General features: G+C 43.7%; 50 protein-coding genes and 1 tRNA gene (1 of these 51 running past the window's edge). 19 read left to right on the top strand and 32 right to left on the bottom strand.

What is annotated here, in order from left to right:
* Nucleotides 1-75: 75 nt before the first annotated feature.
* The 4 genes from F461_RS0108565 to murI all read right to left on the bottom strand — a co-directional run bounded on the left by F461_RS0108565 (nucleotide 76) and on the right by murI (nucleotide 3,131).
* Entirely contained in the window at nucleotides 76-828 is a 753-nt protein-coding gene (locus tag F461_RS0108565; protein WP_020000741.1) for a PAS domain-containing protein, read from the bottom strand.
* A gap of 149 nt (nucleotides 829-977) precedes the next feature.
* On the bottom strand, nucleotides 978-1,136 hold the full coding sequence (rd, locus tag F461_RS0108570; RefSeq protein WP_020000742.1) for a rubredoxin: 159 nt from the start codon (nucleotides 1,134-1,136) through the stop codon (nucleotides 978-980).
* A 70-nt stretch (nucleotides 1,137-1,206) separates the two neighbouring features.
* Nucleotides 1,207-2,052 (bottom strand): arylesterase, encoded by an 846-nt coding sequence (locus tag F461_RS17545; protein WP_020000743.1) that lies wholly within the window; start codon nucleotides 2,050-2,052, stop codon nucleotides 1,207-1,209.
* A gap of 248 nt (nucleotides 2,053-2,300) precedes the next feature.
* Complete coding sequence (gene murI / locus F461_RS0108580) at nucleotides 2,301-3,131, bottom strand: glutamate racemase (protein WP_020000744.1); 831 nt, start codon at nucleotides 3,129-3,131, stop codon at nucleotides 2,301-2,303.
* Nucleotides 3,132-3,399: 268 nt separating this feature from the next.
* On the opposite strand from murI, the gene F461_RS0108585 reads away from it, so the two are divergent.
* Nucleotides 3,400-5,142 carry a flagellar assembly protein A gene (locus tag F461_RS0108585; RefSeq protein ID WP_020000745.1) on the top strand — a complete coding sequence of 581 codons (1,743 nt, stop codon included), beginning with the start codon at nucleotides 3,400-3,402 and terminating at the stop codon, nucleotides 5,140-5,142.
* Here the strand turns inward: F461_RS0108585 and F461_RS19035 are convergent.
* Nucleotides 5,045-6,001, bottom strand: coding sequence for a DUF362 domain-containing protein (locus F461_RS19035; RefSeq protein WP_020000746.1), 957 nt, complete (start codon nucleotides 5,999-6,001; stop codon nucleotides 5,045-5,047). The two genes, F461_RS0108585 and F461_RS19035, sit on opposite strands and share 98 nt — an antisense overlap.
* A gap of 325 nt (nucleotides 6,002-6,326) precedes the next feature.
* On the opposite strand from F461_RS19035, the gene F461_RS0108595 reads away from it, so the two are divergent.
* The 3 genes from F461_RS0108595 (at nucleotide 6,327) to F461_RS0108605 (ending at nucleotide 7,816) form a co-directional block, all read left to right on the top strand.
* Nucleotides 6,327-7,091 (top strand): DUF4198 domain-containing protein, encoded by a 765-nt coding sequence (locus tag F461_RS0108595; RefSeq protein WP_020000747.1) that lies wholly within the window; start codon nucleotides 6,327-6,329, stop codon nucleotides 7,089-7,091.
* 1 nt (nucleotide 7,092) lies between these two features.
* Nucleotides 7,093-7,560: a hypothetical protein gene (locus tag F461_RS17550; protein WP_051089199.1), complete on the top strand. Its 468-nt coding sequence runs from the start codon at nucleotides 7,093-7,095 to the stop codon at nucleotides 7,558-7,560.
* Nucleotides 7,561-7,739: 179 nt separating this feature from the next.
* Nucleotides 7,740-7,816 (top strand) — tRNA-Pro (locus F461_RS0108605).
* A 161-nt stretch (nucleotides 7,817-7,977) separates the two neighbouring features.
* Here the strand turns inward: F461_RS0108605 and F461_RS0108610 are convergent.
* On the bottom strand, nucleotides 7,978-8,694 hold the full coding sequence (locus F461_RS0108610; protein WP_020000749.1) for an AbiV family abortive infection protein: 717 nt from the start codon (nucleotides 8,692-8,694) through the stop codon (nucleotides 7,978-7,980).
* Nucleotides 8,695-9,374: 680 nt separating this feature from the next.
* On the bottom strand, nucleotides 9,375-9,599 hold the full coding sequence (locus tag F461_RS0108620; RefSeq protein WP_020000751.1) for a hypothetical protein: 225 nt from the start codon (nucleotides 9,597-9,599) through the stop codon (nucleotides 9,375-9,377).
* Between the two features lie 506 nt (nucleotides 9,600-10,105).
* Between F461_RS0108620 and F461_RS0108625 the strand changes: the two genes are divergently transcribed.
* Entirely contained in the window at nucleotides 10,106-10,315 is a 210-nt protein-coding gene (locus F461_RS0108625; protein WP_020000753.1) for a rubredoxin, read from the top strand.
* A 255-nt stretch (nucleotides 10,316-10,570) separates the two neighbouring features.
* Here the strand turns inward: F461_RS0108625 and F461_RS0108630 are convergent, their stop codons facing one another.
* Nucleotides 10,571-10,828, bottom strand: a complete 258-nt coding sequence (locus F461_RS0108630) for a M24 family metallopeptidase (protein ID WP_020000754.1) — start codon at nucleotides 10,826-10,828, stop codon at nucleotides 10,571-10,573.
* Nucleotides 10,829-11,100: 272 nt separating this feature from the next.
* Nucleotides 11,101-11,427 (bottom strand): DUF6694 family lipoprotein, encoded by a 327-nt coding sequence (locus tag F461_RS0108635; protein WP_020000755.1) that lies wholly within the window; start codon nucleotides 11,425-11,427, stop codon nucleotides 11,101-11,103.
* Between the two features lie 873 nt (nucleotides 11,428-12,300).
* Here F461_RS0108635 and F461_RS0108640 point away from each other — a divergent pair.
* Both F461_RS0108640 and F461_RS0108645 read left to right on the top strand, forming a co-directional pair.
* Entirely contained in the window at nucleotides 12,301-12,564 is a 264-nt protein-coding gene (locus F461_RS0108640; protein ID WP_026364699.1) for an RNA-binding regulator, read from the top strand.
* Between the two features lie 402 nt (nucleotides 12,565-12,966).
* Nucleotides 12,967-13,380, top strand: a complete 414-nt coding sequence (locus F461_RS0108645) for a GFA family protein (RefSeq protein ID WP_020000757.1) — start codon at nucleotides 12,967-12,969, stop codon at nucleotides 13,378-13,380.
* A 211-nt stretch (nucleotides 13,381-13,591) separates the two neighbouring features.
* On the opposite strand, the gene F461_RS0108650 is transcribed toward F461_RS0108645, so the two are convergent.
* The 6 genes from F461_RS0108650 to rsgA all read right to left on the bottom strand — a co-directional run bounded on the left by F461_RS0108650 (nucleotide 13,592) and on the right by rsgA (nucleotide 21,299).
* Nucleotides 13,592-14,593, bottom strand: a complete 1,002-nt coding sequence (locus F461_RS0108650; protein WP_020000758.1) for a nucleoside phosphorylase-I family protein — start codon at nucleotides 14,591-14,593, stop codon at nucleotides 13,592-13,594.
* 79 nt (nucleotides 14,594-14,672) lie between these two features.
* Entirely contained in the window at nucleotides 14,673-16,247 is a 1,575-nt protein-coding gene (locus tag F461_RS18665; RefSeq protein WP_020000759.1) for an ArnT family glycosyltransferase, read from the bottom strand.
* A 424-nt stretch (nucleotides 16,248-16,671) separates the two neighbouring features.
* Complete coding sequence (locus F461_RS0108660; protein WP_020000760.1) at nucleotides 16,672-17,979, bottom strand: TRAP transporter large permease; 1,308 nt, start codon at nucleotides 17,977-17,979, stop codon at nucleotides 16,672-16,674.
* Nucleotides 17,980-17,990: 11 nt separating this feature from the next.
* Complete coding sequence (locus F461_RS0108665; protein WP_020000761.1) at nucleotides 17,991-18,461, bottom strand: TRAP transporter small permease; 471 nt, start codon at nucleotides 18,459-18,461, stop codon at nucleotides 17,991-17,993.
* A 116-nt stretch (nucleotides 18,462-18,577) separates the two neighbouring features.
* On the bottom strand, nucleotides 18,578-19,651 hold the full coding sequence (dctP, locus tag F461_RS0108670; protein WP_020000762.1) for a TRAP transporter substrate-binding protein DctP: 1,074 nt from the start codon (nucleotides 19,649-19,651) through the stop codon (nucleotides 18,578-18,580).
* Nucleotides 19,652-20,189: 538 nt separating this feature from the next.
* Entirely contained in the window at nucleotides 20,190-21,299 is a 1,110-nt protein-coding gene (gene rsgA, locus F461_RS0108675) for a ribosome small subunit-dependent GTPase A (protein WP_026364700.1), read from the bottom strand.
* Between the two features lie 665 nt (nucleotides 21,300-21,964).
* On the opposite strand from rsgA, the gene F461_RS0108680 reads away from it, so the two are divergent.
* From F461_RS0108680 to F461_RS0108690, 3 genes are read left to right on the top strand one after another with little or no spacing between them, the layout of a single operon-like run.
* On the top strand, nucleotides 21,965-23,191 hold the full coding sequence (locus F461_RS0108680) for a paraquat-inducible protein A (RefSeq protein ID WP_026364701.1): 1,227 nt from the start codon (nucleotides 21,965-21,967) through the stop codon (nucleotides 23,189-23,191).
* A complete protein-coding gene (locus F461_RS0108685; protein WP_020000765.1) occupies nucleotides 23,192-24,787 on the top strand; it encodes a PqiB family protein in 1,596 nt (531 codons plus the stop codon).
* On the top strand, nucleotides 24,787-25,389 hold the full coding sequence (locus tag F461_RS0108690; RefSeq protein ID WP_020000766.1) for a PqiC family protein: 603 nt from the start codon (nucleotides 24,787-24,789) through the stop codon (nucleotides 25,387-25,389). The genes F461_RS0108685 and F461_RS0108690 overlap by 1 nt, the downstream gene beginning before the upstream one ends.
* 60 nt (nucleotides 25,390-25,449) lie before the next feature.
* Here the strand turns inward: F461_RS0108690 and F461_RS0108695 are convergent, their stop codons facing one another.
* The gene (locus tag F461_RS0108695; protein WP_020000767.1) at nucleotides 25,450-25,848 is read right to left on the bottom strand and encodes a winged helix-turn-helix transcriptional regulator; all 399 of its coding nucleotides are present in this window, start codon (nucleotides 25,846-25,848) and stop codon (nucleotides 25,450-25,452) included.
* A gap of 161 nt (nucleotides 25,849-26,009) precedes the next feature.
* Between F461_RS0108695 and F461_RS0108700 the strand changes: the two genes are divergently transcribed.
* Nucleotides 26,010-26,627: a flavodoxin family protein gene (locus tag F461_RS0108700; RefSeq protein WP_020000768.1), complete on the top strand. Its 618-nt coding sequence runs from the start codon at nucleotides 26,010-26,012 to the stop codon at nucleotides 26,625-26,627.
* Between the two features lie 125 nt (nucleotides 26,628-26,752).
* On the opposite strand, the gene F461_RS0108705 is transcribed toward F461_RS0108700, so the two are convergent.
* The 5 genes from F461_RS0108705 to F461_RS0108725 form a co-directional block, all read right to left on the bottom strand.
* Complete coding sequence (locus F461_RS0108705) at nucleotides 26,753-27,949, bottom strand: phosphoglycerate kinase (protein WP_020000769.1); 1,197 nt, start codon at nucleotides 27,947-27,949, stop codon at nucleotides 26,753-26,755.
* A gap of 109 nt (nucleotides 27,950-28,058) precedes the next feature.
* On the bottom strand, nucleotides 28,059-29,054 hold the full coding sequence (gap, locus tag F461_RS0108710; protein WP_020000770.1) for a type I glyceraldehyde-3-phosphate dehydrogenase: 996 nt from the start codon (nucleotides 29,052-29,054) through the stop codon (nucleotides 28,059-28,061).
* Nucleotides 29,055-29,568: 514 nt separating this feature from the next.
* On the bottom strand, nucleotides 29,569-30,387 hold the full coding sequence (locus F461_RS0108715; protein ID WP_020000771.1) for a helix-turn-helix domain-containing protein: 819 nt from the start codon (nucleotides 30,385-30,387) through the stop codon (nucleotides 29,569-29,571).
* Between the two features lie 9 nt (nucleotides 30,388-30,396).
* Nucleotides 30,397-30,996, bottom strand: a complete 600-nt coding sequence (locus F461_RS0108720; RefSeq protein ID WP_020000772.1) for a LysE family translocator — start codon at nucleotides 30,994-30,996, stop codon at nucleotides 30,397-30,399.
* Nucleotides 30,997-31,267: 271 nt separating this feature from the next.
* Complete coding sequence (locus F461_RS0108725; protein WP_020000773.1) at nucleotides 31,268-32,728, bottom strand: APC family permease; 1,461 nt, start codon at nucleotides 32,726-32,728, stop codon at nucleotides 31,268-31,270.
* A 978-nt stretch (nucleotides 32,729-33,706) separates the two neighbouring features.
* On the opposite strand from F461_RS0108725, the gene F461_RS19180 reads away from it, so the two are divergent.
* Nucleotides 33,707-33,862: a hypothetical protein gene (locus F461_RS19180; RefSeq protein WP_020000774.1), complete on the top strand. Its 156-nt coding sequence runs from the start codon at nucleotides 33,707-33,709 to the stop codon at nucleotides 33,860-33,862.
* Between the two features lie 478 nt (nucleotides 33,863-34,340).
* Entirely contained in the window at nucleotides 34,341-34,877 is a 537-nt protein-coding gene (locus tag F461_RS0108735; RefSeq protein ID WP_020000775.1) for a hypothetical protein, read from the top strand.
* A 96-nt stretch (nucleotides 34,878-34,973) separates the two neighbouring features.
* Here F461_RS0108735 and F461_RS0108740 read toward each other — a convergent pair whose 3' ends face one another.
* Together F461_RS0108740 and F461_RS0108745 are read right to left on the bottom strand one after the other, a co-directional pair.
* Nucleotides 34,974-36,491, bottom strand: a complete 1,518-nt coding sequence (locus F461_RS0108740; protein ID WP_020000776.1) for an L-lactate permease — start codon at nucleotides 36,489-36,491, stop codon at nucleotides 34,974-34,976.
* A gap of 1,034 nt (nucleotides 36,492-37,525) precedes the next feature.
* Entirely contained in the window at nucleotides 37,526-38,281 is a 756-nt protein-coding gene (locus F461_RS0108745) for a sulfite exporter TauE/SafE family protein (protein ID WP_020000777.1), read from the bottom strand.
* Between the two features lie 612 nt (nucleotides 38,282-38,893).
* Between F461_RS0108745 and F461_RS0108750 the strand changes: the two genes are divergently transcribed.
* From F461_RS0108750 to F461_RS0108755, 3 genes are all read left to right on the top strand, one after another.
* Complete coding sequence (locus F461_RS0108750) at nucleotides 38,894-39,826, top strand: diguanylate cyclase (RefSeq protein WP_020000778.1); 933 nt, start codon at nucleotides 38,894-38,896, stop codon at nucleotides 39,824-39,826.
* Nucleotides 39,827-40,012: 186 nt separating this feature from the next.
* On the top strand, nucleotides 40,013-40,234 hold the full coding sequence (locus F461_RS19650) for an HD domain-containing phosphohydrolase (protein ID WP_073020977.1): 222 nt from the start codon (nucleotides 40,013-40,015) through the stop codon (nucleotides 40,232-40,234).
* A complete protein-coding gene (locus tag F461_RS0108755) occupies nucleotides 40,188-40,442 on the top strand; it encodes an HD-GYP domain-containing protein (RefSeq protein WP_155881388.1) in 255 nt (84 codons plus the stop codon). Before F461_RS19650 ends, F461_RS0108755 begins: the two co-directional genes overlap by 47 nt.
* 85 nt (nucleotides 40,443-40,527) lie before the next feature.
* On the opposite strand, the gene F461_RS0108760 is transcribed toward F461_RS0108755, so the two are convergent.
* The 5 genes from F461_RS0108760 to F461_RS0108780 form a co-directional block, all read right to left on the bottom strand.
* On the bottom strand, nucleotides 40,528-42,114 hold the full coding sequence (locus tag F461_RS0108760) for a methyl-accepting chemotaxis protein (RefSeq protein ID WP_020000779.1): 1,587 nt from the start codon (nucleotides 42,112-42,114) through the stop codon (nucleotides 40,528-40,530).
* A 487-nt stretch (nucleotides 42,115-42,601) separates the two neighbouring features.
* Nucleotides 42,602-43,714, bottom strand: coding sequence for an alanine dehydrogenase (gene ald, locus F461_RS0108765; protein ID WP_020000780.1), 1,113 nt, complete (start codon nucleotides 43,712-43,714; stop codon nucleotides 42,602-42,604).
* A gap of 34 nt (nucleotides 43,715-43,748) precedes the next feature.
* Nucleotides 43,749-45,125, bottom strand: a complete 1,377-nt coding sequence (locus F461_RS0108770; protein WP_020000781.1) for an aminotransferase family protein — start codon at nucleotides 45,123-45,125, stop codon at nucleotides 43,749-43,751.
* Nucleotides 45,126-45,248: 123 nt separating this feature from the next.
* Entirely contained in the window at nucleotides 45,249-46,400 is a 1,152-nt protein-coding gene (gene sarD, locus F461_RS0108775) for a sulfoacetaldehyde reductase (protein WP_020000782.1), read from the bottom strand.
* A gap of 48 nt (nucleotides 46,401-46,448) precedes the next feature.
* Nucleotides 46,449-47,894 (bottom strand): APC family permease, encoded by a 1,446-nt coding sequence (locus F461_RS0108780; RefSeq protein ID WP_020000783.1) that lies wholly within the window; start codon nucleotides 47,892-47,894, stop codon nucleotides 46,449-46,451.
* 333 nt (nucleotides 47,895-48,227) lie between these two features.
* On the opposite strand from F461_RS0108780, the gene F461_RS0108785 reads away from it, so the two are divergent.
* From F461_RS0108785 to F461_RS0108795, 3 genes are all read left to right on the top strand, one after another.
* Nucleotides 48,228-49,967 carry a sigma-54 interaction domain-containing protein gene (locus F461_RS0108785; protein ID WP_026364703.1) on the top strand — a complete coding sequence of 580 codons (1,740 nt, stop codon included), beginning with the start codon at nucleotides 48,228-48,230 and terminating at the stop codon, nucleotides 49,965-49,967.
* A 207-nt stretch (nucleotides 49,968-50,174) separates the two neighbouring features.
* Nucleotides 50,175-51,263 carry a S1 family peptidase gene (locus tag F461_RS0108790; protein ID WP_020000785.1) on the top strand — a complete coding sequence of 363 codons (1,089 nt, stop codon included), beginning with the start codon at nucleotides 50,175-50,177 and terminating at the stop codon, nucleotides 51,261-51,263.
* A 182-nt stretch (nucleotides 51,264-51,445) separates the two neighbouring features.
* Entirely contained in the window at nucleotides 51,446-53,011 is a 1,566-nt protein-coding gene (locus F461_RS0108795) for an NAD(P)/FAD-dependent oxidoreductase (protein ID WP_020000786.1), read from the top strand.
* Between the two features lie 520 nt (nucleotides 53,012-53,531).
* Here the strand turns inward: F461_RS0108795 and F461_RS0108800 are convergent.
* The 4 genes from F461_RS0108800 to F461_RS0108815 all read right to left on the bottom strand — a co-directional run.
* Complete coding sequence (locus F461_RS0108800) at nucleotides 53,532-54,167, bottom strand: PilZ domain-containing protein (RefSeq protein WP_020000787.1); 636 nt, start codon at nucleotides 54,165-54,167, stop codon at nucleotides 53,532-53,534.
* A 184-nt stretch (nucleotides 54,168-54,351) separates the two neighbouring features.
* Entirely contained in the window at nucleotides 54,352-55,491 is a 1,140-nt protein-coding gene (alr, locus tag F461_RS0108805) for an alanine racemase (protein ID WP_020000788.1), read from the bottom strand.
* A 371-nt stretch (nucleotides 55,492-55,862) separates the two neighbouring features.
* Nucleotides 55,863-56,924, bottom strand: coding sequence for a hypothetical protein (locus F461_RS0108810; protein WP_020000789.1), 1,062 nt, complete (start codon nucleotides 56,922-56,924; stop codon nucleotides 55,863-55,865).
* A gap of 149 nt (nucleotides 56,925-57,073) precedes the next feature.
* On the bottom strand, nucleotides 57,074-57,671 hold the 3' portion of the coding sequence (locus F461_RS0108815) for a pyridoxal phosphate-dependent aminotransferase (protein WP_020000790.1). It continues 512 nt past the right edge of the window; the window shows 598 of its 1,110 coding nt (coding positions 513-1,110); the start codon falls outside the window, past its right edge; its stop codon occupies nucleotides 57,074-57,076.

Genomic DNA, 57,671 nt, shown 5'->3' on the forward strand with positions numbered 1-57,671 from the left:
GGGGCCATTTTTTGGACACAACAAAGCGCTCAACACCAATGGCGAGAGTCACATTCAGCCGGCTGTTCAATAAATTTAAGTTCCGTAGAGGCTACAAACGTCTGCTTTAACCACTTCGGAAATATCAAGGCGGGATTCAATGGCAGCGGTAAGCTGACCCATTGCATCAAAAACAGGGGAAACACTCACAAGCCATAGCGCAGCCGTACCATCAGGGTACATCCCTTCTTCAGTTACGACCACAGGTTCCTGCGAAATAAAGACCTTAGCGACAGGGCAATTACCACCGGGAAATTCACGGGTGCAGACATGTCTACAGGAACGCCCTTCTGCAATAGCAAATGTTTCCATAAATGCATTGTTAGCATGAACAATGGTGAAAGAAGTATCAACAACTGACACATACCCCGGCATACCCTTAAATAACGATTCAAAATAGGAACGACGTTCTGTCGCATTTTGCATTCGCCTGCTAAAGACTTCACCAGAGCGAACAAGCGCCATTGTCAACGCATCAAGCTCAAACTCTTTAGGGATCTCTGTAGGAAGAGGAGCACTTCCAAGCTCTGTGGCGGTATATGTAAGAGCCTCAAGAGGACGACACACCATTCCTCTACATAACTTGTTAAACAAGTAATAAAAGCAAGGAACGGTAATAGCGGCACAACAAGCCATGAGCCATAGAATGTCCATAGGCGTGAGTGGAGAGCTGGCAGCAAGCGTAAGCAGAGCACAAAGCACTACCAGACCGGAACAACTAAAAAATATAGCTGCGGCAACGGCAAACTTTGTTGCTATAGAAAATTTGGCATTACGAAATAATAACAAGAAGTACCCCCCTGTGTGTTCGTTGCGGCACAGTAGCACACAGCGGTTCATGTTCAAAATCATTATTATAGTACTGTAATACCAGTGTATTAAAAAAGCGATCCTATTCTACAAAGAGAACAAAACCGCTTTTTTACCTTTTGAATAATCTACTCGACTGGTTCAAAAAATTCTTTTTCTGCTCCGCAAAGTGGGCAAACCCAGTCTTCCGGCAAATCTTCGAAAGATGTCTCTGGTGGAATATTATTTTCAATATCACCAAGCTCCGGGTCATAGATATATCCACACGGACATTCATACTTTTTCATTTGTTCCTCCAGTAACTTTTTTTAGATCATGGAGATACTATGCACATAACAAATTAGCTTAGCAAGAGAATTATCCACCGAACTTACAGGCATTTTCTGTGCATATTAATTTAATCTGCTTTACTACATAAGGAAGAATATTGTGCACAAGCACTCGTACACCGGCGCCATTGGGATGATGTCCATCCTTCTGATTTAATGAATGATCAAGTGCAACACCCTCAAGAAAAAAGGGATAAAAGGACACATTATATTTTGCAGCAAGGTCAGGAAAAACCGCATCAAACATCTCAGCATATTTTTTGCCGAAATGCGGAAGCGAATACATACCAGTCAGTAATAAACGAATGTCCATGTCCTGAATCTCACGGATCATTGCTGCAAGGTCACTCTTCATTCGCACCACATTACGGCGCTGCAACATATCATTCGCACCCAGCTCCATAATAATGATATCCGGCTTGGTCAGCAGAATCTTAGACAGACGAACACGCCCTTGTGCTGTTGTATTTCCGGCAATGCCGTCATTATCCACTACAACAGAATACCCCAGTTCCCGCAGAGAGTCTTGCAAAACCACAGGAAATGCGTCCATTGCATTATCAAGTCCGTAACCGGAAATGAGGCTGTCACCAAAGGCTGAAATAAAAAAGATTTTTCCGGGGGGCGGCACGAAACCTTGTGCTTCAGGAGTCAAGTGCGCAAGCTCTGTTCCCGGATGCGCAAACTGTATTCTTGAACGAGGCGTATATGCTGCTTGTCGTACATGAAGCGGAGAGGCGTTTTCTTGAACCGCGACGGCAACAAGCTGTGATGAATGCTGAGCACAGTTTCCCCAACTACACACAACAAAAAACAACAGAACCAGCACACCTGCATAGATGCGACTGCACCGCATCAGCCGACTATGTTTCATCATCTTCTCCACAAGCTGTTTTGAGTGTTATCTATGAGTATATTACTCAGTATACACCTGAAGCTATATAAAAAAATGATATGAACGTACGACACTGTCTTTAAAAAAAAAGAAGGAGGAAGAAGAAGCAACAGACTGAAAAGGCACTTCGTTGACGCGTTATAACTGCTCTCAACTTATTACAATCAACAAGGCGCGACAGAGAAAAGTACCCCTTCAGCCCTAAAAGGATAGGATGCGCTACTGAATTACAGATCAACCAATTCTACGTCATTGACTTCAATAGGTAATCCAAGGAACCAGCTGCCGGTTCTTGCAAAACGTGAGATATCATCTGTAGTAAGAAAATGAGTTCTACCACAAGACGCTTCTTTACGAAGCAACCCGCGAACTGACAGCATTTTTTTTACTTCCTGTGCTGTAGTTTCAGCAGAATCAACAATATGGACGGAGTCTCCAACCACATTGCGGATAGATGACGCAAGCAAAGGGAAATGAGTACAACCAAGGACGATTGTGTCCGGTGCTTTTTTCTGTGCAGAGTCAAGGGGGGAAGCAAAAAATGGGTTCAGGTAACGTGCGACAATACCTTCAACAAGTTCGCCATCTGTCCAGCCTTCTTCTGCAAGCGGAACAAAAAGCGGACACGGCACCCCTGTTACTTGAATATCAGGGCGCAATGCATAAATTTCACGTTGATAAGCATTGCCACGAATAGTTGATTCTGTGGCGAGCACAACAACACTGCCATTCTCAGTTACTGCACAACTTGCAGCAGCACCGGGTTTCACAACTCCAAGCACTGGAATATCTGGAAACGCCTTTTGCAAAGGCTCAATAGCCACGGAACTCGCTGTATTACACGCAATAACAAGCATCTTAACACCACGTTCCACTAACTTTCCTGCAGCCTGCACTGCATAGCGGACAATAGTTTCCTGACTCTTAGTTCCGTAGGGTAACCGCGCAGTATCACCAAGATACAATATTTCTTCGCACGGCAAAGTTGAACGCAATGCTTTAAGCACAGTCAGCCCGCCAACACCGGAATCAAACAGTCCAATAGGAAGAGAAATCATTCTGGTATCTCCAACATCAATCCTTCAATTGATGGTTATATCTGGCCACCAAGGATGGCTGCGCTAAAATTACTCCTGCGGCCCAAAAAAGCAAGTATGGTTACAGCACCCAGCATAGAAACACTATTTCCTTTATTATCAACTACTACCAGCCCAATATATACCATAGCTACATAGAATCGGAGAGCAAAATAGCGCATACTAAAAAATCTACTACTCACTAATATTCTTGCTTTTTTAGCAAAATGCCTGCGGACAGGAGAACAGTATGATGCAACACAACAAACCCTCTTTAGCTGAAGAAGAATCCATCTTCTCGCGATATATAGAACTTTCCGGAAATCCCATGATGCCTGTAACTCCAGGATCCTGCATAGGCAGAGCGTTGCGCTTAAGCCACTTTTTCCTCACCTCGGAAGTCGGAGACGAGAAAGAACAAGATCAGTTGCACAACTATTCCATTGATACTGCCACAGACAAAATTTATGCAACAACGCTGGGCGTACTGCATATCCATAATAACAAGATTGTTGTACGCCCCATCCTATATCCTGCAAATGATGGTATGACCGTTTATGGTGACATCTACCATAAAGACTTTTCCGGAAACTCACTTTTGCTCAGCCACTATGCAGCAGCCCTCTGGCATCTGAACGTAAATGCCCCCATAGACACAGCACGCTTCAACGCTGCAATCCGTAAAGCAGAATCGCAAAACACCCCTGTGCGTATGGTTCCAATTTGTAAGGGAAGACCTGCCATACATGAAGAGCCTCCCGTCATTATCCCGTTGTTACCGCAACGGAGACGACACACTGTAGAAAAATCATCAACAACCGTTGATTTTAAGGATCAGGGTTTTTTTGCGGAAGTTCCTGCTAACACACCAGTTGCCGTTAAAATACCATCCGCTGAACCATCTAACGGATTTGACGTATATGGAAATGCTCTTCCTGTAATGGAGCAGCCAACCCCAGTTGGAGAAAACAAAACGACGACTTTGAATATCGGAAAAAATCTATACGGAATCCTCCAACAGAGCGGGCACACAATTTATTACTCATCGTGCAAAGGATTGATGAGTATCCGTGATGACACCTTATCGATCACAGATGTGCTGCGCATTGATGGAGATGTAAACATAAAAACAGGCAATATTATTGTGGAACAAGGCTCGGTACATATTACCGGATCGATTACTCCGGGTTTCACAGTCAAAGCCCCACAGCACGTTATTGTAGATGCCAGCGTGGATCAGGGTACTATTTCCTGCGGTGGAGATGTGTTTATTTCCGGCGCCATTATCATGAATAAACTAAATACGATACTATCTAAAGGCTCAGTCTACGCAAACCATATGCATAATGCAGAAGTTATCGCGGCACACAGCATTGTAACCTCCGGATCTATTGTGAATTCAAAACTCACAGCAGGAAATGCTATCCGCACCTGTACAGAAAAAGGCACAGTACTGGGCAGCACGTTAGTAGCAGGAAGCGAAATCAACATTGCCGGAGCCGGCGGCGAAAACGGTAGCCCACCTATACTCATTATTAGGAATAATGAAGGCACCCAGAATACATTACGCAGAATAACGTCAGAAGCTGAAATGGTCTTATCACAATCAATTTCAAAGCTTGATGACTGGATCAAAAAAAGTCAGGAAAAAAAACTCACAGGATCAATGTGCCAACATGCAGACACGTTACTTAAGAAAGCCAAGCGGATTCGAAAAAACATCTCCAACAGAGTCACACCGTGCATTGCGCATCCACTTCACCGCGTAATTATCCGCGGTACTGTAGCAGAAGGTACACAGGTTACCATGCACAGACAAACACTGACTATCAAACACCCGTTACCCAAATTATCTATGGAGTTAGAAAACCATCATCGAGCTGTCAGATCACAAACTACGGGCACAGGTACCGCTTCCACAGTCGCTTTAAGCCACTATGCATCAACCGGACGGGGTGAAATGTTTCCGGCGCAAGCTGAAACGGAAGGATAAAACCGTTCCCATCAAACTCTTGTGGAGTAGCCAGAACGTACTCAAGTTGCTTCTCGAAAGCCCCGGGCACATTTTTTCGTTGCAACTCACCCCACAGTGGTATTTCATCAACGCTACAGTCCAGCACTGAGTACAAAGCTGTATCAAGCGATACGGGGTCACCAGCTGCGCCTATAAGTCCTAAGGAATATGGCTCACCGTCGCTCGGCCCTGTCTTATGCATACAGGTAATGCCGTCCACTACGCTTACGGATTCAGGTAACGCTAACGCTACATCTACCAACAACTCCCTGAAGGCGTTTGCTTTATCACCATGTGTAGAATGCGCAATAGCTTTTCGAACCCCACTCACACACCCAAACAAATTTTTAACAGCAAAAGTAGCCCGCATCTGCGTATGCGCTTTCATTCGTGGAACATTCAGCAGCATATCGCACTCCAGAGCAATGCGTGATATGCCGATAGATGTACCACTTTCAAATCTCACACATTTCGGAGAATCCAGAGTGACAAGCGGAACATTTAGGCGCTCAAGTCCTTCCAGCAGTCCGATACTCCGTGCAACAGAAACAGCTGAACCGAATGCAGGAGAATCGCCTACAACAACAGAGCAGCCATAGTCCAAAAGGTTCTCGCACACAGCTTCCACAACAATAGGGTTTGTACAACAAAGCCCATTGCTATCAGCCTTCAGCAAATTAGGTTTCACTAATACTTTTGCCCCTGTTGAAGGTGCAAAATGAATGGCCTGCAAACAATCCCTTACCGCCTTATGCACAGCCTTGTACTCATACTCAACACAATGCGTCAGCGCCACAGGGATCAATCCGCCAGAAATTTTCTGCTCAGGTTTCGTCAATAGTTACTCCGTTTCCTCATCCCACTCGGTCTATCTCCAGCAATGGGTGCATGTACACATTCACCAGATCCTCCCTGCAGTAACATTGTCAGCCCGAATAATGTTCGCTCTACGTAGGGTACAAAAAATATTATTATCCTCCGCTCCTATTCCTTGTCATCAAAAAATACACATAAACGCTTCTGAATACTTCCGCCCCCATCTCACCAGTATACCCATTTCATCATAACAAACTAAACATATTACAGATACTGACATTGACTTCAATATTAGCTGCTGCTAACTGGATATAAAATATAATTTAGTGTTACTAAAGGATGACGACATGAAAAAAAGTATTATTCTGATGTGCCTTGCTTTACTGCTTGCAACAACTTCTCTCGCATTTGGTCATGAATTCATATTCGTCCCGCAACAATGGCAATCCTACCATGCAGGGCAACAACTTCCTTTCAGTCTCGCTTCCTCACATGCTTTTATGCACAGTGAGGAACTGGAAGCAAAAGAAACCGTTGAAGCTTCCTATGACGGAAACAACATAACTCTTTTCCCTAACAAACCATATTTCACATGGGACGGCAGTGTAAAACTCAAAGGTGGACAAGCTGCAGTTCTCTCGGCACACCGCAAAGGTGTCGTATGGAGCAAAACAACAAAAGGGTGGCAAGAAGGAGATCGTTCCACATTAAAGGGAGTTATGCTTTCAACAAAATATGAAAAATTTGCAAAATGCATTCTTCCGGTGGACGGAGAAACCGCGAATTTTGACCGCAAACTTGGCGACTTGCTTGAAATCGTTCCTGTGGACAACCCGCTCACAGCACGTGTCGGTGACGATATCCGCGTAAAATTTCTGTTCAAGGGCAAAACAGTGGCACCGGAACATGTTTTCGCAACTTACAACGGTTTTACCGACGTTGAAAACGCCTATGCGTACACAACCGAACCATACGGTGACGGCATGGCAAAAATTCATATTTCCCATCCAGGCCTGTGGATGATCCGCGTACAGCACGTAATAAATGAAAAAAGTGATAACTATGAAAGTCACGCAATCCGTGCTACTCTAACATTCCCGGTTGCGAAGTAACATGCGTAGATACCTGTTTATATTTGCATTAATACTAGCAACAACATGTGCATTAACAACTAGTTCTGCATTTGCCCATGGGGTAGTTGCCAACAGTATTTCAAGTAAATCAGTTGCGGTACATTTTGGATACGCAGGTGGCGACCCTATGTCATACGCTGAGGTGCTTGTGTACGCTCCGGAAGCAAAAGACGGAGACCCTGAGTTTCAAAATGGACGTACTGATGCATCAGGCAACTTTGCCTTTATTCCTAATACTCCAGGGACATGGAGCATTTCGGCTTCCGACATGGGGCACAGAGCGGAAATGCAGATTAATGTTACAGGAGAGGGTATTGCAAAGGCTCAAGTCTCTGCAGGACTTTCTTCCCAAACACTGCGTATCGTGCTTGGATTAAGCCTTATTCTTAACCTCCTTGCTGCATGTCTCTTTCTGAAACGTTCGCAACGGAACAAGCGAGCTAGCTAAGCACGTGCAGACGTGGAAAGGGTCACGGCAAGACTGATGCTTGTCCATGATCCATGAAAACATAACGTGTGTCCTACTAAATATTCCCAAAAGAGTAGCGGTACATATTAGAATAACAGATGTAACAACATAACGTTATTGACGAAGTTGTACCTCCACGTTATTTTACCCCTTCACATCGGGATGTAGCGCAGCTTGGTAGCGCACTTGAATGGGGTTCAAGGGGTCGTGAGTTCAAATCTCGTCATCCCGACCAGAGAATACAAGGGTTTGCAGCGATTCGCTGTAAACCCTTTTTTCGTGCGGCTGAACACCGGCTGAACACCTGAAACTCACTCAAGTCGAAAGATTCAATTAACTGGCTGGAATACCATGACCTGTTATATTTGGAGTGAAGAACACCTAGGTGTTCTGCCGCTAGCTAGCCTTCACAATTTTAGCGACTTCTTCTAAGACTACTTCCATCGCATCAAAAGGATTCTCTGGATTTGTATCCATATGTTCTTGAAATTTATTTTCAATATTTACGAACACATATTGATAAAATTCTATATCGTCTCTAATTCGACGTAACAGTAAAACTTTTTCCTCTGACATTTGCATAAATTTAGAATTGTTTTGTCTAATTTCAGCAAGCATCTCAGGCGTTATGCATTGAACTGGAGAAGAAAAAACACCATCATTATAGTCAACATATAATGCAGCATTTTTGGCTCTGTTGGACTCCTGATGAAAGTTCTCTTTTTTCTCATCAAATATCTTAGCAGCCTCTTTCAACTCTCCTTTTTCTCGTGCTTTCCTCTCATCATCACTTACTTCTAAGTAATAGGCATTCGTTTTATTTTTGTTTGCGTGAAGTGTAGTAATTTTTTTAAACTTTTTCTCATTGAACTCTCCAGTAGTAAGTAAATGCGTTGCATAAACTAAAATAAATTCTATCTTTCCACACTCCTCCATTGAAATTTGATGCAACAAATACGACCTAGCTATAGCCCCATTCCTCGCAAGTACATCTGCCTCATGAAATAACTGATCAGCATTTTGGAAAGTTAAAACTGCCCCCTGCACAAAACTACAAAGCAGTTTTTTTTGGTCATCATCAAGAACCACTTTATTTTCGCTTTCTTTATTCACAATCACGCCTCCGCTATTTGCTCGCTTATTATCTTTGCAATTATTCCCCTCAAACTATCTGAGCAGCTCGCCACGCCATTAATACTTCAACAGGGCATTCTCCCTGTAATATTACCAAAAGTGAAGTGTTAGCTTTATAACTTCATTACAAACACATCCCTCCACTGAATGCACAGCGGCCTCTGAGTACTAACCTTGACGATACTGGCTTCTTTACGAAGGATTGTGCGCATCCCGTCAGAATCCGCTAACCACAGAGCCTCATCATCTATATCCTGAACGACAGTCCAATGCGCCCAATCTTCAGAGGCAAAGGACATCACTATCGCGGTATGCGGTTCAGCTAGTACTTCTGAAAAAATCCGCCACATCTGTCCCAGAGAACGCGGTTTCGCCTTAATGAAAGGCCGAACATGCCTGATGCCAAAAGCGGGTCTGAGAACCTGTCTATTAAGGAATAGTAAATCGCGGAGTGTTAAGCCTGCTATATTGATGAAAGGGAACATCCTTCCGATCTTCTAGTGCCATTAAGCAGGTTGCAAACAGTGCATGGCAAGAACTCTCTGTAAGGTTTGGCTCTACTATTCTGGCAGCATTAAAAAGGCTGTAGATTCCACAAAATCCATCCAAGGCGCCTTGTTGTAAGGGGCGTATTCTCTTCTTTTTAGGTCGTGCCACCGCTATTCCTCACCGTCTGCAAGAGTGCTTTTTGACACTACCACTTGGAAGCCACTGTTATCGGGAAACACTAGTGAGAGACTAGCCATGTTTTGAAAGACCTGTGGATCACCATCCAAATCTGCCAACACCGGAAAATACTCATCTAGCAGTTTAATCCGCTCTTCCGGTGCTATTTCCACAGAAAAAAGCCTTACTATTAGCCGTGCTACGTCATACTCATTCATACTATTCCCCCATTATTTCCTTAAGTTGTGAAGCTGGTCGCACATCCCAGTATAGGTCATGGTCGACTTCAACAAAGGCCACCTGAATGTCCAAGAGTTCAGATAGGGAAAAATAGCCCCATTCTGCGTTTTGAGTGTCTCCTAAAAGGATTACGTATCCGAAGAAGGTGTCATCGCCATCAGAATCGCTCCTAGTTTCATAGACACTCTTTTGTAACAAGATTAGCTATCATATTACTTATTACGCACTAGAAAAGCTCCATAGAGACTTACTCTACGGAGCTTTTCTTACTTTTTTATCAGATCGATATTCTGCTCTAACAAGCCCCCAATTGGGACTACCAGCTAAATGAAAAAAGGGAGGGAGGAAGCTTCATTATTGTCGGCGAAAATTAAAGCCAATTCTAGTTACAATTGACAGTCCCTCTTCGGTTTGCAATAGATAAATAGTGGATTATTTTCAAAGAAAAGTGCCGCGAAATTTTCAATAAGATAGGAGACTGAACATGGCTGACTTAAAAGATATGTACCAGTGCCAGGTAAGCAACTGCGGATACGTATACGACCCTGACAAAGGAGAGCCAAAAACCAACACCCCTCCTGGGACAGCTTTCAAAGACCTTCCTGACGATTGGAAATGCCCTTTTTGCGGTTCTTCAAAAAAAACATTTAGGCCACTAGCAGGCCCTGGATCAGTAATTGAAGAGGGTAGCTAGAGTCCGTTAATTAAGCCGACAGCATTTCTGATACAATGTCCTTGCTGCCACTCCAGAAACATCATCCAGCACAATTTCCAAAACAATGGGTACAAGCTGCTCCTCTCTCTTGTAACGGGATTAGCTACCATATTACTCACTACGCGCTAACGAAAAAAAGCTCCATCGGTAATTACCCATGGAGCTTTTCTCATAGTTCAATCTAAAGCGCATGTTATTTTTCGGAACGATTATTACTTAGGGAATAAATGAACGCTACATGGCCCAACCTTCACCGTTGGAGCCGCATGTCAGTACTTCTGCTGCATCAGCAGCAACTGCAATACAGTGCTCAAAATGGGCGGAAGGCTTGCGATCCTTTGTAAAAATTGTCCAATGATCCTTAAGAGTTTCAGTGGCTTTAACTCCAGCGTTGATCATGGATTCCACAGCAATGACAAGTCCTTGCTTGATCCTGTTACAAACGTGTGGACACATGTTTGTTTTAGAATCAGTTTCGACGCAATCTGACACATTAGTTTTCGTAACAAAAAAAGGTGAAGTAAAATACTTCACCCTTTTTCATGTAGATTCGATTAACTTCAGGCATCGTAAACATCTTGCTTGATGTGCTTGCTGTGATAAGATGTTATATTTCAGATGATAGATCGATCTTTATAAGACTACTTCAATAAGAAGCATAAGCAGTGAATGGTGTGAGCAGGAAAGAAACTTCGCACTACTTTAACTTATGGAAGAACTGAGCACTTTGTGCCAAGCAAGGCTATCCTGAGCCTGAAATTCCTTTATTTTTCCTCTTTAATTTCGCTCTGACCTGCAAGCTTAAGAATATCGTTTGCAGTTTTGCCATTCATGACTGCATAGATTTTCTTTTCAATTTCCTTCTTAGAGAAAATGCCTTCTGATGCTGCTTCAAGAGTCTTTTTGGCTGTGATCTTAGCAAAGGCAGCCTTAACACGTAGCTTGTCTTTTTCAGGCACTTCTTTCATTACTTTTTCATAAGAAGAATCAAAGGCTTCTTCAGAAGAACCATCAATTGTCGGAGTGCAACCGATTAAACCAATCAGGAGAACAGTGGCAGCGAAAAATGCTATAATATTTTTTAGATTCATGATTAACCTTTTTAGAAAATGGGATATGAAATTGCTCACAATCTAAGATTGGTTGCATTTTCCACCACACGAAGTCAACAACACATTTTTTTACAAAAAAATACCTATAAATCAAACAAGTTAAACACTGAACACCCGGAACAAAAATCAAAGCAACGAACCATCAAGTATAACTGCACTAATTAACAATACATACTCAACAGAACTTACAGCTTGGATGTAAAAAAAGTCTTCCGACTCCATTTGAAGACTAAGTGCACCTGATTACGTAGACATTATTCTATTCTGACAGGTAACACTGTGCCAGTTACGCGCTAATAAAAAACTCCACAGCAATAGGTTATGCGCTTTTTGTATCCTTCAGAACAAGTAAACTTTAAAATTTAGACATTATGCACTTGTAATAATATTATTCTAAAGCAGTAACGATCTTTTCCAAAGTAATATATGCAAACCAACATCTTTATATTACTGTAATACATTCTTATTAGATTTTTATAATATGTAGTTATATGATTCCTTACTGTTATATACTAATTTAATATTGGAAAAAAAATTTACTAAAACATAATTATGTGACATTAAAATTCTTATCTAATTTTATCATCAAAAAAATGACCTTTTATGAGTAATAAAGAATTATGAAGAGCAATTTTATAGACAAATAAAATTACAGTTGAAGAACGCAAGTAATTTATCGAAAGCTTACTTTAATAAAAAATAAAATTGTTTTTTAAAATAACTATTGACCATTTGTTTCAAACAGCATAGTTTCTGTTAATCAATTTGAACGAAGTGCATTTTTCTTTTATGATCAATGCACATCTCTTCCCTGTTTTTTTGGGGAATACCTTTTTTTCGGAGTTTTTTATTTTGACTAAGAATATTTATGTTGGCAACCTCTCTTGGGAATGCACTGATCAGGATCTTCGTACCCTTTTTGCTGATTTCGGCGACGTTACTTCTGCTCGAGTAATCGAAGATCGTGAAACCGGTCGTTCCCGCGGCTTTGGCTTTGTAGAAATGGAAGCCGCAGGTGCCGGACAAGCTATTGAGTCTCTCAATGGTTCAGACTACCAGGGCCGTAACCTCAAGGTTAACGAAGCCCAGCCTCGTCCTTCTCGCCCTCGCTACTAAGCGATTGCGATAGCGATTAGATAATTAAAAAGCCCGCCATTTGGCGGGCTTTTTTTTATTGAAAAATGTTTTTCCTGCCAGAACCATACGGCCCCCTGCGGCCGAACACTGGATGTACATCTGCCTGCTCATCCATATAGAAATATTCAACAAAGACTATAAATCACCGTTTTAAAAATGGAAGATTAAGGTGACATACCATATTCTACACACATAGAAGTTAAAAAATTGCCCTTAATACGCTAACTTGATACTCACCATATATATTTTTCTGACATATATAAAAAAACTCGCATAATAAATACGTTGATGCCATCAGCTTAACAGCGGGAAGTTCCGCTTTCCAGTACATTATACATAACTGCATTAACATCGAACCAACCCAAAAAAGAGAACTAGTTTATGCAACACACAGGATCATGTCTTTGTGGCGAAGTAACTTTTGAAGTCGATGGGGATTTTGAAAATTTCTTTCTCTGTCATTGTGAGCGTTGTCGCAAAGATACTGGCTCTGCTCATGCTGCAAATCTATTTTCTTCCACAGCCCAATTACGATGGCTATCAGGCAAGGAGAATGTAAAAACATTCAATTTTAAGTCAACTGGGCATATAAAAAGCTTTTGCTCTGTTTGCGGATCGGCGCTTCCAAATATTCAGATGGATGGAACATTATTAGTTATTCCTGCTGGATGTCTCGATAGTGATGTGCCCATTAAACCTGAAGGGCATATTTATGTTGCAAACAAGGCCAACTGGGACAATGAGTTGCAGAATATACCCGAGTTCGACCATCTTCCAAACGAGGACAACGCCTGATTAGTAGTCCCACAAAAATTTCACATTAACACCCCATTATCTTCATATGTTACTCCACTAAGACAATCTATATCACTTCAAAAAAATTCGGCCAACTCCCCCGATAGAATATTGGGAAAAGCTGGCCGATTATATACATCTAGTTTTTTTTCACCCCGTCTATTGAACGAAGCCCACTACAAAAAGACTACTACCACAAAGAAAGGTAGGATTATTTTTCAGGAACACCTTTGCTCCAGTCACTCCAATTTGCGATGACATGATCTACAAAACGAATACCAACTTTAGCAACGTTATGAATGCCACTAGCAAAGCTGCCAGAAGAGCCTTCTAGAACAGGATCAACGTCCTTCAAAATACTTTCACTCGGAATCCCCTGATCAAAATTAACAGGAGTACGCAGGCTGATCACGCGATCAGCATGCCCATACTTTTTGATTACGTATGCCACAGCCATGCCTTCCATTTCTGTAGTTGAGTAAGTCCCTGCCTTATACAAATCGCAGATATACTGAGCCTCTCTGGAAAGTCCGGGGCCATGAAAAAACGTATCGGCGGTCACACTGGAGCCTATTCCAACAAAAGGATCACGACGGGCCGCCTCTTCTGGGTATTTCAAACGATACTTTTTCGAATTTTCAGTATCGTTAAGCGGTGTATCTTTTGTCAGTTTATACGCTCTGGCAACAAGTGCAGGATTAACTTTCAACAATCGAGCCTCTTCGTCACCTTCACGGGGGGCAAACAGGGGGGCACCTGCAGGGACTTCACCAAAAGCCCAACGGTATCCAAGATCGTAATCAACAAGCCAGTCAGACCAAAAAACGGCTGCAATAGTGCCTACGCTTGGAGGGGTACCCGCACAGCCAGTGATAATGAAGTATGTCTTGGAAAAATCAAAACGCGGATCTGCCAAAATCGCAGTCATAGAAGAAGAACTGCGAACCTTACCCACACCAAGAACAGAACCCGCCACCCCATCTTTGTTAACAAACAAAGCGTGTTCGGCACCGGCCACTTTAATTTTTTGAGCGGCAGTGAAGTAACGTTCGTACCAGTGCTGGAATTCACCAGCCTCATCTCCGGTATTGTTACCGATTTCAAACTGTGCACCAATAAAAACACGAATTTTTATTTTCTCTTGAGCTAACGCACTACTAACGCTGCAAAGCATTACAACAAGAATTACCATACAGAAAATAGACCGCTTCACATTCTCTCCAAATTTCCCGCTCAGGTTATAAGCATACGAACACATGCCGTATAATTTCCCCTGACACCAAGGGGATGCCTCACCTCATTACAACGAACTTTTCTTTATACAAAACAAAACGTCCAGACTCCCACTTCTGAAAAAAATCTTTCGTTTCTTCAGTTAAGAAGGGGTAGCGCCTTAAATCTTTCTTTCTCACAAGAAAAATTACATCTTTGTCTTTGAGAGCTTCTTCCAGCTGCTGTTTATTTTCGTAATTCCTTATTGGAACATCCAAATAATACTGCATATTTTTTATTTCAGCGAAGTTGAAACTAACAACGTTGCTGTTATCATCCTTCAATTTTCTAACTTCATCTGAAACAACGCGCAAGCCAATATCCTGATTAAACTTAGGAATTTCAGTAATAACCCCAGCACTTACAAACAACATCGCAACAACGATGCACCAACACCCTCTATGATAATTTAACCGCATAAGGCAGTGCAGTCCAAATCCTCCAGAAATACCGGCAAGGACAAGCGCAATGTAATTATAGGTAGAAATGCTGAAAGGCAGTATTCCTAACATACTGCTGATTATTGCCACCGGCAGTCCTAGAACAAAAACAAAAGCTACTGGAGAGAGTGTGTTTCGTGCTATTTTCTGTACCGGAATTCTCTTAGAAATTAGTAGGAAATAAAATGGAACAAGCGGATAAATCGGAAGGAGGTAAATATCTAATTTCCCACTAAAAAGAGACATTGCAAAAAAGTTCAAAACTATTGCACTGCTCAGTAGTGTACCAACTGCAGTTTCACCTGGGCGTTCCTTCCAGAACACAAAAAATGAACACAGAAAGCATAGAGACCACGGCAACATGGTGTACCATATGTTCCTGCTGTAATAATAGAAAGGGCGCGCATGATGGAAAGAATTAATACCACGTCCAAGGGTCTGCTTAACAGTTAAAGCGTAGAGATATTCTGTTCCACCCTGCAGGTATGCTCCAAGAAACCAAAGTCCAAAAAGTAACGTCAACAGCGTGAAACACCAGCGAAGACGGAGTTCTTTGATAATGGAAAACTGCTTAGTTCTGAACACAAATCCCGTGACAGCCAATGCAGGAAACAGAATACCAACCGGCCCTTTGGTAAAAACGGCAAAAAATATTGAAAGGTAGAAACCGATCCGGTTTTGCCATGAACTTGCGCCCTGAGCTATCTCGTAAAAAAAGTACAGCGCCAAAAGGATGAACATTGTCATAAGCATATCCATGCGAACAACCAATGCTGCCCCGAAAAAGAATCCTGTTGTTAGCAGCATCCCGCAAGAAAGTAACTGTTCTTCCTCCGTTAAATCTCTCTTCGTAAGAGCGCACATAACCTCACAGCCGATAATCGCCGGAAGAGAACTAAACAATCCCAGAAGAGGCATTGCGTATGTCTTAGTAAATGAAATAATCCCCATCACAAGCCAGATATACAGTGGCGGCTTATCTGGATAGATTTCATTATGATTCCAGAATGCAAAAAACCAGTTATTCGCGAGAGCTTCTTTGGCAATACTTAAATATTTTAGCTCGTTTTTAATGGTGGGGTCACGAACAAAGAAGACTGTCATGGTGACCAAAAGAAAAACAGCATATAGCCAGTATCTTTTTTTCATAATCATCCGGACTAACCTAAATTATAGTGCATTCATTCATCCTTTTGCAGATGTAAAATACAAAACTGCACATTACAAAATACTAACCACACACCTATGTGGGCTTGCAATTGCGACACGATAACTATCATGAAATACAATGAGGTATCTCCACAAAATACATGTACCCAAAAATATTTAGCGATTATATATAAAGCGTAATAACACCATAACTGTCAATAATTATTAGATAACAACACATCTCATTATATGATCCTTTAATAAAACAAGATCCGCAGACATTGCTGAGTCTGTGAGCCACAACGCCGTTGTAGATTCTGTATTTGGGTATATCACAGTTGCTAAAAAAAATCGTAACACGTTGGTTACACTTTGGTAATGTTACTTGAATGAAAAAAGACCGCCCTGTCTAGCAGGACGGTCTTAACTTTTATGGGCTGAGCCCGAGTATACGAGGTGTAAATGTTGAGAGTTCGGGGAAAACAATTACTAGCACTAAAGCAAAAAGTGCTGCCCCGATAAGCGGAAGTGCCGGCTTGGTTATATCTTCAATTCTTAGACCGCTGATATTGGCACCGACATAAAGGTTTACGGCTACAGGAGGCGTTACTTGCCCGACTGCCAGGTTAATGGTCATCATAACCCCAAACCAGATAGGATCCCATCCGAAATGTACAATGAGTGGTAACAGTATAGGCAGGAATACGTAATAAATAGAAATCGCATCAAGTATCATACCGGCAAGAAGCAGGATGATATTGATCATAAAAAGAACTATCCATTGATTTTCGGACACCGCAAGCAGGATTGAGGCAGATTTTTCAACTAATCCAACGGTTGATCCAACCCATGAAAAAAGACCGGCACATGTAACAACAATCATGACAATAGCAGTTGCATGAACCGTAGCGGCGAAAATCTCAAATAACTGGCTAAGTGAGGTGAGAGTACGGTAAATGAACAGGCCCACTACAAGCCCGTAAACAACAGCTACCGCCGCAGCCTCAGTGGGAGTAAAAATACCACCATAGATCCCGCCAAGAATAATGACGGGAGTCATCACTCCCCAGAAAGCATTTTTGAAAGCTTTTCCAATTGGCTCCGGATTTTCTACAGGCGCAGCTCTGTATCCTTTTTTATATGAGATTATCCAAACAGCAAGCATTATACAGCCAGCAACAAGTAACCCCGGTATAAAGCCCGCAGCAAAAAGAGCAGGAACAGAAACGTTGGCAACCCCGCCGTATACAATAAAGGCAATACTTGGAGGAATAACAATCGCCAGACCCGATGTAACTGCCACGGTGGCTGTTGCAAAGGGCTTATCATAACCAGTTGAAACCATACCGGGAATCAAAATCAAACCGAGAGCCGCCACCGTTGCAGGACCGGAGCCGCTTACTGCACCCCAGAAAGTAGCTACAGCAACGGTAGCAATGGCAAGTCCACCCGTTCTGGAACCAACAAGTGCTTTCATCAGATCAATAATACGCCCGGCTATACCGGCACGTTCCATGATAACACCTGCAAGAATGAAAAAGGGAATTGCCAACAGAGGAAATTTCGCAATGCCTGCATAGATATTATACGAAAGCATTTCATATCCCATATCCCACTTGTAAGCCACGACCAGTGCGGAAGAAGCCAAAGCGATGGCTATGGGAACTCGAAGAAGAAGTGGAATAACGAAAAGAGCTACGGTCCAGAAAGCAGGATCTTGAAGAAGTTTTTCAATCATTCAACTGTTCCTTATATGTTGTCGGAACGCATATCAGTCCATGCGCGTTGAAGTATTCTAACAATAATAAGGAGTGAGAACATAGGGGTCGCAATTGTGTACCACCACACAGGAATAGCTAATGACTCCGTTGTTACTTCAAGATCAATTTCATCCATAACCTCTATCCATCCAAGATGGAAAAGAGTGCAGAAAAAGCCGATGGAAAGAACAAGAAAAATTCCGTAACAGATCATTCGACATTTTTTAGGCAGCTTATCGTAAAAAAGGGACACGCCGAGATGATCTCCCTTACGAAAGGCATGTGCTGTACCAAGAAGAACAACCCAGACAAAAAGATTAACGGTAAGCTCTTCTGTCCATGAAAAGGAAAGCTTAATAAAGTAACGGGTAACCACGTTTGAAAACGCGATGGCGACCATTACAAATAACAAAAACGAGGCAATAAGCTCCTCGAATCTGTTGAAGATAAATTTAATCATAAATAGGCCCGTACCTACGCGCTATTAATGGTATTTACGCGTTGTTAGTCTTTCACAATAAACGGCATATGCCGGGGCTTTTCCCTGAAACATATGCCGTTTATATTCTGTTTCACTTACTTGCTTGCAGCAATATCAGCTTTAGCTGCATTAACCAGATCTTCTCCAATAATTGGAATCCATTTTTCACGAACACCGGCAGTTGCGTCATAGAAAACTTTGGTTTGCTCAGGAGTAAGCTTGGTTACGGTCATTCCTTGCTCTGCAAGGAATACCAATGGAGCAGCAGGCGTTGGAACCATGTTAATTGACTCAAGGTAAGCAAGAGCACTGCCGTCATCAAGTCCTACACGGGAAATTGCTTTTGAGTACAGTTCTGCTTCCTTGGCGCATTCAAGAATAATTGCCTGATCTTCTTTAGAGAATGATTTCCAGACTCTTGGGTTCACACCAGTAATCAGTGGATCAATGATGTAGTGCCACTCTGTGATAAAATTATGATAATTCCATATTTTTACGGGAATGTTGATGCCATTGGTTGGATTTTCCTGTCCATCGACAACGCCTTGCTGGAACCCGGTAGTGGCTTCTGCCCAGTTCATGTTAACTGGATTTGCTCCAAGGGCTTTAAATGCATCAATGAAAATAGGGCTACCCACAACGCGAATTTTCAACCCTTTAATGTCTGCAGGGCTGGCAACTGCACGTTTAGAGTTTGTAAGCTCTCTGAATCCATTTTCTGCCCAGCCGATAGGTTTAACACCTTTCTTTTCAATGGCAGCAAACATCATCTTACCGGCTTCTCCGGCGCTTAATGCATCAAGAGCCTTGTAACGATCATCCTGCATTGCAAGGAAAAATGGGAGAGCTGTAAGGTTGAGCGGCTTGATCTGAGGGGACCAGTTGATTGTGGAGGCCATAGCAAAATCAATCGCGCCATTTCTGAGCATGAGAAATTCTGAAGTCTGCTTTCCGGCAAGGAGCTGACTTGAAAAGTAGCATTTAATGTTGATTCGACCATCAGTGCGTTCGCGTACCAGATCAGTAAAATACTGGGCAGATTTTCCCCAGCCGGAAGCTGCACCTGGAACTACGCTCAGCTTGTACTGTGATTTATATTGAGCGAATGCTGGTAAGGATGTAACCACGAGAGTAAGTGCTATAATAAGCAACGTACACAATTTTTTCATAACAGAGTCTCCTGCTCTCAATACAGTTGTCGGAATAGAATATAGCATCACAAACAGTACAATATGCTTGGTGGCATAAAGATCCGCACGCCTGGTTCGGCAAATTACAAATCATTGGTACGTTATCCGTGCTCTTTGTATACATTTTTGTACAATCGCGCAATATTATGCCTTTGTTTGTTTTCATTGTTTTTTAAGCAGGTTATACTTTGAAAAACAAGGATCACACAAAATACAAAGCTACCACCACCTCTATTTTGACAAAAAAGTTACATACAAACGCTGTAATATTCACACATCAGTCTTCCAAATAGTTGTCAGTGACTGTTGGCAGATTTTTCTAGCTTTGCCTGACTGATGTTTCTATTTCCCAACTACATCCTGACAGCTGATGAACCTGATCAAGCCGAAAGAAGTGTATTTGGAAGCCAACGGCCGGAATACAGCGCTTCGTAAAGTCCCCCTTCCCCGTCAACCCAAAAATAAAGGGTAAGCTGGCCTCTGTGCCCGCTTACCCTCTTTATTATCTGCCTATTGCTTACCTACGCTTCTTTATTGCTTTAACGATCTGCGCAATATCCTTCCAACGTTCCTTTTCAAGTCTCTCGGCACTCTTGTGTTGCCTCTCGGCCGCGTAAGACAATTCTCGCTTCATCTTATGGTAGCTGACAAGACGTTCTTCTGAAACAGTTCCTGTTGCCACTGCTTCCAACACACGACAGCCTGGCTCGGAGGTGTGGGAACAATCATGAAATCGACATCCAGCAGCTAGTTCTTCAATATCCCCAAAAGACATCGATACACCGTCGCCTGCATCCCAAAACGCAATCTCTCTGATTCCCGGGTTATCAACAATCATCCCACCATCAGGTAACATTATCAAATCGCGCTCTGTCGTTGTGTGTTTACCTTTCACAACAGCACTGCTCACGGCACCGGTTCGCTGGATGTCTTTTCCAACAAGACGATTCAATAACGTAGACTTACCGGCACCGGAGGAACCAATCATTGCAGCTGTTTTTGTACTGCCATCAAGGTGTGCTTTTAGTTTCATCAGTCCTGTATCATCTTGAAAGCCAAGTAAATGTACAGACACACCAAAAGCAATAGCCTCAACCTCACACACAAATGTTTCTGGAACCACCTGCGTGTCTGCTTTTGTCAGCACAACGACAGGAGTTAAGCCGCAGTTGTATACGAGGGTTATATATCTCTCTATCCGGCGCAAATTAAAGTCCCGATCAAGCCCGCAAACAATAATTACAATATCAACATTAGCAGCAATAACTTGCTGTTGTCTTGCTGCATCCTCATGCTTGCCTCGCCCGCCAGAAGCACCGCGAGACAACGTTTTTTCACGAGGAAGAACTGTTGTAATTACTGAATCCTTCACCAGAACCCAGTCACCCACTGCCGGAAACACTTCCTGCTTTTGATGCAATAACCTGCCGGATATGGTCGTTAGCCATTCTCGTTGGCCATTAGTGACTAAAAACGAATGCCTTCTCACACCACTTACTCTCACAGGAGACCCCGAAGGATTATCCATCCCGTCAAAAGAAGCCTGAAAAAAACTATTCCACCCTAACAGCACTAAACTGGATGTCGAACAATCGATGTTGCTCTCACTACTACGTTGTTTATTCATTGTATTCTCATCGTTAAGAAAACACTGCCTCAGCTTATCAAATAATCCCAAGCGAATGCTCAGAAAATTGCGGCAGATATACAAACTATGTTCAATATCTTTAAGTTCATCTACCGACGGTAAGGCAATGCATATAATAGAAACGGGAAGTTTTTACCGGTCATTAATCAGACACAACAAAAGACTCCACCAATACGACTAGTTTCGTAGTGAAGAGTGGCTGCTGATGAGAAGGCAAGCCTTGAGACGTGCACCTGAACAGCTGCACGGGATAGCATGTGCTATGTTGTAATACGTTGCTCCTCAGAAACAGGAGCAACACGATTCAGTGCTAAACTGGCTACTTTCTAATCAACAGCCAGAAACACATCATCCATCGAACCTGTGAACACAAAAACTCCTTTAATTATCTGTTAAAACAATGAATTCGATAACCACACATAAGCGAACTGTCAATTATTCCGCCAGAGCTATCTACCCAAGACTATCTTAGTAATATTTTAATATCATTAATATATTTTCTATATTGCCGAGTCTCTCAGCATCAGGTAATCGTTAGAGATAAAAATCAACAACGTTATTATTATGACATTGAAAGTATAATTTATTTCCCAGAACAAAAATGCATATCAATATGAAATTGTAAGGAATATTACCAACCTCACATGGACACGCAAACACCTACGACAGCCACGTGCCACGATTGCGGATTGACGCAAGCACTCCCTGAAATGAAAGAGGGAACAAAAGCAATCTGTACGCGTTGCGGTTCGTTACTGTTCCAAAAAACAAAAGATACCACCCAACGCACATTATCGCTTGCTATTACCGGACTTATTCTTTTTGCCATTGCTAATGCATACCCATTCCTTTCCATGCAAGTAGAAGGAAGAGTACAGGAAACAACCTTAGTTACGGGCATTATCTGGCTCTTTACCAATGGAATGCAAGGATTGTCCGCCCTTGTTCTTTTTACAAGCATCATTGTGCCGCTGCTTCAGCTTATTGCATTAATTTTTATACTCACCCCTATTCAATTCGGACAACTGGCTCCTAAGACCGGAGTAATTTTTCGGACAGTACGCCACCTTATGCCATGGAGCATGATGGAAGTGTTCTTACTGGGTATTCTGGTCTCCATGATCAAACTCGGTAAAATGGCTACCATTATTCCGGGTACTGCAATCTGGGCATATACGGGATTAATTCTTATCCTCGTCACTGCGTTTTCCGGTTTGAATCCGCATGACATATGGAAAAGGCTCCCTATTAAATCGGCAGATACCCATTCAGACATATGCACACAGTCTGCCACATGTCATAGCTGCTCACTTGTAAGCGGCATACCGGAAACACACCATACAGCCTGCCCCCGCTGCGGTGCAGGACTGCATCTGCGCAAACCGAACAGCATTCAGCGAACAACAGCATTGGTTGTTGCCGCTGTCCTTTTGTATCTTCCGGCCAACATGCTGCCCATAACGATTACACAAGCACTCGGCAGCACTCAGGCAGATACCATTATGAGCGGAGTCATATATTTCATGTTCTCAGGATCATGGCATATTGCACTCATCATCTTTATAGCCAGCATACTCATCCCCCTTTTGAAACTCATCACGCTGGTATATCTGCTTATATCTGTAAAATTTAGCCATCAATGGAAACCGGAAACCCGCACTAAGATGTACCGCTTAACAGAAGCCGTTGGCCGCTGGTCTATGGTAGACGTATATGTAGTCACTGTGCTGGTCGCCCTGGTACAGCTAGCCCCGTTTGCCTCCATACAGGCAGGGCCGGGAGCTGTGTATTTTGCTGCTGTCGTGGTTATAACCATGTTTGCAGCAGAAAGCTTTGACCCCAGACTTATATGGGATCAGAAGGAACAATAAATGTCAGAAGAAAACACTGCCCCATCATCTGAAACGCTGCCACAAGCCTCCATCTGCAAGAAAAAAAGCTTTTCCTTGATTTGGATTGTTCCCCTTGTAGCGCTGATCATAGGCGTCGGGCTAATCTATACAACTATGATGAAAAAAGGCCCGACAATTACCATCACCTTTGCTTCTGCGGATGGACTCGAAGCCGGAAAAACAAAAGTTAAATATAAAGATGTGGAGATAGGCAAGGTTGAATCTGTTGAACTTGCCGAAGACTTTAAGCACGTTGAGGTAACTGTTTCGCTCGTTAAAAAGGCTGATGCATATTTAAACGAACAGACACGTTTCTGGGTTGTCCGCCCGCGGCTTAGCGGAGGGACTGTTACAGGGCTAGGCACCTTGCTCTCCGGTGCGTACATTGCGGTAGATCCGGGCAAGGCGGGTGAATCGCAATACGAATTCAAAGGATTAGAAATTCCTCCGGTGGTAACGGAAGGCACCCCCGGTAAACTATTCAGACTTGAAGCAGGTGACCTTGGCTCTTTGGACTACGGTTCCCCCATCTACTACCGTGGTATTAAAATAGGACAAGTTGTAGGGTACGGGTTACGAGAGAATGGCGAAGGCGTTATTATTACAGTCTTTGTTGATGCTCCATATGACGCCTACGTCAAAGACTCCTCCCGCTTCTGGCTGGCATCCGGTATGGATCTAGAAATGGGTACAGACGGCATCCGTTTTAATACAGAATCACTGGTGAGTCTGCTCATTGGCGGCATATCCTTAACAAATCCTGATCACCTCAAGAATACGCCTATTGCTGATGCAGAAGACGTATTCCAGCTATTCCCGACGCGCGAAGCCGCGATGACAGAACAATTTCTCGAAAAAGAGTACTATGTACTTAAATTTGCACAGTCTGTCCGGGGACTTTCCATCGGTGCTCCAGTAGAATTCAAAGGATTCCCGGTTGGACATGTTGTTGATATCGGAATTGAATTCGACTGCAAAAGCAACAAGGTGCTTGTACCCGTTCGCATTGAAGTTGAACAGAAACGTTTGCAGCGCATAGCATCACAGACTGGGAAGGTGGACACTGACGCAATACTTAAGCTTCTTGTTAAGCAAGGTTTGCGTGGTCAGGTTCGTACTGGAAACTTACTCACAGGTAAGCTTTACGTAGCGTTGGATTTCTTTAAAAATGTCGAACCGGCAAAAATTATTGCCGAAGATGGTGTTATTCAAATCCCAACTACACCGACACCTATTGAAGAGCTTACCAGCAACCTGTCCGCTCTACTTGAAAAATTGCAAAAAATACCAATGGAAAAAATCGGAAACAATGCCATTGAGACCTTACAAGGTATTAAACAGGCAAGTAACAAATTAGAGTCTCTCGCAGAATCAAACGAAATCCGCCTTGCCTTCCAGAAAACCCAAAAAACTATGGAAGGTGCGCACCAGTTGTTATCAAAAGATTCCGCAACAGTTGTAGAACTACAGCGTGCCCTTCGTGAAATGAGCGAAGCTGCTAGAGCCATCCGTTCGCTGGCTGACCAGCTGGAGCGTCATCCAGAATCATTACTTCGAGGAAAAGAGAGAAAATAATGCGTAAAATCGTATCAAACGCCTTACTGTTCGCAACACTGTCTATCATATTAGTTGGTTGTGGCGCAGGGTCCCCACCATCTTCGTACTATATTCTTACAAGTTCCAACCAACAGACTTCGCAGGTTCAGCCGCTTAACAACATCAGTGTCGGCGTCGGGCCAGTACTTGTCCCCGGACATCTTGATCGCTCACAAATTGTGACAAGCACAGGCAAAAACAGCATCACAATCCACGAATACCAACGCTGGGGTGACTCATTTAAAACACAGGTTGAAGAGACACTCGCAGAAAACATTTCTATCCTGCTTCAGACTCCAAAAGTTGCCATATATCCATGGGAACGTGCTCAACGTCCAGAATACCAAGTTTACGTTACTATACGAAGATTTGAAGGCAAAACAGGTATGAATGTTACACTGGATGCCATCTGGCAAATTGTACGTGTAGACACGGACAATTCGTTACTCACGCGCCATTTTGTCGAAACCTTTCCAGTTGCCGAAAACAACATAAGTTCCTACGTCCAGACGCAAAGCAATGCACTTGGAACACTAAGCCAAGAGATTGCAAAAGGGCTGCACTCAGTAGTCGCACAATAAAAAACAAGGCAGATTGAATACATTCAATCTGCCTTGTTTTTTACCATTACTATCTGCCTGCTATTTTGGATCTTCCACAGACTCATACGTGTCACCTGTTATCACTTCGCCGGCTATCTGTTCTTCATACCTGATACCCCATTGCTTCATCTCCAGAAAAATAGGGATAAGCGACTCGCCTAACTCTGTGAGAGAATATTCTACTCGGGGTGGCACCTCATTATACGCAGTACGGGTAACAAGTTTGTCCGCCTCAAGCTCCCGTAATTGTTTTGTCAGCATCCGCTGGGTAATTCCATGCAGCGTTTTTTGTAGGACGCCAAACCGCAATACTTTTGCCTGAGACAAATGATACAAAATGACAGGTTTCCATTTTCCACCAATCACCTGCATAGTAAGCTCAAAAAAGCACCTGTAGCTCCTGCCATCCACCTCTTTAACGTCACATCTGCGAATCATCATATCTCCAACGGTACCCTGCGTGATACTTACGCACAAAAAAAACCGTACTTGTACATTTTCAAAAATATGTCACTATCACCAAATCTAGCCACTTTCTTCCTATTGTCGAGGCCGGATATCTAATAAGAAAAATACAACCCCCAATAAGGATTAAATCAATGTACGCACTCGCCATTAACGGCAGCCCACGTAAAGGCGGCAACACAGAAATTTTATTGCAGAACGCACTAGCCCCACTAGATGCAAAAGGGTGGGAAACAGAACTTATTCAGGTTGGTGGTAAAAAACTTCGTGGTTGTACCGCATGTAGCAAATGTTTTGAAACCCGGGATAATTCCTGCATTATTAAAAACGATATCTTCAACGAACTATTTGAAAAAATCCTTCGTGCTGACGCTATTATTCTTGGTACACCAACCTACTTCACAGATGTATCCGCTGAACTGAAAGGTCTTCTCGACAGAATGGGGCTTGTTGCCATTGCCAATGGCCGTGCACTGGCCGGAAAAATTGGTGCTGCTGTTGTTGCAGTTCGACGCGGCGGCGCAACCCATGCTTTTGACAGCATTAACCACATGTACCTGATGTCTCAAATGATCGTTCCGGGGTCAATCTACTGGAATTTCGGTGTGGGCCTTGCGCCGGGTGATGTCAAAAACGATGAGGAAGCTATGGCGAATATGGAAAACCTTGGCCAGACTATCCACTGGCTTGGAACTGCTATGCACCCACATAAAGCAACCTTCCCTGTTTCATCTTTTGGCAGACAGGAATAACACTCCGTCTCCATAAAAGAAAAAGCGGCATGTTGAAATTCAACATGCCGCTTTATATTTTTTGCACAACCAGCCGTTCTGTTTCCGGAAACGACACTACAAGGCTTGATATCCAGCTTAGTGGATTAAGCTTCAGTCAGTGCTTCTACACCCGGAAGAGCTTTTCCTTCAAGGAATTCGAGGGAAGCTCCGCCGCCAGTAGAAACATGGGAAACGGCTTCGGAAAGACCAGCTTTCTCAATGGCAGATGCAGAGTCACCGCCACCGATAACGGTGATGCTACCTTTTGTGGTTGCTTCAGCAAGTGCTTCAGCCACAGCAAAAGTACCTTTTGCTGAAGCATCAATTTCAAAAACTCCCATCGGGCCGTTCCATACAACAGTGCCGGACTTTTCGATGATATTTTTGAAAGTTTCCATGGTCTCATGACCAATATCTACAGCCATAAGACCTTCAGTAATGGCATCCTCTGCTACAATTGCTTCGCTGCCGATTTCGCGTGCATCAAAATCGAGCTTATCAGTTACGAGGTAGTCAGAAGGAAGAAGAATTTTTCCTTTGCCAAGCTCAAGAAGTTCTTTAGCTAATGGCAATTTTTCATCTTCACAAAGAGAATTACCAATTTCGCGTCCCATAGCTTTAAGGAACGTACAAGCCATGCCGCCGCCGATAATCAAGTTATCTACTTTAGGCAGAAGTGCTTTAATTACGTCAATTTTACCGGAAATTTTTGCACCGCCAATAATGGCAGTAAATGGACGTTTAGGTTCTGCGAGCGCACCACCGAGGAAATCAAGTTCCTTTTTAAGCAGGTAACCGCATGCACAGGTATCCATGTGATGAGTAATACCTTCGGTAGAAGCATGAGCGCGGTGCGCGGTGCCAAATGCGTCGTTAACGTACAGTTCTGCAAGCTCCGCAAGCTGTTTTGCAAATTCAGGATCGTTGTCAGTTTCAGCTTTGTGGAAACGAAGGTTTTCAAGAAGAAGCACTTCACCGGCAGCAAGTTTTGCCACTGCTTTTTTAGCCACATCACCAACACAATCATCTGCAAAAGCAACAGGCTTGCCCAACAGCTCAGCAAGACGGTCTGCAACAGGTTTAAGGCTCAAAGCTTCAACGCGCTGTCCTTTAGGACGTCCAAGGTGAGACATTAGAATAACTTTTGCGCCCTCATCTACCAAATGGGTGATGGTTGGAAGAGCTGCACGAATGCGTTTATCGTTATCAACTGCACCATCTTTAAGTGGCACGTTGAAGTCTACGCGTACGATTACAGTTTTCTCTTCACAATTGAGATCGTTAATAAAAAGTTTGTTCATATGCTATGCCTCGTAAGGTATGATAATTTTATTGTAAAACCCTCCAGCACGAAATCACTGCGGCTCACCTTATCCAAGGAGAGCCGCAGTGTATACTTCATACTAGAGACTAGTTAGCAGCTACGTGTGCGAGCAGGTCGAGAACTTTACAGGAGTAACCCCATTCGTTGTCGTACCATGAGATAAGCTTAACAAAATTATCATTAAGAGCAATACCAGCGGATGCGTCAAAAATAGAGGTGCAGGATTCACCAACAAAGTCGGTGGAAACTACAGCATCTTCAGTGTATGCGAGAATACCTTTAAGCTCATTTTCAGAAGCTTCTTTAAGAGCTGCTTTGATCTCGTCGTAAGTAGCTGACTTTTCAAGACGACAGGTAAGATCAACTACGGAAACGTCCGGAGTAGGAACACGGAACGCCATACCGGTAAGCTTTCCGTTGAGGGAAGGAATAACTTTACCAACTGCTTTAGCAGCACCGGTAGAGCTAGGAATGATGTTCTGACCAGCACCACGTCCGCCACGCCAGTCTTTGCAGGAAGGACCATCAACGGTTTTCTGAGTAGCAGTGGTTGCGTGAACAGTCGTCATGAGACCTTCCACAATACCGAATGCGTTGTGAACAACATGCGCGAGCGGTGCAAGGCAGTTTGTTGTACAGGAAGCGTTGGAAACAATGTCCTGACCTGCGTAATCTTTGTGGTTAACACCCATAACAAACATTGGGGTGGCATCTTTGGAAGGTGCAGACAGAATAACTTTCTTAGCACCGGCTTTGATGTGACCACGGGCAGATTCGTCAGTAAGGAAGAAGCCGGTAGATTCTACAATACATTCGGCGCCAATTGCATCCCATGCAAGTTTTTCCGGACAACATTCGGAAGATACACGAATGGTTTTACCGTTAACAACAAGGTGACCGTCTACTACTTCTACGGTGCCGTTAAAGCGCCCGTGAGTAGAGTCGTATTTGAGAAGGTACGCGATGTAATTAACATCAATAAGGTCGTTAATACCAACAACTTCAATATCATCACGCTGTGTTGCAGCCCTGAATACAAGGCGGCCTATACGGCCAAAGCCGTTAATACCGATTTTAATCATGGTGTTCTTTTACTTGTGCTAAATGGTTACTTTCATACCGAGACGAGTGTAGCTTCTTTGCACTCTGCAAGATCACTGTAAAACGTATGGGCGAACACGCTTTACCTCGGCACCTATGCCATATGTATCTTCTTCATCATCGAAATTGCCAGCTGCACAAACTCAAATGAACTTCAACTAATACATGACGTAGGTCGCTTGAAAAGAATAGTTCTAGTGATTTTTATAGAGCATTTTTGTTCTTTTTAACAACACAAAATAATGTAAACGGTCTTACTGTCTGTCTAGTGACAAAAGTTTATAAGTTTCCAGAAAACCCCCTAAAAACAAGACTTTTCACTGTAAAGACCCACATAATGTAAGCGGTTCTATGCCCGACGTGCGAATTTTAAAACATAGCACTGCAAACAGTGTAACATATTGTATTTTTAAGCAATACTTATGATATTTATTTTTTTTTGCTTTGCAGAAGTGAAACGGTTTCATAGTGCCAGTTACATACCGGCACTACAAACTATATAAAGAAAGATTGGTATTGTTTTGGAGTGATGGCCAGGCGCTTTTTGAAATTACGCTGGAAATGAGCCTGATCTGCGAAGCCGAGCTGCGCAGATGCGTCTGCAATAGTTTCGCCCTGCTTAAGTAACTTTTTTGCTCGCTTTATACGCTCATCAATCTGCAATGCATGTGGAGAAAGGCCGTAAACTTCTTTAAATTTACGGATAAGATGATAGCGACTTAGTCCGGCATCCATGGCCAAATCATGCAACGAATGATTTGTCGCCAGCTGATCAAATAACTTTTCTCTTACCCTGTGCACACAGGAAGAAGCAATTTTCTGGCACGTGGCAGCAGCCTGATCTTCCTGCCCAAACCAACGTTGAATATACTGTAACAAGTATGTTTCCGCAGCCAGCGGATTAACATCCTGAATTAACACATTGTAAAGCGCGTTGAATCTGGTAAAAAGCGCCTTTTCTGACTCATAGTCTTGTAAAAAACCTTGATAGTCCGTTATATGCTTTTCACATAGTTCCGCCTGAGCAGATCCTATCCACGCAGTATCAACAAAAAGCATCCGGTACGACCATTCTGACGAATCAGGATTACATGAATGCACATCGCCCGGATTAATTGTCACAGTATCTGTTCTATAAACCCGATGTGTTGACTTGCGGTTCTTGTATTTCGCCGTGCCATTATCAATCACGCCGAATGAAAATTCATCATGTGAATGGGTATGATAGCAGACAGAAGAATTCAATGCAGTTCGCACTTCTACAAACGGCAACCCCTTGCATGTACTCAAATAAACAGAACTGTCCTGCTTCATTTTCTACCTCTATCCAACCAGCATACAAATAACAGCCACGCTTAGCAGGGTTCCCATTGTGTGATTAAAACCAGTCTGCCGCTTTGGCGTAGATAAAAACTGTCCGATATATCCACCTAACACGCCCCATACAGAAACGCCAATAAAGCAAAGTATGAAAGAAGCAAAACTAAAAACAATGAAATACAACGTAGCGTCGCCCCGCCCTAATGCGAATAAGCTCACACCGGACATGGCAAAAAACCATGCTTTTGGATTAAGCACTTGTACCAGAAAACCTTCCCAGAAACCGGGAAGAGAATCACCATCCGCATTATGGGTCAGATCAAAGCCTTTTGACATGGCAATCTTATACGCCACGTAGAGTAAAAACGCTCCACCAACTACCTTAAGAAACCATGTAATTTCAGGTAAAATTTGAGAAACCTGCCCGAGACATACACCGCTTATTACAACAACAAGAGTATAAGAAATGGTTGCGCCCAAAATGTAGAGCACTGTTTTTTTATACCCGCCCCTCGCTCCCGTGCTTGCAGCAATAAAATTAACTGGCCCCGGCGTGACAGCTCCGACAAACGTAAAAGCAAACATTGAAGCAAAAATAGACATGTAGCAAGCCCTCCATATGAATTATGAAGTCATACTACATAAAACAACAAAACGAATATTGAACGATATTGCTATCAGTGCGTACTAAGCACGGCAGATGAAAAACAGCGCAACGTAATAACTATCCCTCAGACGTAAATAGAACATACCGTTGAAGTTCTGGAAATACAAAAAAAACAGCAGCATGAAGTATTTCATGCTGCTGAATAAAAAAAAGAGCGTGCTGTTACGTCGAACTTCTTGCCCTTAAAGCCACACAAGTATCAATGTGCTATTTAAAAAACACCGGACGGGATGAGCAACCCAGAATCAGTTCTGTCTGTTCCTTACGGCTCATTGATGTAAATTCACCAATCTTTGTTTTGTAGAATATGCCGCCAAGCGCACACCATACAAGCAATGCTATCCAGGATTCAGAACCGATTGCACCGGGAGACCCGGGGATGGTCAAAAGACAAAGGCAGATGACAGAGCTTAAGGAACCAAGTGCAGCATTGATTTTACCTTTTTTGGAGCCATCTTCAAACGGGTGTGCAGCCATATATTTATACGCTGCAAGACACGAGTAGAGGTACGCCACCACAGTCCCGATTGCAGACATGTCTACAACCCAGTTGAGTACTTCACGACCGAAGAATGGCGCAGAAACTGCGATAACAAGTACGAACAGAATAGCATTATGCGGAGTCTGATGCTTAGGATGAATCTGCGCAAACCATGCTGGAAGCACTTTTGCACGCCCCATACTGAACAGCAAACGGGAAGAAGCAATAAAAAAGCCATTAATACCGGTAAAGATTGCAGCAGAGACGGCAATTGCCAGAATCACACTACCTACGTTACCAAGACTCATTTTCGCTACAGAACCGGTTGCCCACGGGACGTCCAACTGAAGCAACTCCGGATACGGCATAACAACTGCAACAGCTATTGTTACGAGTGCGTATAAAAGCACACCCCATGAAATAGCTGAAAGCATCAAGCGCTGAGCATCCTTATGTGGAAAGTCAAACTCTTCTGCCGCCTGTGGAATGGTATCAAAGCCAACATACAGCCAAGGTGCAATAGCTGTAATCGCCATAACGCTAGCGATAGGCCCTTTATTTTCCGCATATAACGGAAACAGGTTTGAAATAGATGCCGTATCTGTCAGACAGGAACCTGCGAAGAGGGCAAATACTCCTGAAACCAAAGCAAATGCTAAGAAAACTTGTATCTTACCTACAAGATCGGCACCACAATAGTTCAAAAAGCCACAGCCTGCGAGAATAGCAATAAGCATTGCCAATTCACCTGCGTAAACTTTCCAACCTACAATCGTATACAGGTACCCGACCTCAAATACACCCGGTAATAAAAAGCGCGACAATAACGCGAGGGCTGTTGCGTTAAGTGCAATAATACAGATGTATCCAAGAACGAGTGCCCAGCCGCAGATAAACGCTGCGGTCGGCCCGAAACCGATGTAAGCAAAAGTAAATGCGCCTCCTGCTACAGGATACTTGCTCACCATGTTACCATAGCTAATGGCTACAAAGAATAACATCCCTCCACCCAAAACAAATCCGATGCAAGCTGCCAATGGCCCTGCTGAAGGCAAAAAGCGCAATGCAGGCAAAACAAATGCACCCCATCCAAGTATAGCCCCTAATGCTAGAGCCCATGCCTGAGATGGTTTAATAGATTTCTTTAACGATGAAGTGTCGTCTGAATTCGTTGAACTACCACTCATAGTAAGCCTTTCTCCTAAATTAAGAAAATAACCGAAGTCATTTCCAGTTTACCTTTTAACCATAGCGTCGTTACTGGCAGAAGAACTAAATCTTGGGGACAGGTTACATACACCCAATAGCAACGATGAGATTACTCATGCAGAGGGGTTTCTGTTTTATCAAAGGATAGCACAGCACCCATGCCTAAGGTTTTGGTACTCTTTAGGAGCGCCTATCCATATGCATTTCATATGCCAAAAAACACACCAACAACAACCACCTGCTTTAACTATATAAAAAAGAACAGTCTTGTTTCTTCACTCAACTTTGATTCATTTTTGAATTAATCTATGGCCATTTCGAGTCGTTTTAGACTTAGCCTTATCTATACAACATCTAATTAAGAAAAAAAAACACCACAGCGCGGTAAGTGAACCTATTAAAACTCAGCCAGAATCCCTACTCACTGTAGCAATAACCATAATTTTTCGAGCACTAGAGAAAATGACTCATTTATTTTTACTAGTTGGCATATGAATAATTCATTATTGCATCACAGCAACATCTTATTAAAAAAAGCCAAGTGACGAACAAGCAAAACATTGTAAAAAGTGTGCTCAACTCAAAAATATATTTCGTTTTTTAGGGTAGTTAATGAAAATTGCTGACTCACTTCATTTTGTCGAATCACAGCACTCATCAACAAAAGCGCCAGAACATCACGCTTTATTAAAGAGGTCTTTCTGTATCTAACAATATATTCTAATTCAACAAGGCCACCTCTGTTCCGCTTAACCACAGCCAATCGAAGCAGGCACCCACTTCTCACACGATACACCAACATAAAGTAATTCAGCCCCCCCAGCCCCATCAACAGGTGCAAAAAAATTAAAAAAATGCATTTTACCTCTTTACAACGTTAGTGTTTTTGATATTGTTTGGTCGCTCAATCAAGAACAATTTTATTCAACCTCTTTTGCGGAACAAAAGGGAATACAATGAATCTGTTTTTCAATGTTGACGACACTAAGTTCAATGCTGGTTCTACAAAACACGCAACACTGCTCACCATGGCAATTCTAATTACTGCTTTTTCCATCAAAGCACATGCCGTGGGCGCTAATGTTTTGCAACTTGCCCAGTACATTAAGTAAGACAGCGATTACTTAATCAGGCTGACCAACCTCTCCACCATACAGGTCATGCCGACATACCTCCTTCATACAAGAAAGGCCCTGTTTTACAGGGCCTTGTATTGTATGACTTCAGTACCACCCACACAACATTGTTGTTTAAACAACAAACACTCTGAGTAATAGGCACTGCCCATTTCACAGAGTGAATACTTACGTCCTAAAAAAGGTTTATGTATTTCATATTTTCTTTAATTACTCAAAGAGGATATAAAAGCCAATTTAAGTTAACTTTTTAAAATAGATGCGCTTTGCCGAGACTCAACATTTTAAACTGTTTGAAAGCACAACTAGTAAATAGAACTTGAAAACATAAAAAAAAATCTGCAATACTATCCCCAGCATTGTACACAACGTGTCGACATCGTCCTGTTTCTAACTTGCGTGTTACCTCATTCACAAGGAACGATCCGTCAACACAGTACCAAGGGGAAACGTTATGAACCGCTGGTTACGGATTCTGCTCGAGTTACTGCCGCTTCAGGTATTTGCATTTTCTTTTCGATATGTTGATGTATCCCACCCCGGCAGTTGGATGATGCCATTTTATGTGGCAGCAATAACCGCTCTGGTGACACTTGGCGTTTTTCTGAAAAAAAAGGCTATTCCGGATCCCGTAATTGTCGGGATTGATATGTATATTTTACTGAGCGCTGCATTGCTTAGTGGAGGCACCGCTGGTTTTCCGGTTCTGCTTGCGGATTTAAAGGCTGCTGGAATTCTTGGTGTAGTTTTTCTGGTTTCTCTCTTTTTGTACGGGACTAAGCCGCAATGGCTGCTTGTATCCCATGACAAGGTACCGGAAAAATTTGCTCAAATTCAGCTTGCAGTAACAGCTGTATGTTTTGTTGTATCTTTTGTTTTCCGTGAAAACATTTTTGTTTCCGGATTAATTATGCTCGGAGTCCTGTATCTTGCACGGCAAATGCTGTGCGACCAGCTTTCAAAGTTTGGTTTTGCAGAACAGGCTCTGTAGCCTCGACAAAAAACGGCAAAGCATTGCTGTATGCGTAATAGATAGAAAATTTCAATGCGGGGAGGCGCTATGCGCCTCCATCGCATTGCGAATAATCTAGTAGATTGCGTGCAAGTACGGAATAAGTCCGTACACAAGGGTACCCAAAACAAGTACATAGCCACAGCAAACAACGATGGTCTTATTCATAATACGACCTTCGCTACCGGTAATACCGGTTGCTGCTGTTGCAATGGCAATAGATTGTGGAGAGATCATTTTACCTGCTGTAGCACCAGCTGCGGAAGCTGAAACCAGCCAGGCCTGATCTACACCAATCTTTGCTGCAACCTGCATCTGCAACTGCCCGAAGAGCACATTTGAAGATGTATCGGAGCCTGTGACAAAGGTACCAAGCGCACCCACCATTGGAGAGATGAATGGGTAGAAGGAGCCGGTAAGCTCGGCAATGACCATTGCAATGGTGTTAATCATACCACTGTAGGACATTACCTTCGCAAGCGCGACAATGGCCACTACTGTGATAGCAGACTTGGTGAGCTGCTTTGCAGTATTGGCCAGAATTTTTGTGATTTCTGCAATTGAGACGCCCTGAATCAAACCACCCACGTATGTGGCGAGAATGATGAGAACCCCCGGAGTGGCAACCCACTTAATAGTGAACGGTTTATCACCGTAAATAGTGATAACAGACTTAAGGGAGCCAGCCGCGTCTTTAATTGCTGGAAATAAGTTACTGCAAAGAACAATGAACGTGAGGATTAACATGTAAGGAACCCACGCCAAAAACTTGCTCTTTGCAGTAAGAGCTTCTTCCGCTTCGGCTGCGGTGCTGCGATGTGCCATACGGGTGTATGCTATGGTTGCCGCCATACTACAGATACTACCGACAAGACACGGAAGTTCTGCACCCATAAATTTGGCAACATACAGCTGCGGAAGGGCGAAGCTAAAACCGGAAACAAGACAAGCGCCAATAACGCCTTTCAAACCTTTGAAGCCATCAACAAGGCCGACGACCAGAAAGGTAATAAGAACAATGAATACAGAGAGCTGGAGTGCTGTGAGATAGCTTACAATCTCAACAGGGATACCGGTTACGCTCGCCATTGTAGTAATTGGAATACCAATTGCGCCGAAAGCTGTCGGCACGGTATTGGCTACCAGACAAATCACAGCTGCATGCATAGGTGCAAACCCCATTGCAGCAAGGATACTTGCAGGAATTGCTACCGCGGTACCGTAGCCTGCTACACCTTCAAGAAAACCGCCAAAGCCCCATGCTACAATAAGCACGAGTAAACGGCGATCTGTGGTGATGCTGGAAAGCATTTTAGTAATTACGCTCATGCTGCCAGTCTGGGTAGACAAGTTGTATGTAAATACTGCAGCAATAATAACGATCATAATAGGCCAAAGTGCTAAAGCACCACCTTCGGCAGCAGCAGAAACAGCTTTAAATGCCGGCATGTGCCATTCACCGAATACAGCAATAGCAAGCGTTGCAACTAAAGTTGCAGTACAAGTTTTATGTGCTGGGAGCTTGAGAACAACAAGCGAAAAGATAAGCCACGCAATTGGCAGCAACGCCAATAGAAAAGACAAGTATTCCATCACAGGTCCTAGTTCAGGTATGTGTAGGTAGAGACCAGGCCAACGGAACGCTACCTACATGTGTCTAACTCTCTGTCATACTGCCTGGCTGTACCAGAGCTCAGGCAGTATGACAGTCCACCACCCTTTTTGTGCAGGAAAAGGCAACATCCTGCATAAGGGCCCACAGAGTTGTTACTCAACATGATTGGTTGAGCAATCAACCGGATGAATTATCACGATGTAAAGATTTAGCAAAGCCCTCCATCACCCTATTATACTGAAGTGCGTGCTATATTTTCAGATGTGATATTGTACAAATAAGAACATACGCTGCATTAAACGAAACTGTTCTTACATTTTTTGGCAACACTGCACTCTAACAACTCTTGCTATTTTCCCAAAAAACACTACGTAACAAAAACAGATAATATTTTAAAAATATTATCTATTTTTGTATTTCACCTTTTCCTTTCACTTTCTTCCTGATTATTTTTTCTTTCTTATCATGATATGTTATGCTGTAAATTAATTTTACCTTGCTTTCGAGTTTGTACATTTATTCATATAATATTTTTTGCAGGAAAATTTTTTGTACAAAAACAAAGTCGCACGTAAAAAGCACCTTGTAGACAGTTTCAACATTTTTCTACCGCCACAAGACAACTATTAACATACTTATTTTATTAACTTATATTTTAAAATAAATGTTCGACACCTCATTTTTTCGTAATTCCATTTTTTTTTACGTTGACATAGGCAGCGTGAATATTTAAAAAAAAGCATATTGATTGAGCAATCAATTTGTTCTGGTACCAAAGTAACTATTCCGCAGGTTACTTTCATGCACCACCATTCATGCTGGTACCTTCTAAATAAATTTTTAGAATTAGAACGCTCTTCACTCGTGTGCCTCCCTCTCACCAAGGGAGGCACACTTATTTTCCCCTTAGCATACCCCCCCCAAAAAAAAAGACCACACTTGTGGTCTTAGACTATGACTAAAAAAGCAGCCGCGTATACGCGGCTGCTTTTTTACCTATCGAAACTAGCTATTATATAAAAATAATATCGAAAAGAATACGCAAGGCCACCAGAAAAAGAATCACTCCCAAAAACTTTTTCACCGCTGACGGCGGCATCCGCTTATGCATAACACTAGTCCCCAAATACCCGCCAAGACAGGCCGCTACACCGGCAACTATCCATATGTCCCAAGCAACTGAGCCCATAAGGGCGTACGTCGCAAATCCGGCTACAGAAGAAAATGGTACTGCAAATGCCGTAATGGCAGCAATTTTTTTAGGATTAAACCCTTGCAAAATAAGTAAGGGAGAAATAAGTCCACCGCCTCCGACCCCTAGCAAACCAGAGCAAAATCCTGCAAGAACTCCGACAAAAGCAGGTCCGACAAAAGGATGATCCTCGCGATATTCCACCTCTCCTTTCATTCCCTTAAAGAACAACATCATGAAAGACGCAAACATCAGAAAAAGAACAAGGGCGATCATAATATACTGCGTGGGAAAAAAGTGGCCGCTCCATGCACCAATAGGTGCCATGACCAAAGAGGTCACAATGACTGGAAGACCTAATTTAAAGTCAACCCTACCGCCTTTAATGTTCGAATAGGTTGCTCCCCCCATACTTAATGTATTGATGAACAGCCCAGTCGGACGTGCAATATTAAAGGGAACACCAATCCATGTCAGTACAGGAATAATTGCCGCAGCAGACCCAATGCCACCTAGCGCAAACACAAAGCTAAAACTAAATGACAAAACAAATACGAGTACAATAAGTAAATTCATAACTATATGCCTTAGTTGTATTTTTTAGGAACAGTATCACGCTTTTCTCTGTAATGCACTGCTTCTAAAACCTACAAATAAGCTCTTGAATGTTGTTACATAAAACAAACCACTCAACACGGCTACGTTTGCTCTGTACTATTATCTCTATCTTTTAGAACAATTATCTCAGCGGGTAAGGGTTATTTATTTACCTCATAACACAAATTTTTTTTCAATAGACATCAAGGACATAATACAAAGACCAGACAATAACCCGTTACAAGAATCTTCTATAACTATTTGCTATTATTGCTTTTTATGCAAAAAGAACGAAAACATTAATAAAAAAACATGAACTGTCCCTCTGCGAATAATGCAAGTATTTTCCTTTACGTAACCAAATGCCCGTCCTTAAAATATTTCAACTAATTGTTTTTACGAAATAAACGATGTATGTCTGAATATATTTCTTTTGTTTGCGCAAAACACCATACCATCTCTTGCATACTACAGCCGCTAATCACACAGAGATATGCTTCACATTGCGCCTTGCCAGCCAGAGCAACTACATTCCGGAGAATAGGGGGGGATGGGTTGTGCATATTGCACTTATTTCTGGGGAGTTAGTTCATGGATCAAATGTTTTATCAAACTCTGCTCAACTCTATTACAGACGGCATCTACTTTATTGATGCAAAACGTCACATTACGTATTGGAACAAGGCAGCAGAAAGACTTAGCGGATACACAGCAGATGAAGTGATGGGGGAACTGTGTTCAAACAACCTGTTACGCCATGAAGACGAAAACGGATGCTCTCTGTGTAAAAAGGGATGTCCGCTAACAACGGCACTAAGCAACAGCGAGGCAAGACACAAGAAAGTATATATGCGCCACAAACTTGGGCATAAAGTTCCTGTGACGGTACAAGCTTCACCAATACTTGATTCCAAAGGAACTATTATCGGCGCTGTTGAAGTTTTTGCAGAAATTAATGAATCCGTTAATATCCGCAAAGAAATGGAGCTACTCCGCAAAGAAGTTTTAACGGACAAACTCACCGGCATAGGTAACCGGCGTTATGCAGAAATAACTATGCGTAACCTCGACCATGCTATGGAGCAAAATCTAGCCCCGTTTGGTGTCCTGTTTATTGATATCGACGATTTTAAATTGGTAAACGACACCTTTGGGCACCATACCGGAGACAAAGTTATTCAGATGGTCGCACAGACTTTAACAAAGTCATTACGCTTTCTGGACGTCATCTGCCGATGGGGTGGGGAAGAATTTGTAGTTTTTGTGCCAAACACAACGCTCGATAACCTGACAAAGATGGCAGAACGCTTGCGTCGTCTGGTACAGCACTCATGGCTTCTGCATAATAATCAACGAGTCAGTGTCACCGCCTCATTCGGTGGAGCTATTTCACAACACAATGAATGCTGCCGCGCTGTTCTGGCCCGCGCAGACAACCAACTATATCTCAGCAAACATGCAGGGCGCAATCGAACTTACATAGACATCATTAATGAAGAAGCTGAACTATGCCGCAACGCTTAACTATTTATTAATTCAGCACAGCAACTCGTATTCACCATGAGATAAAATCCCCCACACCAGTTGCTTTACGTATAAAAGCGTACAGGCGCATCCTGAACAAAGGATACCAACGGTCTTCAGTGTCCTAGAGATACACAAAAAAGGCCTACAAAACTTGTTGCACCTAAAAAGGCGCCGCCCTCTTCTGTGCAGCTTTTTTTCCCACACATCATCATTTTGAATAAAGAAGTAATAAAACCAAATAGATCTATCGGAAAAAAGATATTAGACGGTTCCCAAAAGGAACTACTGCGTGTCGCATGCGAAACAGCCCACCAGCATCACGAGAGCTGGGACGGCAACGGATACCCCAGTGGTTTACATGAACACGCAATCAGCATTTTTTGCGCGGATCACTATGCTGGCTGATGTCTACGATGCGCTTTGCTCAAAACGTTGCTACAAGGAGCCGTGGCATCAGGAGCGTATTTTTGAATATATTATGTCCGAGCGAGCAAAAGCGTTCGACCCGATTCTTGTCGATATCTTCACCAAGCACGAAAAAGACATCCATCAAATTCGCGAACGTTACCTAAACACACCGAATTTTCATCAACAGAATTTTTTGAAAAATTAAAAAAAAGCCGAAAAATGTATTAATACACTTTTCGGCTTTATTACTTCACAACATACTATATTTGTTAAGAACTTCTAAAAAAAAATCATGACCCGACAGACTGAATTATTTCCCGTAACCGTCCTGCCATAAGCGAAAGCTCTCGAACTCCGTCTGAAGCGAGTACAATCTCGTCTGCTGACTGTTCAGAGATTGTCCGTACTTCGTCTACTGAACGGTTAATATGATCACTCGTCGCAGCCTGTTCCTCTGCTGCTGTCGCAATTGCCTGCACCTGATCCGTTGAATCATTTACCAGTTCAACAATAACGTCGAGCACTTCACCTGAGGCGCCGGAAAGCTCTCTGGAACGGGCTACAGCCGTGGTTGCAGCTTCTACACTTTCAAGATTACGCTGCGCACCAGCCTGAATTGCATCAATGGCTTCACCTACTTCCTTTGTTGCCTGCATGGTTTTTTCTGCAAGCTTACGGACTTCATCCGCAACTACAGCGAACCCTCGACCAGCGTCCCCGGCCCGCGCTGCTTCAATCGCTGCATTTAACGCAAGTAAGTTTGTCTGATCTGCAATATCAGTAATGACATTCATAACCGTACCGATACCTTCAGCCTGCTGGCCTAACGAGGCCATATCATCATGTAATTGCCGTGATAAACGGGCTACATCATCAATAGCTTCAATAGCCTGTCCGACAACTTTAAAGCCCTGTTCTGCTTTGTCACGGGCAGAGGTGGCCTGTTCGGCAGCGTTTGAAGCATTCTGCGCAACTTCAGTCACGGCTACATTCATCTGCTCCATCGCAGCGGCTGTCTCCATAGCGCGCTCAGTTTGACGAGACACGGCGAGGCTTGTTCCTTCCATCTGCGTGGCAATCTCCTGCGCAACTCGTGCGACCTCATGGGAAACACCTTCAGAATCGCGTACAGCAATAGCAATCTGCTCATTTGTTTTCAGAATTTCTTCCTCACGCTGGCGCAAAGCGGTTAAATCCTGATAAATGCAAAGCGCCCCCATCAACTCACCATTCAAGTCAAACAGGGGGGAGGCATTAATAAAAATTTTTCGCTGCCCGCCCTTACGTCCTGTAAGAATGACTTCACGCTTTGTGACAATATGTTTTTCAAGACTATCTGCCAAAACCGTACGACGGGAAGCATCCCCATAGAAAAAGTACGCTACATTCTGTCCATAATAATCTTCCGGCTTTCCTTCCTGCTCAAGGATGGTAAGCAGAGAATCGTTGGTATAGGTCAAAACTTCATTTGTATCGACAACGACAAAAGGAGTGTCAATACCGGTAAGCACTCCCTGAGCAAAGCCAAGCCGATGCTTCAGGCTGGCAAACATTGTCTCAATGTCCTGCTCCACAGCCGCAAGGTCCGCAACTGTCGAAGAAGGAAAAACAACCGAAAAGTCTCCGTCACAAACCTGTTTACTTTTAGTCCGGATAACGCTGAATGCAGTACGCAGCGTACTTATCGTTATAAAAACCAGCGGCAATACTAACAAGGTAAACAAGCCGACTGTCACCAACAACGCAGTGCCAACACACCCCATTGAAACAGTGGCACCATCGGAACCGGAATATAAAAAAGCATACCCAACCCCAAGCGATATCAGCGCACTTGCGGCAATTAAGAAAACCTGCAACTTCAGGGAAAATCTTCCCATTACCCCCTCCTTACAATATCAACACACGGTGCATGCATACAAAATAGTCATGACAATACGATCCTCAACAGTCGTATTCCTCATACATCAAAACTTTATTGTTGCGTAGCGGAACAGGGCATACAAAAAACACCCTTACGCAATTACCTATTCGTCAATTTAGCACAAACCAATATAATATAATAAAAGAATATAACGGGGCTCAACCACACTTTGTAAAATGAGCACCTTACTTTTCATTATGCTGCTCATCCTAAAATGGTAGAAGCATACTTGTTAACAAAGGCCGAAAGCCCCTCTTTCTACGCAGCACCCTGCACACAAAACAAAAAAGCAGCAGCATGAAAAAACATGCTGCTGCTTATATTTTCAAATAGCTTTCGCTACTTAGATGCGCTTACGCGCACTTGTAAGAATAAATCTTACATTACCTATTGCTTTCGGATTAAAGAGTTATGCTGAGCCGAAAGCAGGTGGGCAATCAGACTTATAATACGTCTTCAACCGGAGTGTATTCGAGGCCGAATGCATCACAAACAGCTTTGAATGTAAGTTTGCCTTCGTGAACGTTAAGACCCAGTTTAAGAGCTTCGTTTTCCTGACAAGCTTTCTTCCAACCTTTGTTAGCAAGCTCGAGAGCGTAAGGAAGAGTTGCGTTAGTAAGAGCCATGGTGGAAGTTGCTGGAACTGCACCAGGGATGTTAGCTACGCAGTAGTGAACTACGCCTTCTACTTCGTAAGTTGGGTTTTCGTGAGTGGTAGCTTTAGAAGTTTCGAAGCAACCACCCTGGTCGATAGCAACGTCAACGAGTGCTGCGCCTTTTTTCATGAGTTTGAGGTCTTCACGAGTAATTACGGAAGGAGCTTTTGCACCAGGAATAAGAACTGCACCTACAACGAGGTCCATTTCTGGAAGCATGCTCTGGATCGTGCCTTTGGAAGACATGAGAGTAGTGCAGTTAGCTGGCATTACGTCGTCGAGGTAACGGAGACGATCAAGGTTGATGTCCATGAGGTAAACCTGTGCGCCAAGGCCACAAGCCATTTTAGCAGCCTGAACACCTACAACGCCGCCACCGATAACCATAACTTTAGCTGGTTCTACACCAGGTACGCCACCGAGGAGTTTACCGAGGCCACCGTTGGTGGATTCGAGAGCTTTTGCACCCTGCTGAATAGCCATACGGCCAGCAACTTCAGACATAGGAGTAAGAAGTGGAAGGGAACGGTCAGCTTTCTGAACGGTTTCGTATGCGATGCAAGTTGCGCCGGATTCCATAAGACCTTTGGTCTGTGGCTCGTCAGCAGCAAGATGAAGGTAAGTAAAGAGGATCTGGCCTTTACGGAGCATACCGTATTCGGAAGGCTGTGGTTCTTTAACGTGCATTACCATTTCAGCTTTGTCGCAGATTTCCTGCGGGGTATCGATGATGGTTGCACCAGCAGCTACGTATTCTTCATCAGAAAAACCGGAACCGACACCAGCGCTTTTCTCAACGAGGATTTCATGACCGTGTGCTACCATGGTGGTAACGCCAGCAGGGGTCATACAAACGCGGTTTTCTTTAACTTTAATCTCTTTAAGTACACCTACGATCATTGTCTTATCTCCTAAGAATATCGTGTTATTTTACTTATGCAGAAATAGATGCAAAGGATTTATCAAGTGCATCAATAATTTCATCAATTTCAGATTTACCAGCAATCAGTGCAGGGCTGAAACAAAGAGTGTTGTTGAACTCTTTAAAAGAGCGGTTTGTGCGGCCGATGATAACACCTTCTTTCCCACAATTGCCAGCAACACCAGCTGCAACAGATTCGTCCACAGGTTCTTTGGTAGCACGGTCTTTAACGAGCTCAAGCCCCTGGAAGAGACCTTTACCGCGAACGTCGCCGATAATGGAGTACTTGTCTTTCAGTTCAAAGAGACGATCCTGGAAATAGTCACCCATTTTGACGACGTTGTCGAGCAGGTTTTCGCGAATGATAATTTCCATGTTAGCGAGTGCTGCAGCAGGACCAGCAGTACAACCACCGAAGGTGGAAATATCGCGGAAGTAATGCATACGATCGGAAGGATCCGCTTTAAACTGATCAAAAACTTTTTCAGTGGTTACGGTACAGGAAATACCTGCGTAACCGGATGCAACACCTTTCGCCATGGTTACCATGTCCGGGGTGAAGTCAAAATGCTGGTAACCAAACCATTTACCGGTACGACCAAGACCGCATACAACTTCGTCAATGTGAAGAAGAACGTCGTAACGATCACAAATTTCACGGATAATCGGGAAGTACTCAGGTACAGGAACGATTACGCCACCACCAGCAGTGATCGGTTCAAGAACTACACCGCCAACGTTTTCAGGTCCTTCATTCTGAATGAGAGACTCAAGAGCGTGAGCACATTCAATGTCACAGCTACCGTATTCTTTACCGAATGGACAACGGTAACAGTTACAGTTTGCGAGTTCTACAAAGCCAGGAGCAAACGGACCGTACTGGTTTTTACGTTCAAACTGTCCAGTGGAGGAAAGAGCACCAATGGTAGTGCCGTGGTAGTCACGATCACGGAACACGATTTTGTGTTTAGAGCCGTCACCTTTAAGGTGTGCGAGCTGACGTACGATTTTGTATGCTTTTTCGTTAGCTTCAGAACCGGAGTTAGAATAGTAAACACGGCCCATGCCAGGCATTTTATCAAGAAGAGCTTCAGCGAACTGTGCACCCGGAATGCTACCGGCGGAACCAGCAAAGTAACAAAGCTTTTTAAGCTGTTCATAAACTGCTTTTGCAATTTCTTCACGGCCGTAGCCTACGTTAACAGTCCAAACGCCACCGGAAACAGCGTCGAGGAACACTTTGCCGTTTGCGTCTTTGATACGCATGCCTTCACCTTCAACAACAACCATCGGGTTTGCGTCACCGTCGAATGGTTTGTGCTGGGTGAGATGATGCCAACAATTTTCTTTATCCTGCTGTACAGCTTTTGTAATTTCTGCATTGCTCATTTTTTTACCCTTCTACTAGATCAAAGTATAATAAAATAAAATATAATAAACATTTAAGAGGGGGGAACCCCTTAGTCGCGACGGTGATAACGGCTCCGGCGCTGCTAAGGGGACCCCTATGCGCTAAAATGTTTTCTGCAAATGGTCGAGAAGCTGTTTCTCAGTGCACTGGCGTGGATTGTTGTCCATAAGACGTTTTGCAGCCATTGCTCGAGTTGCGATACCTTCAAGATCAGATTCCTGCACACCGTAAGGAGCGAGACCTACTTTAATGTCGAGGTCTTCGAGCATTGCGATAAATGCCTCTGCACAACCTTCTGCACGTTCCAAAACAGGACCGAAAGTATCTTCGCCGTTAAGGATGTCAGCAACGATTGCATATTTCTCAGGATTAGCCATATAGTTGAAGCTAATACCTACAGGTGCGAAACATGCCATCAGGAGGCCATGAGGAAGCTTATATTTGGCAGGAACAGAAGTACCTACTGCGTGGATAACACCGTTCTGAGTGTTACCGAAGCCAAGACCTGCGAGAGCGGAACCGTAAAGCATTGCTTCACGTGCTTCGAGGTTAGAACCGTTGGTGTATGCTTTGCGAATATTCGCAGCAATCAACTTCATAGCTGCAAGGTTCTGAGCATCGGTAAATGGAGTAGCACGCAGACCTACGAAAGATTCCATTGCGTGAACGAATGCGTCTACACCAGTCATTGCGGTAACGTGAGCTGGAAGACCGGTAGTGATAGCTGGATCGAGGATAACAGCATCAGCGTACAGATAATCACTCACAACACCCATTTTCGCACCAGTTTCGTTGTTGGTCAGTACAGAAATGGAAGTCATTTCAGAACCAGTGCCCGCAGTGGTAGGAATTGCGATCATTGGCATACAAGGACCAGGAACAACGTTTACGCCGAAGTACTTGGAAATAGGACCTTCGTGTACTGCGAGAACAGAAGCTGCTTTTGCAGTATCAAGAGCACTACCACCACCGAAACCGATGATAACGTCAGCTTTGAATTCGGTTGCTGCGCTGGCGCAATCCTGGATAGAGTCAGCATTTGGCTCGAGCTCTGCTTTTGCATAGAGAACAAATTCAATGCCTGCAGTTTCGAGAGCTTCTTCTACCGGCTTATGAAGGCCGAGAGATGCAAGACCCGGGTCAGTTACGATAATTGCACGCTTACCACCGAGATTTTTAACTTCATCGCCAGCCTGTGCAATAGAACCTACGCCGTGTACAGTTTTGCTTACTGAATGGAATGTGTGATGCATCACTTTCTATCCTTTTTATTTGTTTAGTACCTTGATCTTATACTTCTTCTATTTTTTGAAGAAAGTAGGGAGCTCAATGCCGCCCATCATCAATGAACGCTGAGTCTCATAATCAAGACCTTTGAATTCACCCATTTTTATTTTGTAGAAAAACGCGCCGAGTAGAGTCCAGAGTACCAGTGCAATCCAGGATTCTGTGCCGATGGAACCAGGGGAACCTGGAACGGTAAGAAGCAGGATACAAATTATGGAGCTCACAGAGCCAAACGCCGCAAAAATAATCTTTTTCGAGGTTTTCTCTTCACTTCGGAACGCTACAGCAACTTTGTATGCAGCAAGACAAGTGTAGAGGTAACCAATAACCGTACCAACCGCAGACATATCTACTACCCAGTTCAGTACCTCACGACCGAAGAACGGTGCGATGATGGTAAGCAGGGTTACGAACACAATAGATTTGTGCGGGGTACCATGCTTTGGATGAATATCTCCAAACCAGCTTGGAAGGATTCTTGCGCGGCCGATGCTGAAGAGCAAACGGGATGATGCGATGAAGAAGCCGTTAATACCGGTGAAGATTGCTGCTGAAACTGCGATTGCGAGAATCACACTACCTGCTTTACCTAATGAAAGGTGAGCAACGTAGCCAGTAGCCCAAGGTACATCCATAGCTAAAAGCTCTTTGTAAGGCATAAGACCAGCTACAGCGAGAGTAACCATTGCGTAGAGCACAACGCCACACAGAATTGCGGTCACCATCAGTTTAGTTGCCATCTCATGCGGAAAATCAAATTCTTCAGCAGCCTGAGGAATGGTATCAAAGCCAACGTAAAGCCAAGGTGCGATAGCTACGATTGCCATGATAGATGCCATTGGGCTGCGATGCTCTGCAAACAGTGGGAACAAGTTGGAAACTGAAGAAGTTTCATGCAGGGTCGTTCCAGCAAACAGCGCAAAAACGCCACCAACCAGTGCAATTGCGAGAAACACCTGAATTTTACCAACAAGATCCGCACCACGGTAGTTGATCCAGCCACAACCTACGAGAATAGCAATAAGCATTGCCAGTTCGCCGGCGTAAATGTCCCAACCTACGATTGTGTACAAATATCCAACTTCAAATACCCCTGGAAGGAGGAATCTAAAAAGCAGCGCAAGCGCTGACGCGTTAAGTGCAATAATACAAATATAACCAAGCGCTAATGCCCAACCACATACAAATGCAGCTGTAGGGCCGAATCCAACATATGCAAATACAAATTCGCCACCAGCAACTGGGTACTTCCCGATCATGTCACCATAGCTCATGGCAACAAAAAGAAGCATCACTCCGCCAAGTGCGAAACCGATGCACGAAGCAAGTGGTCCCGCGGTTGGCAAAAATCGCAGTGCAGGCAATACAAACGCGCCCCAACCTAAAATTGCGCCAAGCGCAAGCGCCCAAGCCTGACTAGGCTTAATCGTCTTTTTTAATGAAGTCTGTGTCTCAGCCATAAAACTTATGCCCTCCAAAACCTTTTGCGACAGTATCCGTCGCTGTAATCTCTTTTTTGGCGTAAACCAATACACCAAACCTATAGAGTAGTATGTAACCTGTCCCACGAAGTTCATTCTACTGCTTTGCAACACTCCCCTAAAAGCAAACCTTGTGCCAATTATCACATCTTACACAACCCTACGCATTATAAGGTTTTTTCACTGAGCGTCTGATGAACCTGAAATAATGAGTGAGTCATTCTTGCATTGATTTTAAAAAAAACTTAATGAGATGTGTAAATTTTCTGAAAAAACGATGCAAATTTGAATTACTACAAAACGAAGGATGCTATGCCAACAACTCGAGCCATGACACCACCCTCCACAAATGAGAATTTTTTCTCAACCATTCTTTGCAAAGGAAAAGAATGGGTTATTGAAAAGCACACCAACAATCTTTGCACACTTTTCCCTTCATTTTCACAAGCTGAAGCGCCTGAGTCATTTCTGCATCACATTCGACAACATACACTTCCTGCAGATGCTTTACAGCTCGCAACTATGCCGGAAGGCGCAACAGTTTTTGTTAAAATTCAGAATGTTAATTACTGTGTGACGTGGCACTGGATCGATGAAAACACTGAATACCGTTCAGTCACGGTTTACAGCATCAACAATGAGAGCTTCCAAAACGCAGCCCTCCATAAAGAAGAGCTCGATGTCCTTTTTGAATCAATGCATGATGGCATTTGGGTAATTGACGGGAACGGTATTACTCAGCGCGTAAACAAAGCTATGGAGCGCATCGCTGGTATCAAAGCAGAAGAAGTAATAGGCAAGCACGTCTCAGAAGCGGTTGAAATGGGCTATACAACAACGTGTGTAACCTTGAGAGCTTTAGAAGCAGGCCACTCTGTAACAATGTTTGATGACTACAGCAATGGCGTACGTTGCCTTAACACCAGCACCCCTATCTTTGATGCAAATGGTGAAGCATGGCGAGCAATTGCATGTATCCGAGACATCAGTGAACTGAAGACATTGCAGACAAAGCTCAGTAAATATGAACTGGAAGCACAAGTATATAGAGACAAATTAAAAACTTTAGAAAAAGGTCAAGCTGAAGGAATACTTGGTAACAGCCCTGTTATGCTGCAACTTTCGCAGGACATCCAGCGGGCTGCGCACGTTGACGCTCCAGTGCTTTTGTTAGGTGAAACCGGTACTGGTAAAACACTCACAGCCGGCACTATCCACAAACAAAGCGGACGCGGCGAAGGACCCTTTATATCTATTAACTGTGGGGCTATTCCGAGTGAGCTTCTAGAAGCAGAACTTTTCGGGTATGAGGCGGGAGCATTCTCCGGCGCTTCCGAAAAAGGCAAGGCCGGAATGTTTGAACTTGCAGATGGAGGAACGCTCTTCCTTGATGAGATTGCCGAACTTCCTTTACTCATGCAGGTTAAGCTGTTGCACGTTCTTGACGGTGACGGCTACCGAAAGGTCGGAGGAACCACACAGCTGAAGCCTAATGTGCGCATTATTGCTGCAACTAACAAATCTTTTGACAAGCTGCTTGCTTCCGGCACCTTCCGGGAAGATCTGTACTACCGCCTGCGCGTTCTTATTGTGTCCATCCCGCCATTGCGTGAACGCGCAGAGGATATTCCATTACTAGTACAGCACTTCCTCACCAGTGCGAATTTGAAATACAATCTTCGTAAGGCTCTTTCACCAGACCTGCTTTCGACACTTTCTCAAAACAGTTGGCCGGGCAACGTCCGAGAACTTCGTGCAGCCGTAGACTACCTCGTTGCCATGTGTGATCAGGATCTTATTACTCCCGACTATCTTCCGCCGCATTTTCTTTCTGCAAATGAAAACTGCGGAGCGACGATACCAAGCGTCACTCACATCAACATGAAAGATGAAGTAGAAAATCTGGAGCGCAAGCTTATCAAACAGGCATTAACTGAAGGCAGGAGCACATACAAAGCTGCAAAACTACTCGGAACCAGCCAGTCAACCATTGTCCGCAAGGCTCAACGATACAAAATCGGCCTCGTCGAGGTAAGCCACAATCTCTCGTAAGAGTATATATCGAAAATCAGATCACCTTCGACTTATTCTTTTGCATCAAACCTCTGTACTTATGTACAGAGGTTTTCTTTCGACTTTGCGCTTTTTTTACTATACGCATTTATGAATTATTTTTGATAGATGACACTTTAATATCTAAAGAAAACGGCTGTACACAACCTGATTACCTGAACGATTTTTTTTCACCGGAGACCCCCTATGTACTCTCGTCACTTTTTTTCCCGTATTCTATTCCTTACGCTGCTTCTCGCAATGGTTTGCGGATGTTCTAACCGGCAGTTCATCTCCGGCACAAAGACATACCAGAGCAAAGATTGCATCCGGGTTCTAGATATTAATGAGGACGAAGCATGGGAAATTGGAGTTGCCGTTGCGGCAACTACGTTCGACAGAGTTCAGGCAACACCGGGTACTAATTTAATACATGCAAACCATTACGGCCCGATTATGGGGCAAGCCCGTGCGACCATTGAGCCAATTGAACTCCGCTCAAAGACTAACAAAAATCTTTCAGGCTTTGTTTACGATGTGTATTCAAAAGGTAGCGGACTCAACCGCACCCTTGTTCCCAGCTATATGGCAAGCGATTTTGCAACAGAGTTGCAACAATACATTGAGACACAACAAATTCGAAGCAATGTTCTCTGCGGTTTTGAAAAAAGCTACCCAAAAGGGATGTTAGGACGCGCTACGGGAACATGCTGGCTCGTAGATTCCCGTGGCTATCTTGTTACATGCGAGCATGTTGCAGGTAACAAACGTACTCTGGAAATTGTTTTGCCGAACGGTACCACCCGAACTGCGACTGTCGTTCTTACCGACAAAACTAATGATTTAGCCATTCTTAAAATTGATCCGCTTCCGGAAGCATACCGCCCCATTCCTGTTGCTCTTACTACACTCAGCAATGTTGGAGAATCCATATACATCCTCGGTTTTCCAAAGGGAGAAAAAGTCGGCAACTCCCTCAAAATGTCAGACGGCATCATCAGTTCTTTGCTCGGCTTTCAAAATAATACCACGGAATACCAACTCAACGCCCCTATCAACGGCGGAAACAGTGGCGGCCCTGTATTCAACACTCGTGGTACAGCAGTAGGAGTTGTTAGCTCCAAGCTGGTAGCACTTGGCACGGAAGGTATCGGATACGTTAAAAAAACAAACGGACTTGCCTTACTTTTTGCTCAGGTTGGAATCTCTCCTCTGCCGTCAATCAACAAGACTTTTGCAGCAGAGGAAATTTACACTCAGTACAGAAACTCTGTCTTCTTGATTAGGCGCTACTAATTTACCGCACAATTAATGACAGTTACTATGCCGCGCATATGCATAAAAACAATATAATATATTATTTCAACTAATTATATAGAAACGTTCTCTTTTGACGAATCAGCCAAGATGATTATATAGAGAGCGGCTGTATAGTAATCACAATCCGCACCATATACATTTCAGATAAAGAGTATCTAATGAAGCCAGTAACCGAACCCAAAACGGTTGAGGTCAAAATTGACCCGCGCGATATAAACAACGCCACAATTATCCGTAAGGCTGCGTTACGAAAAGCTGGATTACCGAACACTCCGGAAATTCAGTCACATGTAATACGCCGTTCTATTGATGCGCGTTCCCGTAGTCCTCAGTTTGTATGCCAAGTGCAGTTGGGCGAAGCACCACAAGAAGATTGCGGCTCCATTTTTTGTCCGGAAAAACTAACCGGCAAACGCGTTGTTATCGTCGGTGCTGGGCCTGCCGGATATTTTGCGGCACTTACTCTTTTGGAAAAAGGAATTAAGCCGATCATTCTCGAACGAGGTAAGGATGTAACAACTCGGCGTTACGATCTTAAAAAGATTCAAGCTGACGGAGTTGTCGACCCCAATTCAAATTACTGCTTCGGAGAAGGCGGTGCTGGAACCTATTCAGACGGAAAACTCTACACGCGTGCAACTAAACGCGGCAATGTGAAGCGTATTCTTAATCTGTTTATTGAAAATGGTGCCAATCCAGATATCCGAATAGATGCACATCCACATTTGGGCTCCAACATGCTCCCCCGCATTGTCAGCAGTATGCGTGAATCCATCATCGCAGCCGGTGGCGAAATCCACTTCGGCGCGCAAGTTGCTGACCTCATTATAGATGGTGACACCGTTAAAGGAGCTGTCCTTGATACTGGAGAACGTGTTGACGCAGATGCAGTTATTCTGGCCACTGGCCATTCTGCGCGTGACATTTTCCACATGCTCGTCCGTAACAAGGTGGCAGTAGAGGCAAAACCGTTTGCCCTCGGCGTTCGCATCGAACATCCGCAGCCGCTTATTGACCAAATTTTCTACCATCAGTCACCGCGTCACGAAAATCTACCCGCAGCAAGCTACCGCATCACAACGCAAGTTGAAGAACGCGGCGTATTTTCTTTCTGTATGTGCCCTGGCGGTTTTGTTGTACCGGCATCAACGGCTCCCGGAGAACTCGTTCTTAACGGTATGAGCATGTCCAGCCGTAGCGCACCGTTTGCAAACGCCGGACTTGTTGTTGAAATCCGTCTCGATGACGTAGGAGGTGATCCTTCAGATCCCCTTGCAGCTCTTGCCTTTCAGGCCGCGGTTGAAAAAAACATGTTCAAAGCTGGTGACGGGACATCTCAAAAAGCCCCTGCGCAGCGCGTGGGCGATTTTATTGCGGGAAAAACTTCTGGCTCCTTACCGGAATCTTCCTATGTACCAGGGCTGTACTCAGCGCCACTGAATGAATTATTACCGCACAATGTTGCTGACAGACTTGCCAAGGCGCTTCCTGTGTTTGGCCGAAAATACAAAGGGTTCGATTCCAATGAAGCTAAAATGATGGCTGTGGAATCCCGAACCAGCTCTCCGGTGCGAGTCCTGCGAGACCGCAAAACCTTGGAACACCCTTCCGTGCGTAAACTTTATCCATGTGGTGAAGGCGCAGGCTATGCAGGGGGCATTGTCTCTGCTGCAATTGATGGAGAGCGAGTTGCAACTTCAGTTGCAGCTTCACTTTGCGAATAGAACCTGATTTCGACTAGGCAGTCGCTTAATATAAAACAAGCCCTTATCTTTTCTGGATAAGGGCTTATTTTATATATTCGTACTTTTTGCATTGACAGCATCAATCATGAGGGCTACTAATCAAATCACTGATTGAGCAATCAATCTAAGATACACGATGCATTTCCGCTCGCATCACTGCTCTACCACCACTTAGCAGGTATCGAACTCATAAATTTCTTTATGAAACGCTCTTCGAAACCCCTTCCTCACCAGAAGGGGTTTTCTGTTTCCTTCAATTGAATTCTACAATAAATCTAGAATAATATATTTTTTCAAAAATTCCTGCCAACCACGCGAACTCGTCTCCCACGATGTTTGCCCATCTTTTTTTGCTTAAAAAAAAATTTTCTACAAGGTTCTAAAAAAAGCGCTTAGCTGACAAAAAAATCGCAGTAAGCGCCTATTAGCGTTATTAACGCAGATCAAAAAACGACAGAAAGAAAAGTATCTCAGTCAATATTACAAGCTAATAGCCCAACTATACCAACTCACTAAATTTTCTGCATCGCTCTATAAATTCCAAAAAAATAGTTCCATCTTCAGGCACAGAATCTACAAATACACCGAGCGTAATACCACCATCCCGTATGGTTACCCGTTTAATAACTGCATCAACTGTCACCGGAGCTACTGCACCCAGCGGTCTAATATCTAAAGAAATTTTCTGATCTTCCAGAAAAGGGCACTCCTGAGACTCTACGCAACTACCCTGTCCCCCCTCAGCCAGCACAACCTTACCGCCGTGCTCAGAAATGTTTATCAACATTCCCTCACAAGACAGATTTCCATGATGTACCGTTACAGGGGAAAAACAGTGATACCGAGTCTCATTTCGCAATTGCATCTGTTCAATGTCTTGCGGGAAGTGCAGAATAACTTGTGGAAAAGGTTCAGTTAAATATCGCGCAACAGTTGTTCTAAAACCACAAAGAACACCATCATTGTTACTTACACAGCGCACTGTAACAACATCTTCTGGCAAAAAAGCAAGAGAGTTCTTGTTCTTTCCGGTTTCAACAAGAAGATATTTATCCTTTTTGAGTCCGACAATTTCTCCCCAACAACGTTGTCCCGTACTAGCTAACTGAATATTAAGATTTTCACCTATATTCATAGTAAACGAATCCACTCCTACACTTACGTTTTTTCAAAAAAAGCATTAACACCGTCTTTCGTTAATAATCAGAAATCATAAACTAAAGAGAATATGAAGCCACCCATCCAAAACTGTATACGGCATAACAAAAAAGCCGGAACACATAAGTGTTCCGACATATCGTAAAATAATTATGTAAAAGCTAGATATAAACCCGTCGAACACGCGCCATAAGGCGTGTAACTATTTCATAATTAATAGTATCCAGCAGTTGCGCTAAGTCGTCTGCAGTAACAGAAGTATCACCTTGCTTGCCAAGAATCACTACTTCGTCACCACACTCAGCGCTTGATTCGGGCCCAAGGTCAATCATTGTCTGATCCATACAAACTCTGCCGACAACAGGAAAACGCTTGCCATGAACAAGCATTATTCCTTTAGAAGAAAGAGCCCTGTCATACCCGTCCGCGTATCCAATAGGAACAACGCCAATCCGAGTATTACCTTTACACACATAAGTATGACCATAGCTCACGGTCGTACCGCATGGGGCATCTTTCACGCTCACAAGAGAAGCCTTCACCGCCATGCCGGGCCTCAGATCAAGCAGACTGCGCTCAACACACTCCGATGGATATAACCCGTACGTAATAATTCCAGGACGCACCATATTAAAATGTGCTTCTGGCATAGTCATAATTGCAGCACTGTTAGCAGCATGGATAAAGGGAAATTCAACACCCGCAGCTTTCAGAGAATCAACAGTCTGCGTGAACAGCTTCAACTGCTGATGTGCGTTGTCCAGACAGTCCGCGTCGCTTGCGGCAAAATGCGTATAAATACCTTCCAGATGAAAGACACCGTGCTCCGCAATATTCTGCACACGATCAACAATGGACGATTGCCCGGGGACGCTCTCCGGAAGTAAACCTAACCGCCCCATACCAGTATCAATCTTAATATGGACAGTAAGTTTTGCTTTGGCACAATGTAGAAACGACGCCAAACGCTCGGCGTATTCACAAGAATGCACCGTCTGCGTCAGCTTCAGATCTACTAAACGTGGCGCACAGTCAGGAGGAGTATAGCCAAGAATCAAGATAGGCGCTTTAATTCCTGCATTTCTCAAGACAATAGCTTCACTCAATCTGGCGACGCCCAAATACTCAACACCTTCTCGTACAACAGCATTTGCGACCTGAATTGCTCCATGGCCATATGCATTGCCCTTAACAACAACGAGCATCGCCTTCTGGTCACTAATAACCCGACGAATCTCCCGTATATTGTGACGAATTGCAGAAAGGTCTATTTCAGCCCAAAGAGGCTCTGAATGCAGCATGTTTCCTTCCTTAGATGTGATACGTCTCTCTTTTCCCCTATATAGTCTCCATACAGAAATTATGTACAGTAGAGTACAGTCCAGCACTTTTGTTTCTACAACCAAACAGTAATCTTGATAAAATTACACTGAACTTGAAGGCATCAACACACAGCTGTCCCGTCACCCTTCATGCAACACAACTTCCGTCCTTCCAAGTTATCCCTATAAATCAAAAAACTACCAAAACTGGACAACATGGCAGGAATTTTTTTACCAAATTGTAAACTGAAAATAAAGTTAGAAACTGACAATTGGCAACTCTAAAAGACTAGAGTGAACATGGTTCCAGACAGAACGTCCGGTATTTTTTCAACATATCACAAAAAATATTACCCTTCGTTGTGCAATATCTTCCAATCAGCTTCGACCATCTTCAACAACGCCTTGCTTTCCTCCTGAAGAATACACAACTTGCCAAAATTCGGAGTTTCAGTCACTCGTTGCAACAACAAAGCATCTCGATCAAACCATAAAGGAAGCACTCCGCCAAAGAAAAAGCCCTCTCTACGTGCGGCTTCCACGGCTACAGAACATCCGTTACGCCACAAGGGAATAACAAGTTGATATATAGACATACCCTGATGCTCCCTAAGCACCTCCGCAAGACGTTCAGCAAATCCATCTCCTACAGATTCCACCTCTATCTTCAACAAACCCGCTTCGGCTAAAGAATTTGATGACAATACGGATTTCCCCGTTAGAGCAATCTCCTTTTCTCCCATCGTATCCTTTAAAAGAGAACGATCAAGCCCTGTCCATCCATATAGTTCACGAAGCTGTGCATCGTAACGTTCAGGTAAATATACTTCATCAGGAAGATTTTGCAGCACAATAAGGCTGTCTAAAAGAGAGATACGCCCGTACTCACCAGCCTCCCCGGGACGGGACGGCATTGGTTCAATTTCAAGTGCGCAAACCCGGGCTTTAAAACGTTGGCAGAGCTTTTGTGAAATAAGGTGGTCGCACACACTCTGACCAAAAAGACCCTCAAGCCCAAGATGTTCTGGCGGATTATTATGACTTTTACTAACCAACCGCAGACCTAGTGATGTCCCCCGATAATCAGGATGCACGATCCAAGAACCACCCTCCAGAATCTTCGTGCTTGGAGCTGACTTAAATAGAGCATACAAACCAACCACGTCACCTTTGGACGTACGTCCGACGACTTGAAACATATCGTCGCTCACGTTGATGCGGACTAATTCTTCAGGGTCATAGACATGGTCCACCGGAAACATCTCGCCATAGACGGCATAGTATAGACGCGCCACGCCGAGCGCATCTTCAGGTCTGAAAAAATCTACCTCAACCTTCTGCCCCGGTTCGATGACGTACGCCTCTTCTCTCAGTCGTGCCAGATTTTGTTCTCTGCTTGCTTTCACTTTCATTCTCCATACGCACTGCCCATCAGGGCGCCTGTGGCGATACTCACGGAAGGAAGGATCCGGATCGAAAATCCGGCTGACTTCAACATCCGGGGTACGAGGATCGCTTAAGGTTAGATATTTTCAGGAAGAAAAATTTACAAAAACAAATATCAGCTAAAAATTTCTGTCAGGACTACGCAAAACTCCTCCAGCACAGACTCCTTCACCAAGCTGACACGAATCCAGTTAGGAAAACGAAAGCCAGTCATGGTACGAACCAGAAATCCACGACGCAAAAGTTTGCGCTGCAGTAGAGTGTCTGAAATTGGCGTCCGGATCATGACATAATTACCCTCGCCAATAATATAATCAAAACCTAACTTTTCACATGTATCGGCAATCAGTTTGCGCCCACTACGCACCATATCCAACGTCTGTCCAATAAATGGAGACCGGTCCAACAGTGCAGCCCGTGCTGCCATCTGGGCAGTGGTATTAACAGAATAGGCCACATGTGCACGACTAATTATGTCAGTGACGTCCTCACCGGCACAGAGATAGCCCACACGCAACGCGGCTAAGGCGTACATCTTTGAAAATGTTCGAAAAGATACGAGGTTAGGATACTCGTCTTGCAATTTAATACAGTCAGGAAAGTCCGGCTGTTCCACGAATTCACAATAGGCCTCGTCCGCCACCACAATGCATCGCCCATCCACAGCATCCAGAAAACGACGCATAGTCATTTCGTCCCAGTAGGTTCCGGTT

Origin of the sequence: Halodesulfovibrio aestuarii DSM 17919 = ATCC 29578 (assembly GCF_000384815.1) — a bacterium.
Classification (GTDB): Bacteria; Desulfobacterota; Desulfovibrionia; order Desulfovibrionales; family Desulfovibrionaceae; genus Halodesulfovibrio; species Halodesulfovibrio aestuarii.

Excerpts from the sequence above, each read along its gene's own strand:
- rd (WP_020000742.1), bottom strand. The coding sequence starts at position 1,136 with ATGAAAAAGTATGAATGTCCGTGTGGATATATCTATGACCCGGAGCTT.
- F461_RS17545 (WP_020000743.1), bottom strand. The coding sequence starts at position 2,052 with ATGAAACATAGTCGGCTGATGCGGTGCAGTCGCATCTATGCAGGTGTG.
- murI (WP_020000744.1), bottom strand. The coding sequence starts at position 3,131 with ATGATTTCTCTTCCTATTGGACTGTTTGATTCCGGTGTTGGCGGGCTG.
- F461_RS0108585 (WP_020000745.1), top strand. The coding sequence starts at position 3,400 with ATGATGCAACACAACAAACCCTCTTTAGCTGAAGAAGAATCCATCTTC.
- F461_RS0108595 (WP_020000747.1), top strand. The coding sequence starts at position 6,327 with ATGAAAAAAAGTATTATTCTGATGTGCCTTGCTTTACTGCTTGCAACA.
- F461_RS17550 (WP_051089199.1), top strand. The coding sequence starts at position 7,093 with ATGCGTAGATACCTGTTTATATTTGCATTAATACTAGCAACAACATGT.
- F461_RS0108620 (WP_020000751.1), bottom strand. The coding sequence starts at position 9,599 with ATGAATGAGTATGACGTAGCACGGCTAATAGTAAGGCTTTTTTCTGTG.
- F461_RS0108625 (WP_020000753.1), top strand. The coding sequence starts at position 10,106 with ATGGCTGACTTAAAAGATATGTACCAGTGCCAGGTAAGCAACTGCGGA.
- F461_RS0108635 (WP_020000755.1), bottom strand. The coding sequence starts at position 11,427 with ATGAATCTAAAAAATATTATAGCATTTTTCGCTGCCACTGTTCTCCTG.
- F461_RS0108645 (WP_020000757.1), top strand. The coding sequence starts at position 12,967 with ATGCAACACACAGGATCATGTCTTTGTGGCGAAGTAACTTTTGAAGTC.
- F461_RS18665 (WP_020000759.1), bottom strand. The coding sequence starts at position 16,247 with ATGATTATGAAAAAAAGATACTGGCTATATGCTGTTTTTCTTTTGGTC.
- F461_RS0108660 (WP_020000760.1), bottom strand. The coding sequence starts at position 17,979 with ATGATTGAAAAACTTCTTCAAGATCCTGCTTTCTGGACCGTAGCTCTT.
- F461_RS0108665 (WP_020000761.1), bottom strand. The coding sequence starts at position 18,461 with ATGATTAAATTTATCTTCAACAGATTCGAGGAGCTTATTGCCTCGTTT.
- dctP (WP_020000762.1), bottom strand. The coding sequence starts at position 19,651 with ATGAAAAAATTGTGTACGTTGCTTATTATAGCACTTACTCTCGTGGTT.
- rsgA (WP_026364700.1), bottom strand. The coding sequence starts at position 21,299 with ATGAATAAACAACGTAGTAGTGAGAGCAACATCGATTGTTCGACATCC.
- F461_RS0108680 (WP_026364701.1), top strand. The coding sequence starts at position 21,965 with ATGGACACGCAAACACCTACGACAGCCACGTGCCACGATTGCGGATTG.
- F461_RS0108685 (WP_020000765.1), top strand. The coding sequence starts at position 23,192 with ATGTCAGAAGAAAACACTGCCCCATCATCTGAAACGCTGCCACAAGCC.
- F461_RS0108690 (WP_020000766.1), top strand. The coding sequence starts at position 24,787 with ATGCGTAAAATCGTATCAAACGCCTTACTGTTCGCAACACTGTCTATC.
- F461_RS0108695 (WP_020000767.1), bottom strand. The coding sequence starts at position 25,848 with ATGATTCGCAGATGTGACGTTAAAGAGGTGGATGGCAGGAGCTACAGG.
- F461_RS0108700 (WP_020000768.1), top strand. The coding sequence starts at position 26,010 with ATGTACGCACTCGCCATTAACGGCAGCCCACGTAAAGGCGGCAACACA.
- F461_RS0108705 (WP_020000769.1), bottom strand. The coding sequence starts at position 27,949 with ATGAACAAACTTTTTATTAACGATCTCAATTGTGAAGAGAAAACTGTA.
- gap (WP_020000770.1), bottom strand. The coding sequence starts at position 29,054 with ATGATTAAAATCGGTATTAACGGCTTTGGCCGTATAGGCCGCCTTGTA.
- F461_RS0108715 (WP_020000771.1), bottom strand. The coding sequence starts at position 30,387 with ATGAAGCAGGACAGTTCTGTTTATTTGAGTACATGCAAGGGGTTGCCG.
- F461_RS0108720 (WP_020000772.1), bottom strand. The coding sequence starts at position 30,996 with ATGTCTATTTTTGCTTCAATGTTTGCTTTTACGTTTGTCGGAGCTGTC.
- F461_RS0108725 (WP_020000773.1), bottom strand. The coding sequence starts at position 32,728 with ATGAGTGGTAGTTCAACGAATTCAGACGACACTTCATCGTTAAAGAAA.
- F461_RS19180 (WP_020000774.1), top strand. The coding sequence starts at position 33,707 with ATGAATCTGTTTTTCAATGTTGACGACACTAAGTTCAATGCTGGTTCT.
- F461_RS0108735 (WP_020000775.1), top strand. The coding sequence starts at position 34,341 with ATGAACCGCTGGTTACGGATTCTGCTCGAGTTACTGCCGCTTCAGGTA.
- F461_RS0108740 (WP_020000776.1), bottom strand. The coding sequence starts at position 36,491 with ATGGAATACTTGTCTTTTCTATTGGCGTTGCTGCCAATTGCGTGGCTT.
- F461_RS0108745 (WP_020000777.1), bottom strand. The coding sequence starts at position 38,281 with ATGAATTTACTTATTGTACTCGTATTTGTTTTGTCATTTAGTTTTAGC.
- F461_RS0108750 (WP_020000778.1), top strand. The coding sequence starts at position 38,894 with ATGGATCAAATGTTTTATCAAACTCTGCTCAACTCTATTACAGACGGC.
- F461_RS0108755 (WP_155881388.1), top strand. The coding sequence starts at position 40,188 with ATGAACACGCAATCAGCATTTTTTGCGCGGATCACTATGCTGGCTGAT.
- F461_RS0108760 (WP_020000779.1), bottom strand. The coding sequence starts at position 42,114 with ATGGGAAGATTTTCCCTGAAGTTGCAGGTTTTCTTAATTGCCGCAAGT.
- ald (WP_020000780.1), bottom strand. The coding sequence starts at position 43,714 with ATGATCGTAGGTGTACTTAAAGAGATTAAAGTTAAAGAAAACCGCGTT.
- F461_RS0108770 (WP_020000781.1), bottom strand. The coding sequence starts at position 45,125 with ATGAGCAATGCAGAAATTACAAAAGCTGTACAGCAGGATAAAGAAAAT.
- sarD (WP_020000782.1), bottom strand. The coding sequence starts at position 46,400 with ATGCATCACACATTCCATTCAGTAAGCAAAACTGTACACGGCGTAGGT.
- F461_RS0108780 (WP_020000783.1), bottom strand. The coding sequence starts at position 47,894 with ATGGCTGAGACACAGACTTCATTAAAAAAGACGATTAAGCCTAGTCAG.
- F461_RS0108785 (WP_026364703.1), top strand. The coding sequence starts at position 48,228 with ATGCCAACAACTCGAGCCATGACACCACCCTCCACAAATGAGAATTTT.
- F461_RS0108790 (WP_020000785.1), top strand. The coding sequence starts at position 50,175 with ATGTACTCTCGTCACTTTTTTTCCCGTATTCTATTCCTTACGCTGCTT.
- F461_RS0108795 (WP_020000786.1), top strand. The coding sequence starts at position 51,446 with ATGAAGCCAGTAACCGAACCCAAAACGGTTGAGGTCAAAATTGACCCG.
- F461_RS0108800 (WP_020000787.1), bottom strand. The coding sequence starts at position 54,167 with ATGAATATAGGTGAAAATCTTAATATTCAGTTAGCTAGTACGGGACAA.
- alr (WP_020000788.1), bottom strand. The coding sequence starts at position 55,491 with ATGCTGCATTCAGAGCCTCTTTGGGCTGAAATAGACCTTTCTGCAATT.
- F461_RS0108810 (WP_020000789.1), bottom strand. The coding sequence starts at position 56,924 with ATGAAAGTGAAAGCAAGCAGAGAACAAAATCTGGCACGACTGAGAGAA.